Source organism: Streptomyces violens, assembly GCF_000717745.1.
In the GTDB taxonomy this organism is placed as follows: Bacteria; Actinomycetota; Actinomycetes; order Streptomycetales; family Streptomycetaceae; genus Streptomyces; species Streptomyces violens.
This window is the reverse complement of sequence record NZ_JOBH01000014.1, coordinates 223250-274531: the sequence shown is the minus strand read 5'-3', so window position 1 is coordinate 274531 and position 51282 is coordinate 223250. Positions and strand designations below refer to the sequence as shown.

The window sequence follows — 51282 nt, the reverse complement described above, 5'->3', positions numbered from 1 at the left end:
GGGGGGGGGAGGCCCCCCGGGGGGGGTAGTGGGGAAGCCCCCGGGGAGCAGTGGGCAAGTCCCCCCTCAGTCCTCCACCACCAACGCCGGCGTACTACGAGTAAGCACCTCGCCCCGGAAGAACGCCGGGCTCCGCCGCTGCATCACCAGCATGATGACCAGGCCGAGCAGGAGCAGGCCGACGCCGATGACGAAGACCGAGCCGATGCCGAAGACGGAACTGCCGGTGCCGTAGGCCGGGTCCCAGATGTCGATGAGGGTCTTCACGAAGACGCCGGTGAGCAGCAGGCCGCCGAGGAACGGGAAGATGCCCTTGAAGATCAGGTCTCGGGCGGAGTTGCGCAGGTCGGCGCGGAAGTACCAGGCGCAGGCGAAGGCCGTGATCGCGTAGTAGAAGCAGATCATGAGGCCGAGCGCGTAGATCGTGTCGACGAGGACGTTCTCGCTGAGGAAGGTCATCACGGCGTAGAAGACGCCGGTGGCGATGCCCGCCGCGATGGTGGCCCGGCCCGGGGACTGGAAGCGCGAGTGGATACGGGCGAAGGAGGCGGGCAGCGCCTCGTACGTGGACATCGCCAGGACCGTGCGGGCGACCGGGATGAACGTGGTCTGCAGCGAGGCGGCGGCCGAGGCGAGTACGGCGACGAAGAGCAGCACGCCGAGGGCGGAGCCCATGACCGGTCCGGCGAGGGCGGCGAAGACGTTGTCCGAGGTGTCGGGGTTGCCCAGGCCCAGGCCCTTGGTGCCGACGCCGGAGAACATCTGCGCGGCCACCGCAGTGGTCAGGTAGGAGCCGATGAGCACGACCATGGCCAGCATCGCGGCGCGGCCGGGGGTCTTCTCGCTGCCGGAGGTCTCCTCGTTCACGGTGAGGCAGGTGTCCCAGCCCCAGAACATGAAGATCGAGAGGGAGAGTCCGGCGGTGAAGGACGCGAAGGACTTCACCTCGAAGGGGTTCATCCAGGACCAGTGGAAGTCGATGGAGCCGGCGAAGTCACCGGTCCTGGCCTTCACGACCGCCATGGCGACGAAGACGACGAGCACGGCGAGCTGCAGGCCCACCAGTGCGTACTGCAGCCCCTTGGTGGTGGTCACGCCGCGGTAGCTGATCGCGGTGGCGATGGCGACGAAGGCCAGGCAGGTCAGGACGTGGACGGGTTTGTTGCCGTCCAGCGCCGCTATGGAGTCACTGCCGGTGAGCTGTCCGAGGAGGAGGTAGAAGAACGAGGTGGCGACGCCGGCGAGGTTCGAGAGCACGATGATCGTCGCGATCACCAGGCCCCAGCCGCACATCCAGCCGACGCGCGGCCCGAACGCCTTCACCGTCCAGGTGAAGGAGGTACCGCAGTCCGGCACGGCCTTGTTGAGCTCGCGGTACGCGAAGGCGACCAGCAGCATCGGCAGGAAGCCCGCGAGGAAGACGGCGGGCATCTGGAGGCCGACCTCACCCACGGTGGGGCCGAGGGTCGAGGTCAGACAGTAAACGGGCCCGACGGTGGACACACCGATGACGGCACTGCCGAGCAGGCCGACGGAGTTACCGCTGAGGCCCTTGCTTCGGGTGCCGTCCGCTGCGTCGCCATTGACGCTCGTCACCGTGTCTCCGGCCGGGGGCCGGGGGTCTACCTGAACCATGAACAGGACGTTAAGCCCTGCTGTATTCGTATCCGGATGATCGAACTCCGGGGGCTAAACCTTGCATGCGAAGGAGAATTGGCGAGTGCACCTATCAAACAACAGGCGTCACGCGCACATCACCACGCCACAGCAAGGTCCAATAGTTGAGATCCGGATTACGGGAACCGCAGCCGTGTCCGTTTTGGCGGGATTCAAAATTTTCCCTTGGGTGTCCGCTATCCGGACTCGGCGAGGCGTCGCAGGGCTCACCCCGGCCAGACGAGCGACTGGAGTTCGCTGTACGCGCGCAGGGCGTAGGAGCCGACGTCGCGGCCCACTCCGCTCTGCTTGAAGCCGCCGAAGGGGGCCTCCATGTTGCGGCCCACGGTGTTGATGCCGACGCCGCCCGCGCGCAGCCGGCCGGCGACCCGGAAGGCGCGGGCGACGTCGCCGGACCAGACGTAGTCGATCAGTCCGTACTCGCTGTCGTCGGCGAGCGCGATGCCTTCCTCCTCGTCGTCGAAGGGGAGGACGGAGACGACCGGGCCGAAGATCTCCTCGCGGACGACGCGCATGCCGGGGGTGCAGTCGGCGAAGAGGGTGGGGGCGACGTACCAGCCGCGGTCGGGCGCCGGCCGCTCGCCGCCCGTGACCAGCCGGGCGCCTTCCTTGCGGCCGAGCGCGACATACGCCTCGACGCGGTCGCGGTGTGCTGCCGAGATGACCGGCCCGACGACCGTGTCCCTCGCGCGCGGATCGCCGACCTTCAGGGCCCCGGCGTACCGCGCGAGCCCCTCGACCAGCCGCTCGTACACGCCCCGCTGGGCGAGCACCCGGGTGGGCGCGGTGCAGATCTGGCCGCTGTAGAAGGAGAAGGTGGTGCCGATGCCGGTGACGGCCGCCGCCAGGTCGGCGTCGTCGAAGACCAGCGCGGCGCCCTTGCCGCCCAGCTCCATCAGCTGGCGTTTCATGCCGCGGCCGCACGCCTCCGCGATGGCCCGGCCGACCGCCGTACTGCCGGTGAAGCTGACCATGTCGACATCCGGCGCCTCGACCGCCGCCTCGCCCACCTCGGGGCGCGAGCCGGTCACCACGTTCACCACGCCCGGCGGCGCCCCGGCCTCCGCCAGCGCCTCCGCCAGCCGGAAGACCGACAGCGGGTCCTGCGGCGCGGGCTTGACGACGACGGTATTGCCCATGGCGAGGGCGGGAGCGATCTTGCCCGCCGGGTTGCCCCAGGGGTTGTTGTAGGAGGTGATGCAGGTGACGACGCCGACCGGCCGACGGACGGCGAGCGCGCCGAGGACGCCCGCTCTGCCCATCGGACCGGCCTCGTTGATCTGCGGTGGCAGGGGCTCCTCGACCGGCTCCAGGGCGCCGCGTGCGTACCGGTCGAAGCGGGCGGCGCCCACCGCGACCTGCATGCCGCGTGCGGTGGTGGTGGTGGCGCCGGACTCGGCGCGGGCCAGTTCGGCGTACGGCCCGGCGCGGTCCCGGATGATCTCCGCGGTACGGGCCAGGATGCGGGCGCGCTCTTCGGGGGCGGTGCGCGACCAGCCGTCGACCGCCTCACGGGCCGCCGCGGCCGCCGCGTACACCTGTTCCCTGCTCGCCTCGGGAGCGAGCCCGACGACCTCCTCGGTGGCCGGGTCGATCACCTCGTAGTGGCCCAGCTCGGGGGCCACCCACCGGCCCCCGATGAACAGCCGTTCCCCGCGCGTCACCGGGTGCTCACCGTCTCCGTGTCCCGCCCGGAGCGCAGCACCGTGCCCGGTACGGCCCCGGTCAGCTCGTCGTCGCGCAGCGTCTGTACGCCGTTGACGCGCACGCTCACCACGCCCAGCGCCCGCGAGTCGAGGCGCGGGCTGTCACCGGGCAGGTCGTGGACGAGCGTGGCGGGCCCCGCGTCGATGCGTTCGGGGTCGAAGAGGACCAGGTCGGCGTGGTACCCCTCGGCGATCCGGCCGCGGTCGCGCAGCCCGAAGAGGCGCGCCGGGTCGTCGGTGAGCATCTTCACGGCCCGCTCCAGGCCGACGAGCCGGCGCCCGCGCAGGCAGTCGCCGAGGAAGCGGGTGGTGTACGGGGCGCCGCACATCCGGTCCAGGTGGGCGCCCGCGTCGGAGCCGCCGAGCAGGACGTCCTCGTGTTCCCAGGTCTCCCGGCGCAGCTCCCAGCTCGCGGGGTCGTTGTCGGTGGGCATGGGCCACAGGACGGTACGGAGGTCGTCGGCGGCGCAGATCTCGACGAGACAGGTGAAGGGGTCCTGGCCGCGTTCGGCGGCGATGTCGCGGACGACGCGGCCGGTGAGCCCTTCGTTGGCGGCCGAGTAGGTGTCGCCGATGACGTACCGGTCGAAGTGGGCCAGCCGCCGGAAGACGCCCGCTTCCTTGCTGTTCGCGCGGCGCAGCATCTCCTCGCGTACGGCCGGGTCGCGCAGTTTCGCGAGGCGTTCGGGCACGGGGAGGCCGAGGATGTCGCCCCAGCCGGGAATGAGGTTGAGGGCGCAGAAGGTGCCCAGGGACATGTTCATGGGGGTGAGGATCGGCATGGTGAGGGCGACGATCCGGCCGCCCTCCTTGCGCGCCCGTTCACTGGCGAGCAGCTGGCGCGGCACCCGTTCCGGTACGGCGGCGTCGATGGTGAGGACGTTCCAGTTCAGCGGCCGTCCGGCGGCCGCGGACATGGCCACGAACAGGTCGATCTCGGCGTCCGAGAACTGGTCGAGGCAGCCGGCGACGATGGCCTCCAGCTGGGTGCCTTCGTGGTCGGCGACCGCGCGGGAGAGGGCGAGGAGTTCGTCGGGACCGGCGTGCCGGGAGGCGACGGGCGCGCCGTCGCCGTCGGAGTGCGAGGAGGACTGGGTGGTGGACAGGCCCCAGGCGCCCGCGTCCATCGCCTCGTGGAAGAGGCGCAGCATCTCCTGGAGCTGCTCGGGGGTGGGCTGTCCGCCGATGGCGTCGGGGCCCATGACGTGGCGGCGCAGCGCGCAGTGGCCGACCATGAAGCCGGCGTTGACGGCGGTCCGTCCGTCGAGTGCGTCGAGGTACTCACCGAAGGTGTGCCAGTTCCAGGGCGCGCCCTCCTCCAGCGCGACCAGGGACATGCCCTCGACCTTGCTCATCATCCGCCGGGTGTAGTCGGCGTCCTCGGGGCGCCCGGGGTGCAGGGGTGCGAGGGTGAAGCCGCAGTTGCCGCCCACGACCGTCGTCACGCCGTGGTGCATGGACGGGGTGGCGTACGGGTCCCAGAAGAGCTGTGCGTCGTAGTGCGTGTGCGGGTCGATGAAACCGGGTGCGAGGACGAGTCCTTCGGCGTCCTCGCTCGTACGGGCCGGTTCGGCGACCGCGCCCGGCTCGGCGAGCACGGCGATGCGGCCGTCCCGGATGCCGACGTCCGCGGCGTACGAGGGCGCGCCCGTGCCGTCCACGACGGTCGCGCCCTTGATCAGGTGGTCGAGCATGGTGCCGGTACTCCTCTCGGACGAGGGATGGTCAGCCGGCCGCCCGGCGGAAGCGCGTGGTGCGGTGCACCGGGTCCGTGTCGATCTTCGGTATGACGTGCTCGCCGAGCAGCTTGATCGTGGTGAGGGTGTCCTCGCGGGAGATGCCGACGGGCAGGCCGAAGGAGAGCTGGTCGGCGCCGGCCTGCTCCCAGCGCTTGCACTGCCGCAGCACCTCGTCCGGGTCGCCGCAGATCATCAGTTCCTCGGCGATCAGCAGCTCGATGAGCTCCTCGGTGTACTCGGGGAGGAGCTCGGGCCACTCCGGTATGCCCTCGGGCCGCGGGAAGGTGTCGTGGTAGCGGAAGAGCAGCGACTGGAGGTAGTTGAGACCGCCGCCCACCGCGATCTCGACGGCCTTCTGGTGCGTCTCGGCGCAGATCGCCGTGGAGGTGACCATCACGTTGTCGTTGACGAACGCGCCGACCGGCTCGGCGTCCTTGATCGCCGACTTGTAGGACTCCAGGACCCACTCCATGTCGGAGACCTTCTGCACGCTGAAGCCGAGGACGCCGAGGCCCTTCTTGGCGGCCATGGCGTAGGAGGAGGGGGAGCCCGCGGCGTACCACATGGGCGGGTGGGCCTTCCCGTACGGCTTGGGCAGGACCTTGCGGGGCGGCAGCTCCCAGTGCTTGCCCTTGAAGCCCACGTACTCGTCCTGGAGCCACATCTTCGGGAACTCCGCGATGGTCTCTTCCCAGAGCTCCTTGGTGTGGTTCATGTCGGTGACGCCCGGCATGAAGCCCAGGATCTCGTGGCTGCCCGCACCGCGGCCGGAGCCGAACTCGAAGCGACCGTCGGAGAGATGGTCGAGCATGGCGACCTTCTCGGCGACCTTGACGGGGTGGTTGACCGGGGCGAGCGGGTTGAAGATGCCGGAGCCGAGGTGGATGCGGTCGGTGGCGTGCGCGAGGTAGCCGAGGAAGACGTCGTTGGCGGAGAGGTGGGAGTACTCCTCCAGGAAGTGGTGCTCGGAGGCCCAGGCGTACTTGAAGCCGGAGCGGTCCGCCTGGATGACGTACTCGGTCTCCTCCATCAGCGCCTTGTGCTCCGCCTCGGGGTCGGCCTTGGCGCGCGCCGCCGGGACGTATCCCTGTACAAAGAGCCCGAATTCCAAGGGGTCTGCCCTCCCTGAGTTTCTGACGCACGCCTCCTGACGCCCCGTCAGATTCGATGTCGACGACTGTTCCACCGGCGCCCGGCCCGGTCAATACCTGATGGCCCGTCAGACCATGGGTCAGAAGAGGCTCACGCCCGCCAGCCACCCACCGTCCACGACGAACGGCTGCCCGGTGATGTACGAGGAGTCTCCGCAGGACAGGAAAAGCGCCAGGGCCGCGACCTCCTCGGGCCGGCCGGCCCGCCCCATCGGTACGAGCTTCCGGTAGAGCTCGTCCACCGCCTGCTGGGACGCGACCGGGTCGGCGGCCGGGTCGAGCGCGGCCGGATTGGTCATCGGAGTGTCCACGGCGCCCGGGCACACCGCGTTCACCCGGATGTTGCGGGGCGCCAGCTCCAGCGCGGCCACCCGGGTCAGCCCCAGTACGGCGTGCTTGCTCGCGGCGTAGGCGCCGACGAGCGCCATGCCCGTGAGGCCGGTGTACGAGGCGGTGTTGACGATCGTGCCGCCGCCGGCCGCAGCGATCTCCGGCGCGACGGTACGGATGCCCAGGAAGCAGCCGACCTGGTTGACCTGGACGACCTGCTGGAACTCATCGAGCGGCGTCGCGACCAGCTCGTTGAAGCGGAGGATTCCGGCGTTGTTGACCAGCCCGTCGATCCCGCCGAAGGCGTCCTTGGCGGCGGCCACGGCGGCCGTCCAGTCGTCCTCACTGGCCACGTCCAGATGTACGTAGCGCGCGGCGTCCCCGCCCAGCTCCTTCGCCAGCGCCCGGCCCTGCTCGTCCAGTACGTCCGCGAGCACGACCCGGGCGCCCTCGGCCACGAACAGCCGCGCCTCCTGCTCGCCCTGTCCGCGTGCGGCGCCGGTGATCACGACGACCCGCCCGTCGAGCTTGCCCATGCCTGCACCCCTCGGTACGCCTCGGTCGGGTCAACTGCTGAGCAGCGGGGCCACGTCCGCCCCGAAGGCCGCCATCTGATCGGTCAGCTCGGCGCGGCTGCGGCTGCGGAAACGGAGCTGGAGCTGATGGACGCCGATGGCCGCGTACTCCCGCAGCGAGTCGGCGATACGTTCCGGCGGGCCGGTGAGCGTCCACTTGCCGGTGTCCCAGCCGGGCTCGCCCACGTACAGCGGCTCGGCGATCGCGCCGATGACCAGCGGCTCGCGCACGCCCGCCTTCTCGCGCAGCGCCCGCAGCCTGGCGATCTGCCCGGGCAGCCGGTCCCTGCGGTCGCCCTGCGGGAGCCAGCCGTCGCCCCGCTCGGCGGCCCGGCGCAGGGCGGCGGGCGAGGAGCCGCCGACCCAGATCGGCGGGCGGGGCGTCTGTACGGGCCGCGGGGCCTGGCCCAGCCCCTCGAAGGAGAACCGTTCCCCCGCGAACGCCGGGAACTCCTCGGGTCCGAGGGCCGTTTTCAGAGCGTCCACCGTCTCGTCCAGCACGGCCCCCCGCCGCTCGAAGTCCACCCCCAGCGCCTCGAACTCCTCCTGTACGTGCCCGGCGCCCACCCCGAGGATCAGCCGCCCCTCGGAGAGCCGGTCCAAGGTGGCGTACTGCTTCGCCGTGAGCAGCGGATGCCGCAGCCCGACCACGGCGACATGACTCAGCAGCCGTACGCGCTCGGTCACGGCCGCGAGGTGCGCGAGCGTGGCCACCGGGTCGTACCAGACCGTGCTCATCGCCCCGGCCAGCCGGCGCGGGATCGCCACATGCTCGCAGCAGGCCACATACGCGAAGCCGTGCCGATCGGCAGCCCTCGCGATCTCCACCAGGTCGCGCGGCCCGGCCCCCGCCTCCCAGGGCTCGGCATACAGCGTGCTCTGCGACTGAACGGGCAGCTGCATGCCGTACACAAGGCGGCCCGCCTCCGGCGCCCACACCATCAGGCGCCCGCCCCCGCCCACAGCCCCTCCGTCGTCAGCCCCAGCAGATCGATGGCGTTGCCGCGCACGATCCGCTCGATGACGTCCGGGGCCAGATGGCCCATCTGTGCCTCGCCGACCTCCTTGGACTTCGGCCAGGTGGAGTCGGAGTGCGGGTAGTCCGTCTCGTACAGGACGTTGCCCACCCCGATGGCGTCCAGATTCTGCAGGCCGAACGCGTCGTCGAAGAAGCAGCCGTATACGTGCTCGGCGAAGAGTTCGGAGGGCGGCCGGTGGACCTTGTCGGCGACGCCACCCCAGGCGCGGTTCTCCTCCCAGACCACGTCGGCGCGCTCCAGGATGTAGGGGATCCAGCCGATCTGGCCCTCCGCGTACATGATCCGCAGGTTCGGGAAGCGGTCGAACTTGCCGCTCATGAGCCAGTCGGTCATCGAGAAACAGCAGTTGGCGAAGGTGATCGTGGAGCCGACGGCGGGCGGCGCGTCCGCCGACGTGGACGGCATCCTCGAGGACGAGCCGATGTGCATGGCGATGACCGTGCCGGTCTCGTCGCAGGCCCGCAGGAAGGGGTCCCAGTAATCGGTGTGGATGCTGGGCAGGCCGAGGTGCGGCGGGATCTCGCTGAAGCAGACCGCGCGCACGCCACGGGCCGCGTTGCGCCGTACCTCCTCGGCCGCCAGCTCCGCGTCCCACAGGGGAATGAGGGTGAGCGGTATGAGCCGGCCGCGCGCCTCGGGGCCGCACCACTCCTCCACCATCCAGTCGTTGTACGCACGCACGCCCAGCAGCCCCAGCTCACGGTCCTTGGCCTCGGTGAACGTCTGGCCGCAGAAGCGGGGGAAGGTGGGGAAACAGAGGGCGGACTGCACGTGGTTGACGTCCATGTCCGCCAGCCGGTCGGGCACGCTGTACGAACCGGTGCGCATCTGTTCGTACGTGATCCCCTCCAGCCTGATCTCGTCCCGGGAGTAGCCGACCGCGGTGTCCAGCCGGGTCAGCGGGCGGTGCAGGTCCTCATAGATCCACCAGTCGACGAGCGGGCCGTCGTCGCCCGGCGCGCCCATCTTCGGGGCGAACTTCCCGCCCACGAAGGTCATCTCCTTCAGGGGCGCACGCACCACGCGCGGCCCGGTGTCGTGGTACTTGGCGGGCAGCCGGTCCCGCCAGACGTGCGGCGGCTCCACCGTGTGGTCGTCCACCGAGATGATCCTGGGAAAGGTCTCCGCCGCGTCCGGCGCCAGGGCCCCCGACGGCTGCGTGGTCTCCGTGTCCATCGCCATGTCCCCGACGGTAGCGCCTATCTGACGAACCGTCAGCTATCGCGTCGGCTGCTCTTCGACGGCACAGAAGCGGACGGCTTCCCTCCGAGGTCGCGGTAACGCCTGCCTGATCACAAGAGGAGGGATTGTGCACAGACCTGACCCCTACTGACGCAGGGGCCGCCGACAAGGCAGACTGGCCGATGCGAACGAGATGCACAGGCAGGGGGACACCATGGACGAGAGTCCGGGGCAGGGGCCGCGGCAGCTCCGCTTCACCGTGCTCGGTCCCGTACGGGCCTGGCGGGACGGCACCCCGCTCGCGGCCGGCACCCCGCAGCAGCGCGCCCTGCTCGCCGCCCTGCTGCTGCGCGGCGGCCGCACCGCCACCGCCGCCGAACTGGTCGACGCCATCTGGGGCGACGAGCCCCCGCACGCCGCGCTCGCAGCCCTGCGGACCTACGCCTCCCGGCTGCGCAAGGCGCTCGGCGACGAGGCGGACGCGCTGGTCAGCGAGTCCGGCGGCTACGCCCTGCGGTCCGGCCGGCCGGGCGCGCTCGACCTCGACCTGGACCGCGCCGAGGCCCTCGCGGCCGAGGCCGAGAAGGCCCGCGCGAGCGGCGACCGCTGCCGCGCCCGTGACCTGCTGGACTCCGCCCTCGTCCTGTGGAACGGCGAACCACTGGCGAACGTTCCCGGCCCGTACGCGGAGAACCAGCGCACCCGCCTGGAGGAATGGCGGCTGTCCCTCACCGAGGCCCGCCTCGACCTCGACCTGGACCTCGGCAATCACGCCGAGGCGGTCTCCGAACTGACCGCCCTCACGGCCGCCCACCCCTTGCGTGAACGGCTCCGCGAACTCCTCATGCTCGCGCTGTACCGCTCTGGACGGCAGGCCGAGGCGCTGGCCGTCTATGCCGATACCCGCCGTCTGCTCGACGCCGAGCTGGGCGTCGACCCCTGCGCCTCGCTCGCCGAACTGCACCAGCGCATCCTGCGCGCCGACGCCGGCCTGGAGGCGCCCAGCCCGCCGCCGGAGGAGGAGCACGCCGGCGCGGGCCCCGCCGTTCTGCGCCCCCAGCAGCTCCCGGCCACCGTCGCGGACTTCACCGGCCGCGCCGCGTTCGTCGCGGAGCTCGGCGCGCAGCTCGCGACGGCCGAGGGCAGCGTCATGGCGGTCTCCGCGCTCACCGGCATCGGCGGCGTCGGCAAGACCACGCTGGCCGTCCATGTGGCGCACGCGGCGCGCGAGCACTTCCCCGACGGCCAGCTCTACGTCGATCTGCAGGGCGCGGGCCACACCCCCGCTGAGCCAGAGGCCGTGCTCGGCGCGTTCCTCCGCGCGCTCGGCACACCGGACTCCTCCATCCCGGACGGCACGGCGGAGCGGGCCGCTCTGTACCGCTCCACGCTCGCCGGGCGGCGGGTGCTCGCGCTGCTGGACAACGCGCGGGACGCCGCCCAGGTACGGCCGCTGCTGCCCGGTACGGAGGGCTGCGCCGCGCTGATCACCAGCCGCGCCCGCATGATCGACCTGGCCGGTGCGCACCTCATCGACCTTGATGTGATGAGTCCCGAGGAAGCGCTGACGCTCTTCACGCGCATCGTCGGCGAGGAGCGGGTCGGTGCCGAGCGCAAGGCCGCGATGGACGTCGTCGGCGCCTGCGGCTTCCTGCCGCTGGCCATCCGTATCGCCGCGTCCCGCCTGGCCTCGCGCCGCACGTGGACCGTGTCCGTACTGGCCCGCAAGCTCGCCGACGAGCGTCGCAGGCTGGACGAGCTGCGCGCCGGCGACCTGGCCGTGAAGGCCACCTTCGAGCTGGGGTACGGGCAGCTGGAGCCGGCGCAGGCCCGCGCGTTCCGGCTGCTGGGGCTGGCCGACGGGCCCGACATCTCGCTCGCGGCGGCCGCCGCGCTGCTGGACATGGACGTCGACGCGGCCGAAGAGCTGATCGAGTCGCTGGTCGACGCCTCGCTCCTCGAATCGGCGGCTCCCGGCCGCTACCGCTTCCACGACCTGGTCCGGCTCTACGCGCGCGCCTGCGCCGAGCGCGACGAGCACCCGCCCTCGGAGCGCACCGCAGCCCTCTCCCGCCTGCTGGACTTCTACCTGGCCTCGGCGGCCCGGATGTACGCCCTGGAGCGCCCCGGCGACCGCCTCGTGGACCACATGGAGCACACCCGCTATCCGGGGCTGGCGTTCGAGGACCGCGCGGTGGCGCTCGAGTGGCTGTTCAGCGAGGCGGGCTGTCTGCTGGCCTGCGCCCAGCAGTCCACCGGCGCCGACACCGTGCGCCGCGCCGCCGACCTGCTTCTGCTCACCAAGGACCTGGCCGAGTCGGGCGCCGACGCGCGCCAGCACGACCAGGCCAACGTGACGCTGCTCGCCGCGGCCCGCGCCCTCGGCGACCAGCACGCCGAGGCCCGTATCCACACCTCTCTCGCCTACATCCGCACGCTGGCCGGGCGGCTGGACGACGCCGACGAGCACGCCAAGTCGGCGATGCTCCTCGGGCTCGCGACGAACGACCCGATCTCCTCGTCCTACGCGCCCAACGACCGCGGCATCATCGCGGGCGCCCAGGGGCGGCACGCGGACGCCGAGGCGTACCTCAGCCAGGCGCTGATCGCGTTCCGCGACGACCGCAACCAGCAGTCCGAGGCGAGCGCGCTGTGCAACCTCTCGCGGGTCCACCTGGACACCGGCCGGGTGGACAGCGCCATCGGGCTGGCCGAGGAAGGCGTCGCGATCTACCGCAGAATCGGCGCCACCCGGCGGCTGGCCAACGGGATGTACGCGCTGGCGCTCGCCTTCACCGCGGCCGGGCGCCTGGAGGACGCGGCGCAGCAGCTCAATGCCGCGCTCACCATCTTCCAGGACAGCCGGCAGCCGTTCTGGGAGGGCATGACGTACTTCCGGCTGGCCGAGGTCGACCTCGCGGGCCAGCGCCCGGCGCGCGCCGCCAACTACGCCGAGCAGGCGCTGACCGCGCTGCGCGGCGTCGGCGGTGAGCTCTGGCGCGCCAACGCGCTGACCACACTGGGGCGTGCGCTGAGCCAGGTCGGGCACACCGGGCGGGCCCGGGTGTGCTGGCAGGAGGCGTTGTCCAGTTACGAGCGTCTCGGAGCGGCGGAGAGCGCCCAGGTGCAGCAGCTCCTGACGCCGGCCGCGGTCGCCTGACCGGCGTCAACCGGGGGCGGCGAGGGGGCCGGCGAGGCCGTCCCCGGTAGCTCGACGGCTTCATCGCCGCAGGTCGGCGCGGTAATCGTCGCCGTTTATCGATCGTTCATCGCGGCACGCCACTCTTCTACGTACCGAACCGCCGCCTCGGGGGGCAAGCGGCTCGGTGACGCGGCCCCACCGTAATGGTGTTCGGCCCTGGTTCACCCGTCCGGCGACCCACGGGGGAGTCGCCGGGCGGTGGACCGCAAGCGCCCATACACAGGAGTTGATCACTGTGAACACCGAGAAGAAGGCTCCGCAGACCGACGACCAGGACATCATCAAGCCGCTCGACAGCCACCGGCCGATCATCGGTGACGAGCTCGTCACCATGGACAGCCACCGGCCGGTCATCGGCGACGAGGTCCTGGCCGCGCAGGAGGGCCAGCGTCCGGTTGCCGGCGACGGCACGATCGCACCGCAGGACAGCCACCGGCCGATCGCCGAGCCGAAGCTGGAGCACTGATCAGACGTACGGCCCGCTGAGCCACCATCCGGGGGATCGCAGGGGCCGGCTTCGACGGCACGGAGGGGATGCCGTCGAAGCCGGTCCCTGCGGCGTGTTCGGGCGGCGCCAGTAGGACGCCGAGACCTGACGGGCCGTCAGTTCCGGTGCTACAGTCGCGCCACATCCCGTTCCCGTCCCGCCCATTGCCGGGAGGCGCGCCGTGTATGAGTCCGGTCGGATACGTACGCTCTGGGAGCTGATGGAGTACCGGGCCGCCGCATCGGCGGACGCGGTCATGTTCTACGAGCCGGACGGGCGGACCGTCACCTTCGGGGAGGCGCGCGAGCGGGCGCTGCGCGCCGCGGCCGGCTTCCGGGAGCTGGGCATCGGTGCCGGGACACGGGTCGCGTGGCAGCTGCCGACCCGGGTCGGCACGGTGCTCGCCTCGCTCGCGCTGGCCCGGCTGGGCGCCGTGCAGATACCGATCGTCCATCTGCACCGGGAGCGCGAGGTCGGGTACGTACTCGCCGCTTCGGAGGCGGAGTTCGTACTGGTACCGGGGCTGTGGCGGGACATCGACTTCACGGCGATGGCCCGCAAGATGGCGCCGGACAGGACGCGGGTGGTCACCGTGGACGGCGGGGCGGGGCTTCCGGACGGCGACCCGGCCGCGCTACCGGATTTCACGCCGGGGCATGCGCGGGAGCGGGAGAGCGCGCACGAGCGGGCGCACACTTCGTGGATCTACTACACCTCCGGGACGACCGCCGCCCCGAAGGGCGTGCGGCACACGGACGCGTCGCTGATCGCGGGCGGCGTGGGCCTGGCGACCGCGCTGGAGATGTCGGCGGCGGACATCGGATCGATCGCCTTCCCGTACGCGCACATCGCCGGGCCCGACTACGTCATCGCGATGCTCGTGAGCGGCTTTCCCGCGGTGGTGCTGGAGACGTTCGCGCCGGGCGCGGCCGCGGACACGTACGCCCGGCTCGGCGTCACCATGGCGGGCGGCAGCACCGCCTTCTACCAGGCGTTTCTGGAGGAGTCGCGGCGCCGCCCACACGGCGGGAAGCTGATCCCCTCCCTGCGGCTGCTGTCCGGCGGGGGCGCGCCACTGCCGCCGGAGCTGTACTTCGAAGCGGGCCGCGAGCTGGAGTGCGCGGTGCTGCACGGGTACGGCATGACCGAGTGCCCGATGATCGCGATGGGCACCCCGTACGACACCGACGAGCAGCTCTCGCGGACGGTGGGGAGGCCGGTGGCCGGCGCCGAGGTACGGATCGCCGGGCCGGACGGGCGGGCGCTGCCGGCCGGGGAGCCGGGCGAGGTGACGCTCAAGGGGCCGATGGTCTGCCAGGGGTACACGGACCCGGCGCTGACGGCCGCCTCGTTCGACGCGGACGGCTGGTTCCACACCGGTGACCTGGGGTTTCTGCGTACGGACGGACATCTCGTCCTGACCGGGCGGCTGAAGGACATCATCATCCGCAAGGGCGAGAACATCTCGGCGCAGGAGGTCGAGGACCTGGTGCGGGGCCATCCGGCAGTGGCGGAGGCGGCGGTCATCGGGCTGCCGGACCGGGAGCGCGGGGAGCGGGTGTGCGCGGTGGTCACGCTCGCGGATCCTGGCGGACCTGCGCTCACTCTCCCGGAGTTGACGGGCCATCTGCGAAACGCCGGACTGATGGCGCAGAAGCTGCCGGAGCAGCTGGAGATCGCGGCCGAGCTGCCGCGCGGTGGACCGCTGGGCAAGGTACTGAAGGGCGCGCTGCGGGAGCGGTACGCGGACTGTGCGGGCGAACCGACGGTTGGATAGGCGTACTTGCCGGTGTGCTTCTGAACTGCTCGCTGTACTGGGGTAGTTCACAACTGGTGGAACACATTCCGGGTGTATCCGGCGTGACCGCGGGTAAAACGGAGTGATCTTGTCCACACGGAATCCCGCTTTCCTACTTAGCCGTGCAAAAGGTCACTTCGTGGGTAACATCGCGGCGGCGATCGCGTGTTCGTTCGATGTCGCCAAGCCATCCCCCACACGAGGACCTCGATGACTTCCATACCGGCGACACTGTTGTGGTGCCTGAGCGCGGGAACGGCCGCCGCGGTGGTGATGACCTTCCTCCTGGCCCGGGCCCGACAGGGAAGTCAGGCCCTGCGCCGGCGTCTGGACACCGCCGAGGCCCGCACCTCCGCCGCCGAGCGCGGCCACGCCGAACTCGCCGCCCAACTGCGCGCCACGGAGGACGAACTCCGCCACCTCGCCGAGGCCCGGCTGCCCGACCTCGCCACCTCGCTGGCCCACCCGCACGTCGCCGTCCGCGGGCTGCGCGACCCCCGCTTCACGGGTACCGACGTGGACCGTTCGCTGACCTCCGCGATGGACCAGCTCGCGCAGGCCGTCGCCAAGGAACGGACCCGGATCGACGAGGCGGCGCAGGCCACGATGCGCGGCGCCACGACCACCATCCAGGCGCTGCTGTACCGGCTGCAGACGCTGCTCCAGGAGATGCAGCACCGGTACGACGACCAGGCCGTCGCCCAGGACCTGCTGCAGGCCGACTTCCTCAACGAGCAGGCGCTGCGCCGGGTGCAGACCACCGGCGTGGTCTGCGGCGCCTGGCCGGGGCTGACCCGCGACGACTCGCACCTCGCCGATCTCGTCGTCGGCGCGATGTCGCGGCTGCGCGGGTACGAACGTATCCAGGTCAGCAATCTGCTGCGGGACCCGGTGGGCGTGGTCGCGCGCGCCGTCGAGCCGGTCGCGATCGCGCTGACCGAGCTGCTGGCCAACGCGCTGCACCACTCCCACCACGAACTGCCCGTCGCCGTCACGCTCCAGCAGGGCAATCGCGGCGCGTCCGTCATCGTCGACGACTACGGCATCGGCATGCACGCCGATGAAATCGCCTACGCCACGCGGCTGTTGAGCGGCGAGGAGCAGGTGCTGCTCACGGAGCTGGGCGACCCGCCGCGCTCCGGATTCGCGGCCGTCGGGCAGCTGGTGCGTCAGTACGGCTTCACGGTGCACGTCGAGTCCTCGCCGTACGGCGGCGTGCGGGCCGTCGTGTACATCCCGGGCGATCCGCTGCTGACGCTGCTGGACGAGACCGCGCAGCCGATGTCGGCGATGGCGCCGCTGCCGCCGCAGATGATGCACGCGCACTCGACGCCGCTGGGGGTACCGCAGGGCATGTCATCGGCCATGTCGCAGAGCACGTCGCAGGCCGCGCCGCTGCCGGAGCCGGTGGCGGGGGCTGGGGCTGGGGCGGAGCACGCGCCCGCTCGTACGCCCGAGCCCGAACCCGCGTACACGCGGGAGTCCGAAACGGCGTACGCGCCGGAGCCCGGGCCCGCACACGCGCCCGACTCCGCGCCCGACTCCGCCCCCGACGACGGTCTGCCGCGCCGCCGGCGGCGCCGGCCCGCCGTCGAGCCCGAGCGCCCCCTCCCCCGTACCGAACCCGTCGCCGAGCGCAGCCCGCAGGAGTCCGCCACCCGCTGGGCCGCCCTGCAGAGCGGCACCCTCTCCGGGCGGGCCGAAGCCGAGTACCGAATTCCGCGCCCCGAAGGGAACGACCAAGGATGAGCACCCCCGTCCGCCGCCGCGTCACACAGGACCAGTCCTGGGTGCTGGCACCGCTGCTGGAGCTGCCGCACGTCCTGCACGCGGCCGTCATCTCCGGCGACGGCTTCATCGAAGGCTCCTCCCCCGGCCTCGCCCGCGAGGCCGCCGAGGGCGTGGCCGCCATGATGTCGGCGCTGCAGGGCGCGGGCCGCGCCGTGACCGCCGCGTTCGCCGGCCAGGACGACGCCCGGCTGCGGCAGACCGTCGTGGAGTCGGCGGAGGGCTGGGTGATCGCCATCCCGGCCGGCGAGAACACCTGCCTCGCGGTCTTCGCCGGGCCCGAGGTCAACATGGGCGTGGTCTCCCACCAGATGCAGGTCCAGGTCGCCACGCTGGGCGCGAAGGCGATGGGCTCGCCGCCGCGGGACGCGGGTTCGCCCGCATGACGCCCCGCCAGAGCAACCGGCGTCTCGTACCGGCCTATCTGGCGACCGGCGGCCGCGCCCGCCCCAGCCGCAACACCCTGGACCGGCTCACCGTGCTGTACGGCGCGACCGTCACCGCGCCCCCCGGGCTGCGTCCCGAGGCGCTCCGCGTCCTCGCGCTGCTGCGGCCGGGCGCGCTGACCGTCGCCGAGACCGCGTCCCACCTGCGACTGCCGGTCAGCGTCGTGAAGGTACTGGTCGCCGACCTCGTCGACGCCGGGCACCTGCACGCCCGTTCCCCCATCCCCGAAGCCGAGCAGATCGACCGGCAGATTCTGGAGAGGGTCCTCGATGGACTCCGCACTCTCAAGTCCTAGCGCGGCGGGCGGCACGCACAGCGCCGCCGACGGCGCCGACGCCGGCGCCATGTACCTGTCCGGCACCGACCAGACCCTGGTGAAGCTGCTGGTCGCGGGGCCCTTCGGGGTCGGCAAGACCACGTTCATCCGGGCCCTGTCGGAGACCCCGCCGCTGCACACCGAAGAGGTGATGACGCAGACCGGCGCGTTCGTCGACAATCTCGCCGGGGTCCGCGAGAAGACCACGACCACCGTCGCCATCGACTTCGGGCGGATCACGCTCGCGGGCGACCTCGTGCTGTACCTCTTCGGCACGCCCGGCCAGAAGCGGTTCCGGCCGCTGTGGCAGGACATCGCGCGCGGCGCGGTCGGCGCTCTGGTACTGGCCGACACCCGCAGACTGGCTGACTCCTTCGAGGTCATGGACATCATCGAGGAGGCCGGGCTGCGTTACGCGGTGGCGGTCAACACCTTCCCCGACGCGCCCGACCACTCCGTCGAGACCCTGCGCGACCACCTCGATCTGCACGAGGACACCCCGCTGGTGCTGTGCGACGCCCGCGACCGCGACCAGTCGCTCGACGCGCTGATCGCCCTCGTCGGGCACGTCCTGGACCACACGCCCATGGAGAACCCGTGACCTCCCCCCACCCGCCCGGGGCCACGCCGCCCCCGGGCTGCCCCGCCCATGCCCGCCCGGCTGCCGAACCACACCGTCCGGCGTCCCCGCACGCCGCGCCCTACGCCCCGGCCCAGGACGCGGTGCGGCTGTACGGGCCCGACTTCGCGGCCGACCCGCACGGCTTCTACGCCGAGCTGCGGCGGCAGGGGCCGGTCGCGCAGGTCGAGATCGCGCCGGGCGTGCCCGCGATGCTGGTCACCGACTACCGCGCCGCGCTGGAGCTGCTGCACGACGACGCCACCTGGTCCAAGGACTCCCGTCCCTGGATGCCGACCGTGCCACAGGACTCGCCGGTCATGCCGATGCTCACCTGGCGGCCCAATGTGTTCTTCAGCGACGGCGAGGCGCACGACCGCTACCGCAAGGTGATCACCGACAGCTTCGCCCTGCTCGAACCGTACGAGCTGCGCGGATACGTGCAGGGCGCGGCCGACACGCTGATCAGCCGGTTCGGCGCCGAGGGCCGGGCCGACCTGATCACCCAGTACGCGCGCGTGCTGCCGCTGATGATCTTCAACCGGGTCTTCGGGCTCCCCGACTCCTACAGCGACCGGCTGATCTCCGCCCTCGCCGGGATGCTGGAGGGCCGCACCCCCGCGGAAGCGGCCAGGGCCAACGAGGACTACACGCGCTACATCATGGAGCTGGTCGCCGCCAAGAAGGAGCGCCGCGGCCCCGACCTCACCTCCTGGTTCATGGACCACCCCGCAGGGCTCACCGACGAGGAACTGATCCACCAGATCGTCCTCACCATGGGCGCCGGGCACGAGCCGACGACCAACCTCATCGGCAACGCGCTCGCCCGCATGCTCTCCGACAACCGTTACTACAGCACCCTGTCCGGCGGCGCGCTCACCGCGCGCGACGCCATCAACGACGTGCTGTGGAACGACCCGCCGCTCGGCAATTACTCGGCGCACTTCCCCCGCCGGGACGTCTTCTTCCACGGCACCTGGATCCGCGCCGGCCAGCTCACGATGGTCTCGTACGCCGCGGCCAACGCGCAGTTCGGCACCGTCCCGCTGGAGCAGCCCGGCGCGGGCGGCGGTGCGCACCTGTCCTGGGCCGCGGGGCCGCACGCCTGCCCCGTACGCAACACCGCGCTGCTCATCGCGACCACCGCCATCGAGCGGCTCACCGCCTGGCTCTCCGACATCGAACTCACCGTGCCCTTCGATGAGCTGGAGTGGCGGGTCGGCGCCTTCCACCGGGCGCTGGCCGCGCTGCCGGCCCGCTTCACCCCCCTCACCCCCGATCAGGCAGGAGCCACCCCATGGGACAGCAGCCCGTCGCCATCGACCCGGCCGGCACCGACCTCCCCGGCGAGGCCGCCCGCCTCCGCGCGATAGGCCCCGCCGCGCTCGTCGAACTGCCCGGCGGCATACGGGCCTGGTCGGTCGGCGGGCACGCCCTGCTCAAGCGGCTGCTGGCCGACGACCGGGTGAGCAAGGACCCGCGGCAGCACTGGCCCGCCTGGCGGAACGGCGAACACCACGACAGCTGGCTGCAGTCCTGGGTCGGCGTCACGAACATGTTCACCGCCTACGGTGCCGACCACCGCAGGCTGCGCAAGCTCGTGGCACCGGCGTTCACCGGGCGGCGCACCGAGGCGATGGCCCCGCGCGTCGAGCGGATCACCAAGGAGCTGCTGGCGGGCCTGGAGGCGGCGCCCGCCGGCGAGCCGGTCGATCTGATCTCTTCCTATGCGCACCCCCTTCCGATGCGGGTGATCTCCGAACTCTTCGGGGTGCCCGAGGAGTCCCGGGCGGAGGTGAAGGAGGTCATGGACGAAATCTTCGACACCTCGGCCACCCCCGAACAGGCCGCCGCCACCGCGCAGAAGGTCAGCACCGTCCTCGGCGCTCTCATCGCCCTCAAGCGCAAGGAGCCCGGCGACGACATGACCAGCGTGCTGGTCTCCACCCGGGACGACGACGGCTCCCGCCTGGAGGAGCGGGAACTGCTCGACACCCTCCTGCTGGTGATCGGCGCCGGTTACGAGACGACCGTCAACCTCATCGGCAACGCCGTCCACGCCCTGCTCACCCACCCCGAGCAGCGCGCCCTGCTGACCTCCGGGCAGGCCGGCTGGGACGACGTCATCGAGGAGACGCTGCGCTGGGCGCCCAGCATCGCCAACCTGCCGCTGCGGTACGCCGTCGAGGACATCCCGCTGGCGGACGGCACGGTCATCCGGCAGGGCGACCCGATCCTCGCCGCCTACGCCGCGGCCGGCCGGGACCCCGAGCGGCACGGGGCGGACGCCGACTCCTTCGAGCTGCGCCGCGCCGACCGGGAGCACCTCGCCTTCGGGCACGGGGTGCACTTCTGCCTGGGCGCGCCGCTGGCCCGCATGGAGGCCCGCACCGCACTGCCGGCGCTCTTCGACCGCTTCCCGGACCTCGAGCTGGCGGCGCCCACGTCCGAACTGCGGGCCACCGGCTCGTTCATCGGCAACGGGGTGCAGTCGCTCCCGGTCCTCCTCAACAAACGGTGACCGTCCGGAGCCTCTCCTTGAGGACCTTGCCGCTGGCATTCCTCGGCAGCTCGGGCAGGAACATCACCTCCCTCGGCACCTTGTAGTTGGCCATCTCCCGGCGCGACCAGACGAGCACTTCGTCCGCCGACACGGTCGCGCCGGGCCGCCGCACCACGTACGCCCGGCCGACCTCGCCCAGCCGGGCGTCCGGTATCCCGATCACGGCGGCGTCGGTGATGTCCGGGTGGCGCAGGAGCAGTTGCTCGATCTCGGCGGGGTAGGCGTTGAACCCGCCGACGATGAACATGTCCTTGATCCGGTCGGTGATCCGCAGGTTGCCCGCCTCGTCCAGCACTCCCACGTCCCCCGTGCACAGCCAGCCGTCCGGGGTGACGGCGCGGGCGGTGCCCTCCGGGTCCTCGAAGTAGCCCGTCATGACGTGGTAGCCGCGCACCCGTACCTCGCCGGGCGTGCCCGGGGGCGCCGCGCGGCCCTCGGCGTCGACCACCGCCACCTCCGTGCCCGGTATCGCCCGGCCCGACGTGCCGGCGATCACCTCGGGCGGGTCGCCGCGCCGGCACATCGTGACCACCCCCGAGCTCTCCGACAGGCCGTACGCGGTCAGTACGGTGTCGATCCCCAGCTCCCCGCGCAGCCGCTCGACCAGCTCCAGCGGCACCACCGCGGCGCCGGTCACGACCAGCCGCAGCGTCGAGAGGTCGTGCCGGGCGCGCGCGGGGTGGTCCAGCAGCTGCTGGTGCAGCGACGGCGGGCCCGGCAGCACGGTGATCCGCTCGGCGGCGATGTTGGCGAGCGCGGTGTCGGCGCTGAACACCGGCTGCGGGACCATCGTCGCGCCGCGCAGCAGACAGGCCAGCACGCCGGCCTTGTAGCCGAAGGTGTGGAAGAACGGGTTGACGATCAGATAGCGGTCCCCCTCGCGCAGCCCCGCCAGCTCGCTCCAGACGCCGTACGCGCGCAGCGTCTGGGCATGGGTGATCACAGCGCCCTTGGGCTGCCCCGTGGTGCCCGAGGTGAAGACGATGTCCGAGGGGGCATCGGGCGCCACGGCGTCCGCGCGCTCCCGTACGACCGCGGCCGGCACCCGGTCGCCCCCGGCCAGGAACCCCCGCCACGTGCGGAAACCGACGGGCGCATCGTCGGCCAGCACCACCGCGTCCCGCAGATCCGGCAGGCCCGGCAACGGGCCGCGACCCGTGCCTTCCGCCGTGGCCCGGCGCAGCGAGGCGACGTACGACGTGCCGAGGAAGGTGCCGGTGACGAAGAGCAGCCGGGCGCGGGTACGGCGCAGGACGTGGGCGGCCTCGGCACCCTTGAAACGGGTGTTGACCGGCACCAGGACCGCGCCCGCCGACACCGCGCCGAGCGCGGCGACGATCCAGTCCGCGGTGTTCGGCGCCCAGACCGCCACCCGGTCGCCGGGCGCGACGCCCGCGGCGATACAGGCCGCGGCCGCGCGCTCGACCCGCGCGCCGAGCTCTTCGTACGAGACACGGGCCCGCCCCTCGACCACCGCCTCCCGGCCTCCGTACCGAGCGGCCGCCGCCCGCACCAGCCGCGGGATGGTCCCGAACTCCAGGTCGGCCCGCACATCTTCCGCCCCGCTCGGCATCGCCCCTGCCTCTCTCCCCCGGCGCCGGGGCGGGCCGTACGGAGTGTCCGGGAGCCCGCCCGGGGACCGTGCGGCGCGTACCGGCCGGGAGAACCCTGTGCCAGTTAGCTGACTGGTCGTCAGATTAGCGGTAGCCTCCTCGGCTGTCAGTACGGACGACCGGCCGGACGACCGACCACGGAGGTGGCGATGGGGGCGACCCTCAAGGACGCTACGGCGATAGCCGGCATCGGACAGACACCCTTCGCCAAACGCCTTCCCGAATCCGAGAAGACGCTGGCCTGCCGCGCGATCACGGCCGCCCTGGCCGACGCCGGCATCGCCCCCTCGGAGGTCGACGCCTTCGCCTCCTACACCATGGAGGAGACCGACGAGGTCGAGGTCGCCAAGGCCATCGGCGCGGGCGATGTCACCTTCTTCTCCAAGGTCGGCTACGGCGGCGGCGGCTCCTGCGCCACCGTGGCGCACCTGGCCGCCGCCATCGCCACCGGCCAGGCCACCGTCGGCGTCGCCTGGCGCTCGCGCAAGCGCGGCTCCGGGCCCCGCCCCTGGAAGAACACTGCCGTTCAACTCCCCACCCCCGCTCAATGGACCCGCCCCTTCGGCCTGCTGCGCCCGGCCGACGAGATCGGGATGCTCGCCCGTCGCTACATGCATCAGTACGGAGCCACCCGCGACCACTTCTTCAACGTCGCGCTGGCCTGCCGTAACCGCGCCAACCAGAACCCCGCAGCCGTCATGTACGACCGTCCGCTGACCCGCGAGATGTACATGACCGCGCGCTGGATCAGCGAGCCGCTCTGCCTCTTCGACAACTGCCTGGAGACCGACGGCGCACTGGCCTGCGTCCTGGTCTCCGCCGAGCGCGCCCGCGGCTGCCGTCACGCCCCCGTCTACGTCCACGCCGCCGCCCAGGGCCTGCCCGCTCAGCACCACGGCATGGTCAACTACTGGAACGACGACCCGCTCACCGGCCCCGCCTGGACCGCCGCCCGACACCTGTGGAAGTCCGCCGACTTCGGCCCGCAGGACGTGGACGTCGCGCAGATCTACGACGCCTTCACCCCGCTCATACCGCTCTCCCTGGAGGGCTACGGCTTCTGCGGGCGGGGCGAGGGCGCGGCCTTCACCGAGAAGGGCGCCCTGGAGATCGGCGGCCGGCTCCCGCTGAACACCGGCGGCGGTGGCCTCTCCGAGGCGTACGTCCACGGTTTCAACCTGATCACCGAGGGCGTCAAGCAGCTGCGTGGCACCAGCACCGCGCAGGTGCCGGACGCCTCGACCTGCCTCGTCACCGCGGGCGAGGGCGTCCCGACTTCCGCGCTGTTGCTGAGGAGTTGACCGTCAGTGAAATTCATGAAACCGAGTGTGACAGCCGCCACTGACAACCGCACCGCGTCCGCCACGCCTGTGGACAACTCCCCGACGACCGCTGCGGAACCCGCCACCGCCGACGGCCGCTCCGACCCCGCCGACGGCTTCCTGCTCCCCGTCCCCGACGACGACGGCGCACCGTTCTGGGCGTACGCGGCAAGCGGCGAGCTCCGCGTCCAGGCCTGCGCCGACTGCGGCGAACTGCGCTTCCCGCCCCGCCCCTGCTGTCCGCACTGCCAGTCCTTCGCGAGCGAGTGGCGGCGGATGTCCGGCCGAGGACGGATCTGGTCGTACGTCCGGCCGCACCCGCCGCTGCTGCCCGCCTACGCCGCCCTCGCGCCGTACAACGCCATCATCGTCGAGCTGGCGGAAGCCCCGCGCATCCGGCTGGTCGGCAACCTCGTCAGCGCGCCGGACGCCGCGCTGAACTCCGTGCCACCGGAACGGCTCCGCATCGGCGCGGCGGTGAAGGTGACCTTCCACGAAATGGCGGACGGCGTGACCGTCCCCCGCTGGCTGCTGGAGCGCCCGTGACCGTACGCGTCGACACCCGGGCCGCCACGGGCGTCGCCGTGGTCACCCTCGACCGGCCCGACCGCCACAACGCCATCGACCTGGAGACCGCCGACGAACTGGCGGACGTCTGGCGCGCGTTCCGTTTCGACGGCGCCGTACGCGCCGCGGTCGTGACCGGGGCCGGCGGCCGGGCCTTCTGCACGGGCGTCGACCGCTCCGTGCGCGTACCGCAGCCCGCTTCCCCCTACTCCCTCGACGACCCGCTGCTCCGCATCGGCCCCAAGGCGGCCGACCTGTGGAAGCCGGTGATCGCCGCGGTCGACGGCATGGCCTGCGGCGGCGCGTTCTACCTGCTGGGCGAGTGCGAGTTCATCGTGGCCTCCGAGACCTCGACGTTCTTCGACCCGCACACGACGTACGGCATGGTCAGCGCGTACGAGTCGGTGCTCATGGCGCAGCGGATGCCGTACGGGGAGATCGCCCGGCTCGCCCTGATGGGCAGCGCCGAGCGGCTCGGGGCCCGGCGCGCGTACGAGGCGGGCCTGGTATCCGAGCTGACGCCGCCGGGCGAGGCGCTGCCCGCCGCCCTGCGCGCAGCAGAGACCGTCGCCGCCCAACCCACGGAGGCTGTACAGGGCACCGTACGGGCCCTGTGGGCGGCGAAGGAGGCGGCCCGCAGCCAGGCCCTGGCACACGCCCCGCAGCTCATCGCGCTGGGCAACCTGCCCCCGGAGCGGCAGGCGGAGCTCTTCGAGGAGCGACGGAAGGGCGGCGCCCCTCGGGTGCGGTGAGAGCCCGTCCGGGCTCCGGGCACGGCTCCGGACGGACCGGGCGCGTCAGCTGACGTCGTCGAGGAGGCAGTTGACGACCTTGTCGGCGCGGTCGGGATGCGCCATCGGGATCCGGACCTCCGGGTTGTCGGTGGTCCGGTCGGCGTCCATGTCGTCCTCGTACGGATTGACCTTCACCTTGGCGGTGTCCACCACGGTCGCGTCCGCGCCGAGGAATCGCACCGTGACGGTCACGTCGGTGTGCGGATCCCCGACGACGAGCCTGACCAGGGCATGTGGCCTGGCGTCGTCCGGGTTGGCGCACGCGATGATCCTGCCGCTCGGCGCCTGCGTCGCGGTGGGCTCCGGACTGCTGTGCGAGCCACCGCTTCCGGAGTAGTCGTCATCGTCGTAGTCGTCGTCATCGTCGTAGTGATTGCTGCTGCCGTGGTAGCCGCTGCTGCTGGAGTGGGTGCTGCAGCCGCCGCCGCTGTCACCCCCGTGGCTGCCGCGGCCGTGCGGCCGGAATCCGGTGAGCGAGAGCAGAACAACGGCCACGACGGCCGTGAGCCGCAGATGACGGCGTGCCATGAGATCCCCCGATTGTTTGACGAGCGCACGTCACGATACCGGGGCCGGATTGCCGTGGCGGCCCGCGGCGGCACGGCGTAGCGTCGGCTGTGGAGAGCATCAGGACGATGCGAAACGAGGCGACGCTTGTGGTGCGCAACGTACTCGGCTCCCTGATCGCCCTCGTCGGAGCGGCGGCCGCCGTATGGAGCCCCTTCCGTCCTTGGTACGACGGCCGTCATGGCGAGGACTTCCGTATCGCGGACCTCTTCAGCGGGATCACCGGCAGCGGCGCCGACGTCATGCGCTCACTTCTGCTGCCGATGCTGGTCGCGGCCGTGCTGACGCTGATCGGCGTGGTGCTGCGCTCCCGCCTGGTGGTCACGCTCGCGGGACTGGTCGTGCTCGGCTTCACCGTCCTGTGGATGGTCCGGCAGGGCCAGGCGGCCGGCAGCCTCACCGTAGGGAGCGGGGGCAGCGGCCTGGGCGTGGGAGTCGCGGTGGCGCTGGGCGGCGGCGTCCTGCTGTTGCTGGGCGCGCTGCTGATGAGCGGCCGCCGGGCCGTACGCGCCCGTCGGCGCCGCAGGGATCAGGAACTCGAGGAGGAGTACGCGCCCGCACCGTACGGAGGAGACCCCGACGACCGGTACGCGTACGAAGGCGGGCCCGGGGGCGCGCCGTACGCCTATGGGGGACAGCCGAATCAGCCCCCGTATGCGACGCGTCCGGACGGCCCTTACGGAACGCCGCCCGTCCAGTGGCCGGGCACCGTCGGGTCCTCGGCCGGCGATCCCGCACGAGAGCCGTGGCCTGCGACGACGCACGACGGCACCACCCCGCCGGCCGGTACACCGACGGTCGCGTCCCAGGAGCCGTATCAGGGGCCGTACCAGGACGAGAGCCCGTACCGGAGCGAGCCGCCGACCGAGGACGCGCACCCCTCCCCGGCCGACCGTACGCAGCCGCTGCCGCCCGTCCTCGGCGACCGGCAGCCCGGGCAGGAGCGCCCGCCCAAGGAGCGCCGGCCGGACTAGGAGCGCCGCGCCTGCCCCGTACCCTTCGCGGCGTCCAGCGCGTACACGCAGCGGTCCTTGCTGCAGGCGTAGACGACGCCCGCGGCGGCCACCGGGGTGCCGGTGATCTCGCCGCCGGTCGCCAGCTTCCAGCGCAGCTGGCCGCCCATCGCGTCCAGCGTGTACAGGCAGTGGTCGGCGGACCCGAAGTGCACCCGGCCGTCCGCGGCCACCGGGGCCCCGATGACCTCCCCGCCCGCCTGGAAGCGCCAGCGGGGCGTGCCCGTGACCGCGTCCAGCGTGTACAGGGCGTTGCCGCTGCCCAGGTGCACCGCGCCGTCGGCGACCAGTACCGGCTCGGTCGACTGGCGCGCCTCGGTGGCGATCCGCCAGCGGTCCCGGCCGTCGTTCGCGTCCAGCGCGTAGACCGTGCCGAGGTAGTCCGCGAGGTAGATGCCGCCGCCGGTGACGGCGGGCCCGGGGGCGTACGCGGGCGGCGCCAGGAAGACCGCCGGCGCCTCGAAGTGCCAGCGGACGTCGCCGCGGTTGCTGTCGATGGCCAGGACGCGCGTGCCGGCCACGACGTAGACGACGCCGTCCGGAGCGGTCAGCAGCCGCACGGGGACCCCGCCGCAGGACGCCGCGTCCCCGACGGGGTACGACCAGCGCTCGGCGCCCGTACGGGCCTCCAGCGCCTTCAGCCGGGCGTCGGCCCAGACGTACACCGTGCCCTCGTGCACGACGGGGCCGGACTCGGCGGTCTCGAAGTCGGTCTGCGCGCCGCCGATCTCCCACAGCAGCTCGCCGTTGGCCGCCTCCCACGCCTGCACGCCGCCGCCGCGGGTGCCGGTGACGACCGTGCCGCGGTCGACGCCCAGGCTGTAGACCCAGCCCTCGGTGTTCAGCCGCCACAGCTCGGAGCCGTCGGTGGCGTCCAGCGCGTACAGACTCGGGCCGTCCGAGGCGTGGATCCGGCCGTCCGAGACGGCCATCGCCCAGGCGACCTCGCGGGTCTTGAACTGGCGCCGCCCGCTGGCCACATCGAGCGCGTGCACCTCGAAGGACGTGACGTACAGCAGGTCACCGGAGACGACCGGGGTGCCCCACACATCGTTGGACATGCGGAAGCGCCAGGGGCGCCAGCGGCCGTGTCCGCCCTGCGCCGCGGGGTCACCCGGGCGGCCTGCGGCGGGCGCGCCGTGGGCGCCCTGCGGGCCGGGTGCGGGCTGCGGAGGCACCGCGGGCGGCGGGCCCGTGGGCCCCGGCGCCTGCACGCCGGCCGGCGGCCGTACCCAGTTCGTCGTCGGTGCGGGCTGCGCCTGCGGGGCGTGGCCCTCCGCCGGCCGGGGGCCGGGCCCTATCGGGGCCACGGAACCGCCGATCCGTACGGAGCCGTCCGGGCCCTCCACCTCCTGGGGCGGCGCGGGCGCGACCGGGCCGGTGGGCGCCGCCTGCGCGAGCGGTGCGCCGCCACGCGGGTCGCCGATCCGGCGTGCACCCGGACCGACCGCCGCGGAAGCGGCCCATCCGGGATCGCCGGTGGGCGCGGGCATCGGCGCGCTCTCCTGGCGCTGCGGCGCGGGCCGGGAGGCGGGCGGCGCCGGGGGCGGCGCGGACGGTACGGGCGGGGCGGCGGGCGGCCGCTCCGGCTGTGCGGAGTACCCGCCCCGGGCGGCGCGCCCCGAGGAGGCCGCGGCGCGCTGGGCGGGCTGCCGGGCGGCCGTCACCCGGCCGCCGCGCCGGCTCTCGATCAGGCCCACGGCGTTCCCCGGCAGCCAGGCCGAGGCCGTGCCGCTGTCGTCGGTACCGGAGCCGAAGAGGTGCGGCGCCAGCTGGGACTGCAGGTCGGCGGGGCTGGGGCGGTGCTCGGCCGCCATCTGCATCGTGGCCTCGATCAGCGGCCGCAGCTCGTCCGGCAGGCCCTCCAGGTCCGGGCCCTCGCGCAGCAGCATGAAGACCGTCTCGACCGGGTTGGCACCGTGGAAGGGGGCGTGCCCGGTGGCGGCGAAGACCAGGGTGGAGCCGAGCGAGAAGATGTCGCTGGCCCCCGTGACGCTGCGCGAGTCGCGTGCCTGCTCGGGCGACATGTACGCCGGCGTGCCGACGGCGACGTTCGTCATCGTCAAACGCGTGTTCGATACACCGCTGGCGATACCGAAGTCGATCACTCGTGGCCCGTCCTCGACGACCAGGACGTTCGACGGCTTCAGATCGCGGTGCACCAGGCCCGCGCCGTGGATGGACTGCAGGGCCTCGGCGACGCCGGCCGCCAGCCAGCGCACCGCCTGGGCCGGCAGCGGCCCGCACTCATTGACTATTTCTTCCAGGGAGGGAGCGGGGACGTACGCGGTCGCCAGCCACGGCACCGCCGCGCGCGGATCGGCGTCGACCACCGCCGCGGTGTAGAAGCCGCTGACCGCGCGGGCCGCCTCCACCTCGCGCGTGAAGCGGACCCGGAACAGCTGGTCCTCGGCGAGCTCGGTACGGACCGTCTTGATCGCCACCCGCCGGCCGGAGGCCGACCGCGCGAGATACACCAGCCCCATACCGCCGGCACCGAGACGGCCGAGCACCTCGAACGGGCCGATCCGCCGGGGATCGTGCTGCGTCAGCTGCTCCACCACTTGCCTGCCACCTCCCCGTGGGGCGTCAAAGAGACTCTCAAAAGCCAAGAGCCGCCGAGAGCCACTGCCCCGAGCAGCGTCTCACCGCCTGGCCGATTCGGCCGTACGCATGCTGATTCTTCCTGGCGAAGCCGACGGTTGCGAACCCGGGGGCTTCCCGTCGTGTCCCGTGTCCCGCCGCGCGGTACGCGCAGGGCTCGTTACCTGCCGTTACACCCCGCATACGGGAGTACGTCGGGTCCCGTTCATGCGCCGACCGCACATATGTCCGGTGACCACCGGGTGGCCGACGTCACGGCCCGGCGCACCGCCCGGCCCTTCTCGGGTGCCGGTCCCTGCCCCGGTGTGCGGTCCGTCGTCGCCATTCTCATCCCCGTACGTACTGTTCGGTCCCGCGTACTCACCGGCCTGCCGCCGAGTCCGCGGACCCGTTGCCGGGCCGCGCCGCCCGCGGCCCGGCAGCGGGAGCTGCCTCGTCCCAATTCTGCTGTGCCGAACGGCGTTCGGGGGCCATGACCACGAACTAATTGGCGGATCGGTACGCCTACTTCGCAAGAGGAGGGCCGTTTTGGGTCGAGGTGATGCCGTATGCACCACAACAGGCACGAGGATGCTTGAACACGTGGGAGAGGAGAGGCGCGAGGGGCGATGAGGCATCCCACCGGCCTACTTCGGCGCCATCAGCCCGAATGCTGCCCCTTGATTGTCAACAACGAGGGCAAGGGTGCCGCCGGGCGTCCCCTGGGGCTCGCTGAGGACCTTGCCGCCCTGCCGGACCGCCGTCCGCAGGGCCGCTTCCATCTCCTCGGCCAGGAAGAAGACGGTGAAGTGCGCCGGCAGCTCGGCCGGCGCCCGCGCGTCCAGCACGATCCGGCACCCGATCTCGCGCTCCTGCCCGGCGATCCGCCACGGCAGGAACGTGGGGCTCGTCATCGGCCCCTCGGCCACCCCTTCGAACCCGAAGACATCCCCGTAGAAGGCGTCCACCGCCTCCGGTTCGCGCGTACTGAGACCCATCCATACGTACGCGCCGGGCTCGGCCTGCACTTCGAAGCCCTGGTGCCGGCCGGCCTGCCAGGCGCCGAAGACCGCGCCGCCCGGGTCGACGCCCAGCATCATCGCGCCCAGGTCGCCGATCGGCGTGCCGCCCGAGATCACCTGGCCGCCCGCCTCCCGGACCTTGGCGACGGTCCCGTTGATGTCGGACGTCGCGAAGTAGACGCCCCAGACGGTGGGCATCCGGCCGTCCCTCTTGGGCAGCAGGCCGGCGGCCTTGCGCCCGTCGAGCAGGGCCGTCGTGTAGTCGCCGAACTCGGGAACGCTGTCCGAGAAGGTCCAGCCGAACAGCTCTCCATAGAAGCGCTTGCCCGCTTCGAGATCCGGCAGCATCGCGTCCACCCAGCAGGGGGCACCCTCCGCAAAAGCCGTCATACGGACAAAGTAACCGGGCTTGCCAGTACGCGCCCGGCGCATGCCCCCGCGCACACTTCCGTACATAACCCCGTACACACACCCTTGCGCATACCCCCGGGCGGTTGTCCACCGAAGTTGTCCACAGGCTGTTGATAAGACGATTCACTTGATCAGGCCAGTGCCACCGAGGCGACTCCGGGGCCCCGAAGCCGTGCGGCGAAAGCCGATTACCGGCCCGATTCGCCCCATCCCCATTTGCAGGCAGCCAAATCGCGCTCCGATCACCCCTCGGTAAGCTGACGGCATGACAGGACAAGTTCGAACCGTCGACGGCAGAGTCGCCGGCCGCCGCGGGCAGGCGACCCGGCAGAAGCTCCTCGACTGCCTCAGCGAGATGCTCAGTTCGTCCCCGTACCGGGACGTCAAGGTCATCGACGTCGCACGCAAGGCGGGCACTTCCCCCGCGACGTTCTACCAGTACTTCCCCGACGTCGAAGGCGCCGTCCTCGAGATCGCCGAGGAGATGGCCAAGGAGGGCGCGAGCCTGACCGAACTGGTCGCCGGGCGCTCCTGGGCCGGCAAGTCGGGCCGGCAGACGGCCGAGGAGCTGGTCGACGGCTTTCTCTCCTTCTGGCGGAAGCACGACGCGATCCTGCGCGTCGTCGACCTCGGCGCGGCGGAGGGCGACAAGCGGTTCTACAAGATCCGCATGAAGATCCTCAACGCCGTCACCAACTCCCTTACGGACTCCATCAAGGAGCTCCAGGCCAAGAACAAGGTGGACAAGGAGGTCAGCCCCGCAGCGATGGCCGGCTCACTGGTCGCCATGCTCGCCGCGGTCGCCGGCCACCAGAAGGGCTTCACCAGCTGGGGCGTCAAGCAGGCCGAGCTCAAGCCGAACCTCGCGCTGCTCGTCCATCTCGGCGTGACGGGCAAGAAGCCCGCCAAGTAGCCGGGGCGCGGCGAGCGACCGCCGCCCCCGGCACGACACGTCGCCAGGACCGCGCACGTCCTGCCGCGCACGCGTCCCCCGCCGGCCCGCCCTTCGTCCTGCCATATCTGCATACGCCTCGGGCACCGCCCGGCCTCCCACGAGAGCCGGACGGTGCCCGAGGCGTATCTGGTGGCGTGCCCGAGGCGCATCCGGGCGGCGCGCGGCCTACGTAGGGCGGCTCCGCACTACGGAGTACGGTCTGCCCGTACTCCGTTATCTGATGTACCGTCAGTTTCATGACTACCGGGACCGGTACGACTCCTCCGTCACGTACACGCAGGGTCGCCGTCGCCGGAGTGGCGCTGGCCGACTGCGGGCGCGTCGACGACGCCACCCCCTACGCCCTGCACGCCCAGGCCGCCCGCCGCGCGCTGGCCGACTCCGGGCTGGACCGCTCGGCGATCGACGGTTTCGCCTCCGCCGGGCTCGGCACGCTCGCCCCGATCGAGGTCGCGGAGTATCTGGGACTCCGCCCCAGGTGGGTGGACTCGACCTCCGTCGGCGGCTCGACCTGGGAAGTCATGGCCGCGCACGCCGCCGACGCGATCGCCGCCGGCCATGCCGACGCGGTGCTGCTGGTGTACGGCTCGACCGCGCGCGCCGACCTCAAGGCGCGGCGCCGCACCGCCGACCTCTCCTTCGGGGCCCGCGGCCCGCTGCAGTTCGAAGTGCCCTACGGCCACACCCTGATCGCCAAGTACGCGATGGCCGCGCGCCGCCACATGCACCAGTACGGGACGACGCTGGAACAGCTCGCCGAGGTCGCCGTCCAGGCGCGTGCCAACGCGGCGGCCAACCCGGACGCGATGTACCGGGAACCGATCACCACCGACGACGTGCTGGCCGGGCCGATGATCGCCGACCCGTTCACCAAGCTGCACTGCTGCGTCCGCTCCGACGGTGGCTGCGCGGTCCTGCTGGTCGCCGAGGACCGCGTACCGGACCTGGCCCGGCCGCCGGTCTGGGTGCTCGGCTCGGGCAGCGCCGTCTCGCACACCACCATGTCGGAGTGGGACGACTTCACCGTCTCGCCGGCCGCCGTCTCCGGGCGGCTGGCCTTTGAGCGGGCAGGCGTGCGCCCGGAGGAGATCGACCTCGCCCAGATCTACGACGCCTTCACGTACATGACGCTGGTGACGCTGGAGGACCTCGGTTTCTGCGCGAAGGGCGAGGGCGGCGCGTTCGTCGAGAAGGGACGGCTGCTCCGGGACGGCGCGCTGCCGACGAACACCGACGGCGGCGGCCTCGCCGCCTGCCACCCCGGGATGCGCGGACTGTTCCTGCTGGTCGAAGCGGTGCGGCAGCTTCGCGGCGAGGCCGGCGAGGGCCGCCAGGTACGGAAGGCGGACGGCCGCCTGCCGCGCCTCGCGGTCGCCTCGGGCACCGGCGGATGGTTCTGCTCGTCGGGAACGGTGGTGCTGGGGGCGGAGTGAGGGCGGGTGGAGTGAGGGCGCGGGCGCCGTACCGCACGGCGCGCGAAGGTTGCGTTGAAGCGCACGCCGGAGCGTGAACTACTGCCGCAGGCCCGCGTATTCGGCCTTGCCGTGCTCACGGTGGCCCGGCTGTCACTCCATGGCGTCGTCGAGCAGCGCCCGTAGGACGGGACCGGCGTGTGTCCACAGGAGCATGCCGCCCGCGTCCGGTACGAGGTGGCGACGCGCGGTGCGTATACGGGTGGCGAGCCGGGCGCCGTGGTCCGGCGAGTGCGTGGGGGCGGTGTCCAGCGCGCCGTACCAGAGGTCGACCGGCACCCGGATCACCCCGGGATCGAACGGCCAGTGGCTCATGGCCAGCAGCGTGTCGCGGGCATAGCCGGCCGGGCCCGGCGCGAAGCCCTCGGCCATCGCCTCCCGGAAGGCAGCGGCGAACGCGGGCTGTTCCAGAAGGGCGCGGTCGCGCGCGCCACTGCCCTCGGCGACCAGTTCGTACAACACCTCCGGGCTCCCGAACCCGGCGAACGAGCGCTCGGCTGCCTCGGGATCGGCCGCGGCCCGTTCGGTGAGGTACCGCACCTCGTCCGGCAGCAGCGCGTCGTACGCGGGCGCGGCGAGCTCGTCCGTACCGGAGACCACCGCGAGCCGGGTGAACAGCCTGGCGGCGGCGCAGGCCAGCGCGAACGGCGCGCCCTGGGAGAAGCCGACGCCGCGCAGCCCCGAGAGCCCGCGCAGCGCGGCGAACTCCCGTACGTCCTCGGCCCAGCCAGTGAGCGTACGGCCGGGCGACGGATCGGAGGCGCCCAGCCCGGGGCGGTCCACGGAGATCAGCCGTACGCCGAGCTCCTCGACCGTCTCCGCGCCGAACCCGAGCCGCCGGGACGTGGCCGCACCGGGGCAGAGCAGTACCGGCGTCCCGTCCTCCGGCCCCCACTCGCCCCAGGCCAGCCGTCGCCCGTCGGCCAGCCGGACGGCCCCTCGCCGGGCAGGCGCGGGCACGGCGACGGCCGTACCGGCCGAGATCGCAGACATGGCACCAGCGTCTGTCGTCGGCGCCGCCCACCGCAACCGAATTGCCGGCGGGGGCGCGAGGGACGCGGGCGGCCGGGCGGACGTACGCCGCCCAGCGGGGACGCAGGCAGTTCGGCGGACGTACGCTGCCCGGCATGACCACGACGGACGACTCCCCCGAAGCCCACGCCTTCCGTGACCTGCTGCGCACCCTGCGGGTCTGGACGGGCGAACTGCCCGCGTTCGATCCGTACGCCGTCCCCGAAGCGCCGCTGCCGCTGTTCCGGCAGTGGCTGGGCGAGGCGGCCGCCGCGGGCGTACCGGAGCCGCACACGATGGCGCTGGCGACCGCGGACGCGGCGGGCGCCCCGTCCGTACGCATCGTGATGCTGCACGACGCCGACGAGAACGGCTGGCACTTCGCCTCCCACCGCGGCAGCCGCAAAGGCCGCGAGCTGGACGCCAACCCGCGTGCGGCGCTGTGCTTCTACTGGCCGCTGATCGGGCGCCAGGTCCGGGTCTGCGGCCCGGTCACGGCGGGCACGCCCGAGGAGAGCTCGGCCGACCTGCACCGCCGTTCACCGGGCGCGCTGGCCGCCGCGCTCGTGGGGCACCAGAGCGAGGTACTGGACTCCTACGCGGAGCTGGAGCGGGCGGCGGACGCGTCCTGGGCGCGGGCGCAGCGCGAGCCGGAGGCGGAGGTGGAGAGCTGGACGGCGTACGTGCTGCGCGCCGAGGAGGTGGAGTTCTTCCAGGGCGACGCCCGCCGCCGGCACGTACGGCTGCGCTACCGGCGGTCGGGCGATCGGGCGGACGGGGGCTGGCAGCGGGAACTGCTGTGGCCATAGCCCGTGCGGTCGAAACCGGTGCTCAGAACCGCTGGTACATGATGTGCAGCCCGACATAGCCCTTCTCCGGGTGCAGGAACGCCTCCGGCAGGGTCGTCATGATCTCGAAGCCGAGTGACTGCCAGAGGGCGACGGCACCGGTGTTGGTCTCCACGACGGCGTTGAACTGCATCGCGCGGTAGCCCTCGGAGCGCGCCCAGCGCAGTGCGTACTCGCCCAGGGCGCGGCCGACGCCCTTGCCACCGTGCGCCGGGTCGACCATGAAGCTGGCCCCGGCGATGTGCGCGGCGCCGCCCATGTGGTTGGGGTTCATCTTGGCCGTACCCAGGACCGTGCCGTCCTCGTCGACCGCGACAACCGTGTGGCCCGGCGGGCTGAGCATCCACAGCGCACGGCCCCCCTCCTTGTCGAGGTCGCGCGGGTAGGTGTACGTCTCCCCGGCGGCGACGATCGCACGGAAGAACGGCCAGATGGCGTCCCAGTCCTCGGTGGTGGCTTCTCTGATCAGCACCCGCCCAGGGTGCCCCCTGGCACCGCGCGACGCCACCCGATATCGCTGCGCGGCGGGGCCCGGCGCGCCCGGTGGGTCAGGACGTACCGGCGGCGGGCCGGAAGACCGGGACCGCGGGGTCACCCTCGCCGACCGCGCGGAAGTGGACCAGCAGCTCCATGCCGATCCGCAGCTCCGCCTCCGGGCAGTCGACGACCTCGGTCATCATCCGCGGCCCCTCGGCGAGATCCACGACGGCCGCGGTGTACGGAACGCGGTCGCCGAACGGCGGCAGATCGTTCCGGTGCACCACGGACCAGGTGTACAGCGTGGCCCGGCCGCTCGCCGCCTCCCAGACCACGTCCTCGCTCCAGCAGCGCGGACAGAACTCCCGGGGATAGTGGTGCGCGGCCCCGCAGCCGGCGGCCCGGCAGCGCCGGATCAACAGCCGCCCCTCCGCCGCGGCATCCCAGTACGGACGGGTGAAGGCATCGGCCTCGGGCAGGTCGTACCGGGGCGCGGTCGAGCTGGTCATCGGAACAGTCCCATCGCGGCGTCGAGCGACCAGGTCTGCCAGCCCATCGCGCCCAGCGCGACGAGCGAGATCAGGGCCATCATCGCGTTCTGCCCCTGCTCGGCCCAGTCGTGGATCATCAGTACGAGGTAGAGCAGGTTGAGCACCAGGCCCGCGACCAGCGCGACCGGCGTGAGGAAGCCGAGCACGAGCCCGGCGCCGAGCGCGAGTTCCGCGTACACGACGACGTACGCCATCGTCTTAGGGCGCGGCCGTACGACCACGTCGAAGCCGCGGCGCACCACGGCCCAGCGGTGGTCGGCCGCCACGCCGGCGGCCGACGCGATCCCCGTGCCACGCTCGACCAGCCCTTCTTGCCCTTGTGCCGCCAGCTCTCCAGCCACCACAGCCCCAGGCCGATACGGAGTACAGCGAGCCATTCGGGCCCGCCGAGCCACATCGTCTGCATCGCACGCCTCCCGCTCGACCGTTTCTGACGGTACGTCAGTTACCGGGTCAGTTCAGCGGAGGGCGCGGCCCGCGCGCAAGGGGTGGGGCGGGAGTGGCGCCCCCGATGCGCACCCCGACGCGCCCCGACGCGCCCCGCAGCACCACCGCGACAGACGCCGAGGCGCCTCCGCACGCACCATTCCTGACTGGGCGTCAGTTCTGTAGCCTGACTACTCGTCAGGTACCTGCCTGCCAGGTACGCATCGGCGGTCAGACGGGAGCGGCGCAGCGATGCTGGGATCCACTCATGGCACCCTCACCACTCACTCGCGGCCCGCCCGGGTCGTGGCCTGCGGAGGGCCGACGCCGCAGGCCGTGCACGGAACGGCCGGCCCGGAGCACGGCAGCGGCGGCCCCGGCGCGGGCGGCGGCCGGGACGGCACCGGCGACCTGGACGTGAGCGGGCGACCGCTGTCCGCGCCCGTGCCGGACCTGGACCGCTTCTTCCGCCCCGAGTCCGTGGCCGTCATCGGCGCCTCGGACAGCGAGGGCCGGCCGCACACCGGCATCACCCGCCGGCTGATCGACTGGGCCGAGCGGGTCGGCGCCCGACTGCACCCGGTCAACCCGGGCCGCACCTCCGTCTTCGGGCTGGCCTGTCACACCTCCGTCTCCGACCTGCCGGAACAGGTCGATCTCGCCGTACTGCTGGTCGCCGATCCACTGCCGGTCATCGAGGAACTCGCCGACGCCAAGGTCAAGTTCGCGGTGGCCTTCGCCGCCGGCTTCGCGGAGACCGGCGCCGACGGCGCGGCCGCGCAGGAGCGGCTGGCCGCGGCCGTCGCCCGCTCCGGCATCCGGCTGCTCGGCCCGAACACCAACCTCAACGCCTTCGAAACGTTCCGCGAGGACCTGGACGGGCCGGCGATCGCGCTGATCACGCAGTCAGGCCACCAGGGCCGCCCCGTCTTCGCCCTCCAGGAGCTGGGCATCCGCCTCTCGCACTGGGCCCCCACCGGCAACGAGGCCGACCTGGAGACCGCGGACTTCCTCTCCTACTTCGCCTCCCGTCCCGAGGTCGGCGCCATCGCCGCGTATGTGGAAGGGCTCAAGGACGGCCGCAGCTTCCTGCTCGCCGCCGACCGCGCGGCCCGCAACAAGGTCCCGGTCGTCGCGGTCAAGGTCGGCCGCACCGAGACCGGCGCCCGCACCGCCGCCTCGCACACCGGCAAGCTCACCGGTGTCGACGAGGTGGTGGACGCGGCGATGCGGCAGTTCGGCGTGGTCCGCGTCGACGGCCTGGACGAGCTGCAGGACACCGCGGCACTGCTGGCCAGGGCCCGCCCGCCGGCTGCCGAGGGCGTCGCCGTCTATTCGATATCGGGCGGCACCGGCGCGCACTTCGCCGACCTGGCGACGGCGGCCGGCCTGCACCTGCCGACGCTCGGCGAGGAGCGGCAGCGGGAGCTGCACCAGTGGATACCGGACTACCTCAACGTCGCCAACCCGATCGACAACGGCGGGCACCCCGTGGGCGACTGGCGCGGCCGGAAGATCATCGACGCGATCCTCGCCGACCCGTCCATAGGCGTCCTGATCTGCCCGATCACCGGCCCCTTCCCGCCGATGAGCGACAAGCTCGCGCAGGACCTGGTGGACGCGGCGGAGCAGACGGACAAGCTGGTGTGCGTGGTGTGGGGCTCGCCGGTCGGCACCGAGGACGCCTACCGGCGGACCCTGCTCGGCTCCTCCCGGGTGGCCACCTTCCGTACGTTCGCCAACTGCATCAAGGCCGTCCGCGCCCATCTCGAACACCACCGCTTCACGGCTTCCTACCGCTCCCCCTTCGACGAGGCGCCGCGCACGCCCTCGCCGTCCGCGCGCAAGGCGCAGGCGCTGCTGCGCCCGGGCGAACAGCTCAGCGAGCACGCCGGGAAGCAACTGCTGCGCGCCTACGGCATCCGCGTGCCCCGCGAGCAGCTCGTGACCAGCGCGGCGGGGGCTGTCCGGGCGGCGGCGCAGGTCGGCTACCCCCTCGTCATGAAGGCGTCCGGGCCGCGGCTGGCCCACAAGAGCGAGCTGGGCCTGGTCAGGATCGGCCTGACCTCGGCCAGCCAGGTCCGGGACGCCTACCGCGAGCTGACGGACATCGCGCGCTACGAAGACGTCGCGCTGGACGGGGTGCTGGTGTGCCAACTGGTCGAGCCAGGGGTGGAGATGGTCGTCGGCGTCACGCCCGATCCGCTCTTCGGGCCGACCGTGACCGTGGGGCTGGGCGGCGTCTTCGTCGAAGTGCTGCGGGACACCGCGGTGGCCGTACCGCCCTTCGGCGAGGACCAGGCGCGCGCGGCGCTCGGCCGGCTGCGGGGCGGCGCGCTGTTGGAGGGCGTCAGGGGGGCGCCGCCGGCCGACACCGACGCGCTGGTCGAGGTCATGCTGCGGGTCCAGCGGATGGCGCTGGAGCTGGGCGATCAGCTGGCAGAGCTGGACATCAACCCGCTGGTCGTCCTCCCGAAGGGCCAGGGCGCCGTGGCCCTCGACGCGCTCGCCGTCTGCCATTGAACGCCGGCGTCCATACCCCGGCCGCGCCCGCAGCCGTGTCCATGCCGACGTCAGAAGCTGGAGCAGCTTGATCATGACGACCTCCCCCGTCGGTCCCGGCGGGACCTCCGAATCCTTGATACTCCACACCACTGACAATGGCGTGGCGTGGATCACTCTCAACCGCCCGCAGGCCATGCATGCCGTCACCCCCGACCAGCGCGAACGCATCATTTCGCGGCTTGCGGAAGTCTCCGCGGACCCGGCCGTACGCGCCGTGGTGATCACCGCGACCGGCCGCGCTTTCTGCGCGGGCGCGGACCTGCGACCCCGGCCCGACGTCACCGGCAGCGGCAGCGGCAGCGAGCGGATCGCCGGCGATGTCGCACGGATGATCCGGCAGGGCGCCCAGCGGCTGATCGCCGCGGTCATGGACTGCGAGAAGCCGGTGATCGCGGCGGTCAACGGCACCGCGGCGGGACTCGGGGCGCACCTCGCCCTCGCCTGCGACCTGGTCCTGGCGGCCGAATCGGCCACGTTCATCGAGGTGTTCGTGCGCCGCGGCCTGGTGCCCGACGGCGGCGGCGCGTATCTGCTGCCCCGGCTGACCGGCCCGCAGCGCGCGAAGGAGCTGATGTTCTTCGGTGACGCGCTTCCCGCCGCCGAGGCCGAGCGGCTCGGGCTGGTCAACAGGGTGGTACCGGACGGCGAACTGGCGAAGACCGCGGCCGCCTGGGCCGACCGGCTGGCGGCCGGACCGACGCGCGCGCTGGCCCTCACCAAGCAGTTGGTCAACTCTTCGCTGGATGCCGACCGCGGCGCGGCCTTCGCCGCCGAGGCCGCCGCTCAGGAGATGAACATGACGACGGCGGACGCGCAGGAGGGGGTGGCGGCCTTCGTGGCACGCCGTACACCGGAGTACCGCGGCCGCTGACCACGAGGGGCCGCGTTCCGCCGGAACTCGCCGCTGGGGCTGAGCGACTCGGCGGAGCGACTGACCCCTGAGGCAGACGTCTAGGACTCGCCGCTGGGGCAGAGCGGTACCTCGTGGACGTCGCGGGTGTGGACGCCCGGCAGCCAGCCCTCGGCGCCCTCCGCGGAGGTCACCCGGTACCAGCGGTGGGAGATCGCGCCCGTCTTGTCCCGCACGAGGCGCCCGTTGGTGACGACGCACTCCGTGGCCAGCCGGTCGCCGTTCCAGACGCGGCCCGCGGCGTTCCCCGGGGCGGCGTACGCCTGGTGCGGGTCCCGGGCCAGCCGCAGCGCGCACCGTACTGTGCGCGCCTTCTCGCACGCCGGTTCACTGTTGTACACCGTGACCTCCAGCCCCGTGCCGGGCCCGGGCGGCGCGGGGCGCTCGCTGCCCGTCCCCACGAGCCGCCACACGGCGAGGCCCAGGGCGAGCGCCGCCACGGCGAACAGCACCGTCATCAGCTGTGGCCGGCGGCGCAGGAACGACAGGGGGCTGCGGGGCGCGCCGGGCGCGGGCGCGGACTCGGCTATGCGGGTCCACAGCCCGGGCGGTGGCTGGATTTCCTCGTCGGCCGCCCGGAGGCGTTCCCGCAATATCGTTTCGGCAGCACGGCGCCCCAGGCCGTTCCGGTAACCGCTACGGGGGCTCCCGCGGCCATTGGAGAGACGCCCCTGCCCGCCTTCGGGGCGCCACTGCCCGCCCCCGGAGTCGTCTCCCCGGCCGCCCTCAGGGGCCACGTGCGTGTTCCCGAAGTCGTCCCGCTCCACGGTGTGCTCACCTCCCCGTGAGGTCGTACGGCGAAGCGGCGAGGTAGCCGCGCAGCCGGTCCAGGGCGCGCGCCCGGTGCCGGGCCGCCGTGCACCGCTGCACCTTCATGATCCTGGCGGCCTTGCCGATGGTGTATCCGTCCAGGTCGACGAGGATGACCAGGCCGGCCTGGCGGTGCGAGAGCCGGCTGAGCATCCGCACCGCTTCCAGCTCGGCCTGCCGGCGCTCCCGTGCGCCGTCCCAGCCGGCACCGGGCAGCTCCCGCATGAGCGCGCCGCTGCCCGGCCCGTCCTCCGGGCCGCCCTCGCCGATCAGCGCCTGCCGGCGCTCCCTGCGATGCGCCTCCCGGGCGACGCTCAGCAGGGCCGTGAAGGCGCGGGCGTACGGCTCCGGGTCTTCCAGGAAGCGGTACGGGCGCCCGGCGAGCTTCAAGTACGCCTCGTGCACGATGTCCTCCGCCGCCTGCCGGGACCCCGCGAGCAGCACCGCCCTGCGGTAGAGCCGCGGCAGCAGCCCGCAGAAGACGTCGTCGAAGGACGGCGACGGAAGGGACGACGACGCCATCGCATCGGCCATGCGGCGGAACTCTCCCGGAATCCGATACGGGTGCGGCCTTGAGGGAGATACCCGGCATGATCCGCCGCCAACCGACCGAATACCGACAATTATTCGATCCGCCGGTGATCCGCCACCGGGCGCCGCCCGCGCAGCCCGCCTGACCCCGCGCGCCCCGCACTTCCTATCTGACGGCCCATCAGATTCAATGAGGATGTGGAAGGGAGCGCAGCATGATGGGACATGCCGGCATGGCAGCCACAGCGGTGCGCTATCTGCGTGCGACCGGTACCGCGGCCTCGCCCCCGGCGGCGCCCACGGCCTCGGGAACGACCTCCAGGGCGCCCCTGCGGGCCGTACGCGAGGACGAGCGGGCCCCGGTCGACCGGGACGAATTCCGGCGCGTGCTGGGCCATTTCGCGAGCGGCGTCACGATCATCACGGCGCCGGGCGACGCGAAGGAGCCCGCGCCCGCCGGCTTCGCCTGCCAGTCGTTCGCCTCGCTCTCCCTGGACCCGCCGCTGGTGGCCTTCATGGTGGCGCGCACGTCCACGACCTGGCCGCGGATCGCCCGGGCCGGGGTGTTCTGCGTGAACATCCTGGGCGCGGGCCAGGGCGCGCTGTGCCGTGGCTTCGCGGTCAGCGGCGCCGACAAGTTCGCCGGGGTACGGCACGCGCCGGCGCCGGTGAGCGGCTCCCCGCGGCTGGCGGACGTGCCGGCCTGGATCGACTGCACCGTCCAGGCCGTCCACACGGGAGGCGACCACCTCGTCGTCGTGGGCCGGGTGGACGCGCTCGGCACGGACGAAGCGGCGGCGGCCGCGGGGCCGTTGCTGTTCCACCGGGGTACGTTCGGGGAGTTCCGGGAGATCAGGCGCTGACCGGTGCCTCCGTCCGGCGCCGGATCACCAGTGCCATCAGGACCGCCAGGGCACACAGGGCCCCGGAGGCGTACCAGACCGGGTCGTACGTGCCGAGCGCGTCCCGGGCGAGGCCCCCGATGAAGGCGATGAGGGCGGCACCCACTTGGTGGGAGGCCAGCACCCACCCGAAGACGATCGCGGCATCGTCCCCGTAGTGCTCGCGGCACAGCGCAATCGTGGGCGGCACGGTCGCGACCCAGTCCAGGCCGTAGAAGACGATGAAAAAAAGCATCGGCGGGTGGACGGTGTCCGAGAGCAGCATCGGCAGGAACATCAGGGATACGCCGCGCAGCCCGTAGTACGCGGCGAGCAGCCGGCGGCTGTCGAAGCGATCGGTGAACCAGCCGGAGGCGACCGTCCCGAGGATGTCGAAGATCCCGATGACCGCGAGCAGTGAGGCGGCGAGCGTCATCGGCATGCCGTGATCGTGGGCCGCGGGCACGAAGTGCGTCTTGACCAGGCCGTTCGTGGTCGCGCCGCAGATCGCGAAGGTGCCGGCGAGGAGCCAGAAGGGGCCGGTGCGCGCGGCGTTGGCGAGCGCACCGAGCGCGCGCCGGGCGGCGCCTCGTTGCGGAGCGGGGCGCGGTACGAACTCTGTCGCGCCGTACGGTGCCACGCCCACGTCCGCGGGGTGGTCGCGCAGCAGCAGCCACACCAGCGGTACGACGGCCACGGCGGTCAGCGCCACCGTGACGGCCGCGGGGCGCCAGCCGTGGCCCTCGATGATCCAGGAGAGCAGCGGGAGGAAGACCAGCTGCCCGGACGCGCCCGCGGCGGTGAGGATGCCGGTGACCAGGCCGCGCCGCTGGACGAACCAGCGCCCCGTGACGGTGGCGGCGAAGGCCAGCGCCATGGAGCCGCTGCCCAGGCCGACGAGGACGCCCCAGTAGAGGATCAGCTGCCAGGAGGCGGTCATCACCACGGTGAGCCCGGCGCCGGCGGCGATCACGGCGAGCGCCGCGGCGACGACCCGGCGGATGCCGAACCGGTCCATGAGCGCGGCGGCGAACGGGGCGGTGAGCCCGTACAGCGCGAGATTGACCGAGACCGCGAACCCGATGGTGCCGCGCGACCAGCGGAACTCCTCGTGCAGCGGCTCGATGAGCAGGCCCGGCAAGGAGGCGAAGCCGGCGGCGCCGATGAGGGTGAGGAAGGTGACCGCGGCGACGGACCACGCGCGGTGCGGGCGGCGGCGCGGGCCGCGGCGCCTCTTGGGCGGCGCCGCGGACAACACCGGAGTCGGCTCCGGTGGGGCGGAAGGCTGGGGTGTCTGGGTCACCCCCTCAGCCTCGGGCAGCGCTCCGCCGCCTTCGAGTGGCCGGATGGCCATGATTCCTCAGGATCGGGCCAAGCGTCCGAGCCCCCAAGTGCCGCGGGCGGCTCAGAAGGTGAGCACCCCGCGCGCCAGCCTCCCCTCCGCCGCGTCCGCCGCCGCCTTCGCGAAGTCCTCCACCGGGTACGTACGGGTGACCAGTTCGTCCAGGAGCAGCCGCCCCGTGCGGTACAGCTCCGCGTACAGCGCGATGTCCCGCTGCGGCCGGGACAAGCCGTACCGGCAGCCCAGGATCGCCTTGTCCAGGTACATCGACGACACCAGGAAGGACGCCTCCGTGTCGGCCGGCGGGACGCCGAGCAGGACCGCCTGGCCGCGCCGGTCCAGCAGGTCGACCGCCTGCCGGATCAGCCGGGCGCTGCCCACGCACTCGAAGGCGTGGTCGGCGCCCGTGGGCAGGATGTCGCGCACCGCCGCTACGGTGTCGGCCGCCGACGCGTCCACGAAGTGCGTCGCGCCGAACTGCCGTGCCACCGCCTTCTTCGCCGGGTTCGCGTCCACCGCGACGATCGTCGACGCACCCGCGATACGGGCCCCCTGCAGGACGTTCAGCCCGATGCCGCCGGTCCCGATCACCACCACCGACTCGCCGTGGCCGACCCGGGCGCGGTTGAGCACCGCCCCGATACCCGTCAGCACGCCGCACCCCAGGAGCGCGGCGGAGGCCATCGGGAGATCAGCAGGGATCTTCACCGCCTGGACGGCCTTGACGACCGTGCGCTCGGCGAACGCGGAGTTGGAGGCGAAGCTGTACAGCCGCGTATCGCCGCGCCGGAAGGGCCTGCCCGGCATGCCGATCGCCTTCCGGCACATCGTCGGCCGCCCCCGGTCGCACTCCGCGCACGCCCCGCAGTTGGCGAGCGTGGACAGCGCCACATGGTCCCCCGGCACCACATGCGAAACCCCTTCTCCCACGGCCTCGACGACCCCGGCGCCCTCGTGCCCCAGCACGACCGGCACCGGAAAGGGAATCGTCCCATCGACCACTGACACATCGCTGTGGCACAGCCCCGCCGCACGGATGCCGACCAGGACCTCGCCCGGCCCCGGGGAGCGAACCTCCAGGTCGGTCACGAACCGCGGCGCCTCACCATCGAAGATCACACCCCGCACGACGCCCACCTCTCCCCCGCCTGGCCCCTCGGGGAGCCGTTCCGGGCCGCCGTGGCCCGGCTAGGCATTGGGGCGCTCCTTGGCGGCCGCCGCTGCCGCCATCGCCTCCAGCCGGTCCAGCAGCGGCATGGGGTCGGTGCCGACCGTCCCCGGGAGGAAGTCGGCGATCCGTTCCGGCGTCCACGGGCCTTCGTTGTACGCGGCGCGCAGCTCCCGGGGCTGCGCCCAGACCGCGATCTTCGGGCCGGCGACCGTGTACACCTGGCCGGTGACGCCCTCCCCCTTGGCGCGCTCGCTCAGCAAGTAGACGACGAGCGCCGCGACGTCCTCGGGCTCGCCGATCTCCTTGAGCTCCATGGGGACGCCCGCGGACATACGGGTGCGCGCGACGGGTGCCACGGCGTTCGCGGTCACGCCGTACTTGTGCAGCCCCAGCGCGGCGCTGCGCACGAGGGAGATGATGCCGCCCTTGGCCGAGGCGTAGTTGGCCTGGGAGACGCTGCCCTGGTGGTTGCCGCTGGTGAAGCCGATGAGGGTGCCGGTCCGCTGCCTGCGCATCACCGCGGCGGCCGCCCGGAAGACCGTGAACGTGCCCTTGAGGTGGGTCGCGATCACCGGGTCCCACTCCGCCTCGGACATGTTGAACAGCATCCGTTCGCGCAGGATGCCCGCCACGCACACCACGCCGTCGATGCGCCCGTAGCGCGCGAGGGCCGTGTCCACGATGCGCTGCCCGCCGTCCATCGTGGCGACGTCGTCGGCGACCGCGACGGCCTCGCCGCCGGCCGCCTCGATCTCCTTCACCACCCCGGCGGCGACCTCGCTGCCGGGCTCGCTGCCGTCCACCGAGACGCCGTAGTCGTTGACGATCACCCTGGCGCCCTCGGCCGCGGCCGCCAGCGCCACGGCCCGCCCGATGCCGCGGCCCGCCCCCGTGACGGCGACCACCTTGCCGGTCAAGAAGTTCCCCATGCCGCGCCCCTTCCCGCAGTTTCTGACGGACCGTTAGATTTTTGGGCAGACGCGGTACGAAGACAAGCCCCACGACCGAATCCCCCGAGGAGGGCGCATGCCCCTGCCGCCGGAGTTCCACGAGATCGCCCGACGTGTGAACAACTGGGGGCGGTGGGGACCGGACGACGAGATCGGCACGCTGAACCTGATTACGGCGGACGTGGTGCGCGCCGCCGTGGCAACCGTGCGCAGCGGCCTGCGCATCCCGCTCGCGCTGCCGCTCCGGCAGGACGGCGTGCAGACCGGCGCCATACCGGGGCGGGTCAATCCACTGCACACGATGGTCGCGATCAACCACGAGATGTTCGGCCCCGACACGATCGCGACCAGCGACGACGTGGTGACCATGGGCCTGCAGGCGGCCACCCACTGGGACGGCCTCACGCACGTCTCGCACTCGGGGAAGCTCTACAACGGCCGCCCGGCCGCCGCCGTCACCGCGCACGCCGGAGCGACCGCGCTCGGCATCGAGAAGGCCCCTCCGGTCCTGTCACGCGGCGTACTGCTGGACGTGGCGCGCGTGCGGGACGGCGGCGGCGACCGGCCGCTGGACGGCGCGCACGCGGTCACCCCCGAGGACCTGGAGGCCGCGGAGGAGCTGGCCGGCACGGCCGTACGCGCCGGTGACGTCGTCCTCGTACGCACCGGGCAGCTGCGGCGCTATCTGGCGGGCGACAAGCAGGGATACGCGTTCCCCTCGCCAGGGCTGTCGGTCCGCACTCCGGAGTGGTTCCACGCCCGCGACGTCGCCGCGGTCGCCAATGACACCCTCACCTTCGAGATCTTCCCGCCGGAGATCACGGACCTGTGGATGCCCGTGCATGCGCTGCACCTCGTGGAGATGGGGCTGCTGCAGGGTCAGAACTGGAACCTGGAGGAGCTGTCGGCGGCCTGCGCCGCAGAGGGGCGCTACGCCTTCCTGCTCTCGGCGGTGGCGGAGCCGTTCGTCGGCGGCTCCGGGGCGCCGGTCGCCCCCGTAGCGGTGCTCTAGGAGCCGACCACAGCGGCTCTCCACGGGGAGCCGTCCACAGCGGCCCCACAGAAGGGCCGCCCGGCCAAGGTGGCGGTGCGCTCATGCGCACCCCGAGCGCGGCACCGCGGACCGCCACCCGGCTCCGGGCGCGACCCGCACTCGCCAAGGGGGCGTCTCCCCCGTACCCTCGGCGTCCCCTCGCGGCGAATCGCTGCCCCAAGCGTGATCAAGGTGCCACGTCACGTCAACACCTGGTCTGGACTATTTCCGTTACATCCTGTTTGTGACGGCACACGGCTGCTCGTACGCCCCCAGTGCGCCCGGCTCGGCCCCGGTGGCCATCAGCAGCGACCGGCCACGGTCCACCTCGCACCAGATGCGCTTGCCCGGCCCTTCGGGCTGCCAGCCCCAGCGGTCGGCCAGCCCGTCGACCAGCTCCAGGCCACGGCCGTTCGTGTCGTCACCCTCCGCACGGCGCGGCCGCGGCGGGCGGGCGCTGCCGTCCACGACCTCCAGGCGCACCGTCCCGACCACGGGCCCCGCACCGGAGAAGCGCAGCCGCAGCTCGGCGTGCGAGCCGGCGTGCACCACGGCGTTGGTGACGAGCTCGGAGACCAGCAGGATCAGCGTCTCCGCCAGCGGCTCATCGGCCCCTATGCCGGACCCGGCCAGCCGCGACCGGGCCCACCTGCGGGCCCGCCCCACCTCAGCGGGGTCGGGCCGCACCTCCAACTGCACCTGAAGCACCTGCACCGCTCACACCATCCGAACCGGCGGAAACATCGCCTCGCGCCTCCACGGGATCACGGTGCGTGATCCCGACGAAGCACAGCATGGTTGACGTTCAGTCACCCCAACAAGCGCTTCAGGCATATTCCAGCGGAAGGGAGTATGCGTGCTGCATACTGTGCGACGCGCAATGCGGGGAGTCGAACGCAGGGGATTCGCGGGCCCCTGCCCGGTGCGAGCGGTACGCATCCCGTACCCCGGAGGTGCCTCGCAGGCAACGCCGGGCCGATTGCGCCTCAGAACCACTCGCACCCGAGCGAGCGTACCCGAGCGCCGCACCGACTCCCCCGCGTAACGAGTCACGCGAAGGACACAACCCGATATCGACGCAGCGTGACCGCTCATCCGTGCGGAGTCCGACATTCCGCTCAACAGCCGTCACACAGCGATATGACCGTCGGCCAACGCCGCCGCCAGCGCCTCCTCGCCCGCGGCCGCCGACTGCCAGCTCTCCGCGCGCAGCCAGGCCCGCTTCAGGAGGAGGTGCACGTCCGCCTCCCAGGTGAATCCCATGCCGCCGTGCACCTGAAGGCAGTCGCGGGCGTTGCGTACGGCGGCCTCGTCGGCGAGCAGCTTCGCACCGGACACCTCGGCGGGATCTTCGGTGACAGAGGCCGCATAAACGGCACTTCGGGCGAGCTCCACCCGTACCAGCATCTGCGCACACAGGTGCTTGACGGCCTGGAAGGAGCCGATCGGGGCCCCGAACTGCTCCCGCTGCCCCGCGTACGCCACTGCCGCCTCCAGGGCCTTTACGGCGCCGCCCAGCTGCTGCGCGGCTGTCAGCAGTACGGCCTCGCGGCGGAGCCGGGGCACGTCCGCCGCGTACGGCGCACCGGACGGGCCGTCGAGGAGCCGGGCGAGCGGGGTCAGCGGGTCCACCGAGCGCACCGGGGCCGTCCGCAGGCCGTCGGGCGCACACCGGTACGCAGCGTGCTCCGCCACCACGATGACCTCGTCACAGTCGGACGGGTGCTCCCACAGGGCCGGGGCCGACGCCGCGTCGCACAGCCCGGCGACCCGCTCGCCGGCCGCCACCCCGTCCACCGCGCCCGCCAGCAGCACCCCGGCCACCAGGGGCCCCGGCAGCAGCGCCCGCCCGGCCTCCTCCAGCACCAGGACCGCTTCGGGCAGCCCGAGCCCCGCGCCGCCCTCCGCCTCGGGCAGCAGCAGCGAGAAGAAGCCCGCGTCCGCCAGTTCGCGCCACAGGGCACGGTCCAGTACAGGTCCGCCGTCCGCCGCCTCGTAGGCGTCCACCGCCGCGCGCAGCCGCTCCCTGGGGAAGCGCCCGGCCAGCAGTTCGTGCACGCCCGCGCGCAGCGCCCGTTGGTCGTCGGTGAGGTGGAAGTCCACGGTCAGCGTCCCTTCGGGAGGCCGAGGAGCCGCTCGGCCACGATGTTCTGCTGGATCTGGGAGGTGCCGGCCGCGATCGTGTACGAGAGGGCCGAGAGCCGGTCGGCGAACCACTCGTGGTCCGCGTCGAGCGACCCGGCGCCCAGCACCTCGGCGGCCGCGTCGTACAGCTCCTGCCGGGCGTGCGAGTACCGCAGCTTGAAGACCGAGCCGCCGGCGCCGGGCACGCCGCCTCTGTGCTGCGCCTCGCTGACGTTCCACTGCGTGAGGCGCCAGAGCGCGGCGAACTCCGCGGCCAGGTGCCCGAGCCTGCGCCGCAGTACCGGGTCGTCCCAGCGGCCGTTGTCGCGCGCCTTACGGGCCAGCGCGACGAGCACCCGATGGCACGCCACGACCTCGCCCACGAAGGCGGTGCCGCGCTCGAAGGAGAGCGTCACCATCGTCACCCGCCAGCCGTCGTGCTCGGCCCCGATGCGGTTCGCCACCGGCACCCGCACCTCGTCGAGGAAGACCTCCGCGAACTCGGCGGTCCCCGTGAGCGTGCGCAGCGGCCGTACGGTGATGCCGGGCGCGTCCATGGGCATCGCGAGCCAGCTGATACCTCTGCGCCGCGGCGCCTCGGGGTCGGTACGCACCAGCAGCTCGCACCAGTCGGCGACCTCGGCGTGCGAGGTCCATGTCTTGCTGCCGCTGACCACGTAGGCGTCGCCGTCCCGCACCGCCTTCGTACGCAGCGCCGCCAGATCCGAACCGGCGTCCGGCTCGCTGAAGCCCTGACACCAGATCTCCTCGCCACGCAGGATCGGCGGCAGCCAGCGGGCGCGCTGCCCGGCTGTGCCCTCGGCGGCGATGGTGGGCCCGGCGTGCAGCAGCCCGACGAAGTTCGCGCCCACGTACGGTGCGCCGGCCCGCTCCGTCTCCTCCAGGAAGATCAGGTGCTGGGTGGGCGTCGCGCCCCGTCCGCCGGCGTCGGCGGGCCAGTGCAGCCCCGCGTACCCGGCGTCGTACAGCAGCCGCTGCCAGGCCGTGTCGTAGGCCCTGCGGCCGGGCCAGTCGGTGGCGGCGGGGCGGTCGGGGAGCTTCGGCAGCACCTCGCGCAGCCACGCGCGCAGCCGGGCCCGGAAGTCCTCCTCCTCGTCCGTGTACGTGAGGTCCACCGGGGCCTCACGAGTCCAGGGCGAGGCCGAGCATCCGTATCGCGTTGCCCCGCATCAGCTTGTACACGGTCTCCTCGTCCAGTCCCTTCACGTGGTCGAGCGCGACCTCCTTGGTGTGCGGGAAGGTCGAGTCCACGTGCGGGTAGTCCGTCTCGAAGGTGGCGTTGTCCCGACCGACCGCGTCCAAGGAGGCGACGCCGTGCTTGTCCCGGAAGAAGCAGCAGAAGATCTGCCGGTAGTAGTACGTCGAGGGCGGCTCGGGGATCAGGTCGCGCACCCCGCCCCAGGCCCGGTGCTCCTCCCACACGTCGTCGGCCCGTTCGAGCGCGTACGGGATCCAACCCATCTGTCCCTCGCTGTACGCGAGTTTGAGCTGCGGGAATTTCACCAGGACGCCGCTGAACAAGAAGTCCATCATCGAGGCCATCGCATTGTTGAACGAGAGGGCGGCCTGCACGGCGGGCGGCGCATCGGGGGACGCGGCCGGCATCTGGGAGCTGGACCCGATGTGCATGTTGACGACCGTGCCGGTCTCCTCGCAGACCGCGAAGAAGGGATCCCAGTAGCCGCTGTGGATGGAGGGCAGTCCGAGGTACGTGGGGATCTCGCTGAACGTCACGGCCCGCACTCCACGAGCGGCGTTGCGCCGCACCTCTTGGACGGCGAGGTCGATGTCCCAGAGGGGCACGATGCACAACGGGATCAGCCGGCCGCCGCTGTCGCCGCACCACTCCTCGACCATCCAGTCGTTGTACGCCCGCACGCACGCCAGCGCGACCTCCTTGTCGTGCGCCTCCGCAAAGGTCTGGCCGCAGAAACGGGGGAAGGTCGGGAAGCAGAGGGACGCCTCGACGTGGTTGAGGTCCATGTCCTTCAGGCGCTCGGCCGGGTCCCAGCAGCCGGGGCGCATCTGCGCGCGGGTGATGCCCTCCAGCGTCATCTCGTCACGGTCGAAGCCGACGGCGGCGATGTTGCGCTTGTACGGGAACTTCAGGTCCTCGTAGATCCACCAGTCGGTGGGCGGGCCGTCCGGGTCCATGGTGATGACGTACTTGCCGCCCACGTACGCCAGCTCGCCGATGCCGGCGGTCAGCGGCCTGGGCCCGCGGTCCCGGTACTTCGCCGGCAGCCAGGTCTCGAAGAGGTGCGCGGGCTCGATCACGTGGTCGTCGACGCTGATGATGCGCGGTAGCTCCATGGGAGTCCCCTGTCCCCTCATCACCTGACGGGTAGTCAGTTCCTGGACGCAGGCTAGCCCCCGCCCCCTGGACCGACAAGGCACACACCTCTACGCTCCGGTGGTTACCTGATGGCCCGTCAGTTCTGTGGACCACGGAGGACGTATGGCGAGCGAGACCCTGTGGGGACTGGTCGCGGACCGTGCCGACCGCACTCCGGATGCCACCGCGCTCATACAGGCGGGGGACACACCGGAAGACGAGGTACGCATCGGCTTCGGCGCGCTGCGCGCCCGCGCGGAACGGGTCGCGGCCGGACTGCACGCGCGGGGCGTGCGCGCCGGCACCCGGGTCGTCTGGCAGCTGCCGACCCGGATCGAAACGGTTCTGCTCACCCTC

General features: G+C 72.5%; 44 protein-coding genes and 1 pseudogene (1 of these 45 running past the window's edge). 21 read left to right on the top strand and 24 right to left on the bottom strand.

Annotation, left to right across the window (positions count from 1 at the left end):
* Positions 1-66 precede the first annotated feature (66 nt).
* The 7 genes from IF04_RS0126680 to IF04_RS0126650 all read right to left on the bottom strand — a co-directional run bounded on the left by IF04_RS0126680 (position 67) and on the right by IF04_RS0126650 (position 9394).
* Positions 67-1635, bottom strand: a complete 1569-nt coding sequence (locus tag IF04_RS0126680) for an APC family permease (RefSeq protein WP_030263101.1) — start codon at positions 1633-1635, stop codon at positions 67-69.
* 248 nt (positions 1636-1883) lie between these two features.
* Positions 1884-3341: an aldehyde dehydrogenase family protein gene (locus tag IF04_RS0126675; protein WP_030263097.1), complete on the bottom strand. Its 1458-nt coding sequence runs from the start codon at positions 3339-3341 to the stop codon at positions 1884-1886.
* The gene (locus tag IF04_RS0126670; RefSeq protein ID WP_030263093.1) at positions 3338-5077 is read right to left on the bottom strand and encodes an N-acyl-D-amino-acid deacylase family protein; all 1740 of its coding nucleotides are present in this window, start codon (positions 5075-5077) and stop codon (positions 3338-3340) included. Before IF04_RS0126670 ends, IF04_RS0126675 begins: the two co-directional genes overlap by 4 nt.
* 31 nt (positions 5078-5108) lie before the next feature.
* Positions 5109-6233, bottom strand: a complete 1125-nt coding sequence (locus IF04_RS0126665) for an LLM class flavin-dependent oxidoreductase (protein WP_030263091.1) — start codon at positions 6231-6233, stop codon at positions 5109-5111.
* Between the two features lie 120 nt (positions 6234-6353).
* The gene (locus IF04_RS0126660) at positions 6354-7139 is read right to left on the bottom strand and encodes an SDR family NAD(P)-dependent oxidoreductase (protein WP_030263089.1); all 786 of its coding nucleotides are present in this window, start codon (positions 7137-7139) and stop codon (positions 6354-6356) included.
* Positions 7140-7169: 30 nt separating this feature from the next.
* Positions 7170-8120: an LLM class F420-dependent oxidoreductase gene (locus IF04_RS0126655; RefSeq protein ID WP_030263087.1), complete on the bottom strand. Its 951-nt coding sequence runs from the start codon at positions 8118-8120 to the stop codon at positions 7170-7172.
* A complete protein-coding gene (locus IF04_RS0126650; protein WP_051831582.1) occupies positions 8120-9394 on the bottom strand; it encodes an amidohydrolase family protein in 1275 nt (424 codons plus the stop codon). Before IF04_RS0126650 ends, IF04_RS0126655 begins: the two co-directional genes overlap by 1 nt.
* A gap of 199 nt (positions 9395-9593) precedes the next feature.
* Between IF04_RS0126650 and afsR the strand changes: the two genes are divergently transcribed.
* The 9 genes from afsR (at position 9594) to IF04_RS0126605 (ending at position 20578) form a co-directional block, all read left to right on the top strand.
* A complete protein-coding gene (gene afsR / locus IF04_RS0126645; protein ID WP_483855322.1) occupies positions 9594-12560 on the top strand; it encodes an SARP-family global regulator AfsR in 2967 nt (988 codons plus the stop codon).
* Positions 12561-12837: 277 nt separating this feature from the next.
* Positions 12838-13068, top strand: a complete 231-nt coding sequence (locus IF04_RS0126640; protein ID WP_030263080.1) for a hypothetical protein — start codon at positions 12838-12840, stop codon at positions 13066-13068.
* Between the two features lie 202 nt (positions 13069-13270).
* Positions 13271-14866, top strand: coding sequence for a class I adenylate-forming enzyme family protein (locus IF04_RS0126635; protein ID WP_030263076.1), 1596 nt, complete (start codon positions 13271-13273; stop codon positions 14864-14866).
* Between the two features lie 231 nt (positions 14867-15097).
* Positions 15098-16636 (top strand): ATP-binding protein, encoded by a 1539-nt coding sequence (locus IF04_RS0126630; RefSeq protein WP_030263073.1) that lies wholly within the window; start codon positions 15098-15100, stop codon positions 16634-16636.
* Entirely contained in the window at positions 16633-17061 is a 429-nt protein-coding gene (locus IF04_RS0126625) for a roadblock/LC7 domain-containing protein (RefSeq protein WP_030263071.1), read from the top strand. Before IF04_RS0126630 ends, IF04_RS0126625 begins: the two co-directional genes overlap by 4 nt.
* Positions 17058-17417 (top strand): DUF742 domain-containing protein, encoded by a 360-nt coding sequence (locus tag IF04_RS0126620; RefSeq protein WP_030263066.1) that lies wholly within the window; start codon positions 17058-17060, stop codon positions 17415-17417. The genes IF04_RS0126625 and IF04_RS0126620 overlap by 4 nt, the downstream gene beginning before the upstream one ends.
* Positions 17418-17466: 49 nt before the next feature.
* The gene (locus tag IF04_RS0126615) at positions 17467-18039 is read left to right on the top strand and encodes a GTP-binding protein (protein ID WP_030263062.1); all 573 of its coding nucleotides are present in this window, start codon (positions 17467-17469) and stop codon (positions 18037-18039) included.
* A complete protein-coding gene (locus tag IF04_RS0126610; RefSeq protein ID WP_030263060.1) occupies positions 18036-19430 on the top strand; it encodes a cytochrome P450 in 1395 nt (464 codons plus the stop codon). Before IF04_RS0126615 ends, IF04_RS0126610 begins: the two co-directional genes overlap by 4 nt.
* Entirely contained in the window at positions 19355-20578 is a 1224-nt protein-coding gene (locus tag IF04_RS0126605; protein WP_030263059.1) for a cytochrome P450 family protein, read from the top strand. The genes IF04_RS0126610 and IF04_RS0126605 overlap by 76 nt, the downstream gene beginning before the upstream one ends.
* Here the strand turns inward: IF04_RS0126605 and IF04_RS0126600 are convergent.
* Positions 20565-22193 carry a FadD3 family acyl-CoA ligase gene (locus IF04_RS0126600; protein ID WP_030263057.1) on the bottom strand — a complete coding sequence of 543 codons (1629 nt, stop codon included), beginning with the start codon at positions 22191-22193 and terminating at the stop codon, positions 20565-20567. The genes IF04_RS0126605 and IF04_RS0126600 overlap by 14 nt on opposite strands.
* Positions 22194-22382: 189 nt before the next feature.
* Here IF04_RS0126600 and IF04_RS0126595 point away from each other — a divergent pair, with 189 nt between their 5' ends.
* From IF04_RS0126595 to IF04_RS0126585, 3 genes are all read left to right on the top strand, one after another.
* Positions 22383-23534 carry a lipid-transfer protein gene (locus IF04_RS0126595; RefSeq protein ID WP_030263054.1) on the top strand — a complete coding sequence of 384 codons (1152 nt, stop codon included), beginning with the start codon at positions 22383-22385 and terminating at the stop codon, positions 23532-23534.
* A gap of 141 nt (positions 23535-23675) precedes the next feature.
* On the top strand, positions 23676-24101 hold the full coding sequence (locus IF04_RS0126590) for a Zn-ribbon domain-containing OB-fold protein (RefSeq protein ID WP_030263051.1): 426 nt from the start codon (positions 23676-23678) through the stop codon (positions 24099-24101).
* Entirely contained in the window at positions 24098-24874 is a 777-nt protein-coding gene (locus tag IF04_RS0126585) for an enoyl-CoA hydratase/isomerase family protein (RefSeq protein WP_030263048.1), read from the top strand. The genes IF04_RS0126590 and IF04_RS0126585 overlap by 4 nt, the downstream gene beginning before the upstream one ends.
* Before the next feature lie 45 nt (positions 24875-24919).
* Here the strand turns inward: IF04_RS0126585 and IF04_RS0126580 are convergent, their stop codons facing one another.
* Positions 24920-25444 carry a hypothetical protein gene (locus tag IF04_RS0126580; protein WP_051831581.1) on the bottom strand — a complete coding sequence of 175 codons (525 nt, stop codon included), beginning with the start codon at positions 25442-25444 and terminating at the stop codon, positions 24920-24922.
* Positions 25445-25551: 107 nt separating this feature from the next.
* Here IF04_RS0126580 and IF04_RS40425 point away from each other — a divergent pair, with 107 nt between their 5' ends.
* On the top strand, positions 25552-26457 hold the full coding sequence (locus IF04_RS40425; protein WP_425428453.1) for an ABC transporter permease family protein: 906 nt from the start codon (positions 25552-25554) through the stop codon (positions 26455-26457).
* On the opposite strand, the gene afsK is transcribed toward IF04_RS40425, so the two are convergent.
* Positions 26454-29060, bottom strand: coding sequence for a protein serine/threonine kinase AfsK (afsK, locus tag IF04_RS0126570; protein ID WP_030263041.1), 2607 nt, complete (start codon positions 29058-29060; stop codon positions 26454-26456). The genes IF04_RS40425 and afsK overlap by 4 nt on opposite strands.
* Before the next feature lie 666 nt (positions 29061-29726).
* Positions 29727-30491: a VOC family protein gene (locus IF04_RS0126565; protein WP_030263039.1), complete on the bottom strand. Its 765-nt coding sequence runs from the start codon at positions 30489-30491 to the stop codon at positions 29727-29729.
* A gap of 286 nt (positions 30492-30777) precedes the next feature.
* On the opposite strand from IF04_RS0126565, the gene IF04_RS0126560 reads away from it, so the two are divergent.
* Together IF04_RS0126560 and IF04_RS0126555 are read left to right on the top strand one after the other, a co-directional pair.
* Entirely contained in the window at positions 30778-31425 is a 648-nt protein-coding gene (locus IF04_RS0126560; protein ID WP_030263037.1) for a TetR family transcriptional regulator, read from the top strand.
* A gap of 278 nt (positions 31426-31703) precedes the next feature.
* Positions 31704-32900 carry a thiolase C-terminal domain-containing protein gene (locus IF04_RS0126555; RefSeq protein WP_030263035.1) on the top strand — a complete coding sequence of 399 codons (1197 nt, stop codon included), beginning with the start codon at positions 31704-31706 and terminating at the stop codon, positions 32898-32900.
* A gap of 132 nt (positions 32901-33032) precedes the next feature.
* On the opposite strand, the gene IF04_RS0126550 is transcribed toward IF04_RS0126555, so the two are convergent.
* Positions 33033-33932 (bottom strand): alpha/beta fold hydrolase, encoded by a 900-nt coding sequence (locus tag IF04_RS0126550; protein ID WP_030263032.1) that lies wholly within the window; start codon positions 33930-33932, stop codon positions 33033-33035.
* Positions 33933-34066: 134 nt separating this feature from the next.
* Between IF04_RS0126550 and IF04_RS0126545 the strand changes: the two genes are divergently transcribed.
* The gene (locus IF04_RS0126545) at positions 34067-34759 is read left to right on the top strand and encodes a pyridoxine/pyridoxamine 5'-phosphate oxidase (RefSeq protein WP_030263030.1); all 693 of its coding nucleotides are present in this window, start codon (positions 34067-34069) and stop codon (positions 34757-34759) included.
* Positions 34760-34781: 22 nt separating this feature from the next.
* Here IF04_RS0126545 and IF04_RS0126540 read toward each other — a convergent pair whose 3' ends face one another.
* The 3 genes and pseudogenes from IF04_RS0126540 to IF04_RS36060 form a co-directional block, all read right to left on the bottom strand.
* Complete coding sequence (locus IF04_RS0126540; RefSeq protein WP_030263029.1) at positions 34782-35270, bottom strand: GNAT family N-acetyltransferase; 489 nt, start codon at positions 35268-35270, stop codon at positions 34782-34784.
* Positions 35271-35346: 76 nt separating this feature from the next.
* Positions 35347-35784 (bottom strand): Zn-ribbon domain-containing OB-fold protein, encoded by a 438-nt coding sequence (locus IF04_RS0126535; protein ID WP_030263027.1) that lies wholly within the window; start codon positions 35782-35784, stop codon positions 35347-35349.
* Positions 35781-36232, bottom strand: a pseudogene (locus IF04_RS36060) (DoxX family protein). Before IF04_RS36060 ends, IF04_RS0126535 begins: the two are co-directional and overlap by 4 nt.
* 272 nt (positions 36233-36504) lie before the next feature.
* Here IF04_RS36060 and IF04_RS0126525 point away from each other — a divergent pair.
* Together IF04_RS0126525 and IF04_RS0126520 are read left to right on the top strand one after the other, a co-directional pair.
* On the top strand, positions 36505-38775 hold the full coding sequence (locus IF04_RS0126525) for an acetate--CoA ligase family protein (RefSeq protein WP_030263026.1): 2271 nt from the start codon (positions 36505-36507) through the stop codon (positions 38773-38775).
* 73 nt (positions 38776-38848) lie between these two features.
* Positions 38849-39688, top strand: coding sequence for an enoyl-CoA hydratase/isomerase family protein (locus tag IF04_RS0126520; RefSeq protein ID WP_051831580.1), 840 nt, complete (start codon positions 38849-38851; stop codon positions 39686-39688).
* Positions 39689-39768: 80 nt separating this feature from the next.
* On the opposite strand, the gene IF04_RS0126515 is transcribed toward IF04_RS0126520, so the two are convergent.
* Together IF04_RS0126515 and IF04_RS0126510 are read right to left on the bottom strand one after the other, a co-directional pair.
* Positions 39769-40320 (bottom strand): hypothetical protein, encoded by a 552-nt coding sequence (locus IF04_RS0126515; RefSeq protein WP_245654515.1) that lies wholly within the window; start codon positions 40318-40320, stop codon positions 39769-39771.
* A 181-nt stretch (positions 40321-40501) separates the two neighbouring features.
* A complete protein-coding gene (locus IF04_RS0126510; RefSeq protein WP_245654514.1) occupies positions 40502-41071 on the bottom strand; it encodes an RNA polymerase sigma factor in 570 nt (189 codons plus the stop codon).
* A 230-nt stretch (positions 41072-41301) separates the two neighbouring features.
* Between IF04_RS0126510 and IF04_RS0126505 the strand changes: the two genes are divergently transcribed.
* A complete protein-coding gene (locus IF04_RS0126505) occupies positions 41302-41931 on the top strand; it encodes a flavin reductase family protein (protein WP_030263019.1) in 630 nt (209 codons plus the stop codon).
* On the opposite strand, the gene IF04_RS0126500 is transcribed toward IF04_RS0126505, so the two are convergent.
* Genes IF04_RS0126500 through IF04_RS0126490 form a run of 3 tightly spaced genes read right to left on the bottom strand, consistent with a single transcriptional unit; the run spans position 41921 to position 45391 of the window.
* Positions 41921-43303 (bottom strand): MFS transporter, encoded by a 1383-nt coding sequence (locus tag IF04_RS0126500; RefSeq protein WP_078600809.1) that lies wholly within the window; start codon positions 43301-43303, stop codon positions 41921-41923. The genes IF04_RS0126505 and IF04_RS0126500 overlap by 11 nt on opposite strands.
* Before the next feature lie 51 nt (positions 43304-43354).
* Positions 43355-44419 (bottom strand): Zn-dependent alcohol dehydrogenase, encoded by a 1065-nt coding sequence (locus IF04_RS0126495; protein WP_030263013.1) that lies wholly within the window; start codon positions 44417-44419, stop codon positions 43355-43357.
* A 60-nt stretch (positions 44420-44479) separates the two neighbouring features.
* On the bottom strand, positions 44480-45391 hold the full coding sequence (locus IF04_RS0126490) for an SDR family oxidoreductase (protein WP_030263010.1): 912 nt from the start codon (positions 45389-45391) through the stop codon (positions 44480-44482).
* Between the two features lie 97 nt (positions 45392-45488).
* On the opposite strand from IF04_RS0126490, the gene IF04_RS0126485 reads away from it, so the two are divergent.
* Positions 45489-46424, top strand: a complete 936-nt coding sequence (locus IF04_RS0126485; protein ID WP_030263007.1) for a cyclase family protein — start codon at positions 45489-45491, stop codon at positions 46422-46424.
* A 252-nt stretch (positions 46425-46676) separates the two neighbouring features.
* Here the strand turns inward: IF04_RS0126485 and IF04_RS0126480 are convergent, their stop codons facing one another.
* From IF04_RS0126480 to IF04_RS0126465, 4 genes are all read right to left on the bottom strand, one after another.
* Entirely contained in the window at positions 46677-47159 is a 483-nt protein-coding gene (locus IF04_RS0126480; protein WP_030263004.1) for an ATP-binding protein, read from the bottom strand.
* A 414-nt stretch (positions 47160-47573) separates the two neighbouring features.
* Positions 47574-48548: an acyl-CoA dehydrogenase family protein gene (locus tag IF04_RS0126475; protein ID WP_030262998.1), complete on the bottom strand. Its 975-nt coding sequence runs from the start codon at positions 48546-48548 to the stop codon at positions 47574-47576.
* 2 nt (positions 48549-48550) lie between these two features.
* Complete coding sequence (locus tag IF04_RS0126470) at positions 48551-49705, bottom strand: acyl-CoA dehydrogenase family protein (protein WP_030262995.1); 1155 nt, start codon at positions 49703-49705, stop codon at positions 48551-48553.
* Positions 49706-49712: 7 nt separating this feature from the next.
* Positions 49713-50903, bottom strand: a complete 1191-nt coding sequence (locus IF04_RS0126465) for an amidohydrolase family protein (RefSeq protein ID WP_030262991.1) — start codon at positions 50901-50903, stop codon at positions 49713-49715.
* 145 nt (positions 50904-51048) lie between these two features.
* Between IF04_RS0126465 and IF04_RS0126460 the strand changes: the two genes are divergently transcribed.
* Positions 51049-51282, top strand: partial view of a class I adenylate-forming enzyme family protein gene (locus IF04_RS0126460; RefSeq protein WP_051831579.1) — the 5' end (the start) only. 1338 nt of this gene lie beyond the right edge of the window; the window shows 234 of its 1572 coding nt (coding positions 1-234); the start codon lies at positions 51049-51051; its stop codon lies beyond the right edge, outside the window.

What these genes read in the sequence shown, in the direction of transcription:
- IF04_RS0126680 (WP_030263101.1), bottom strand. Translation starts at nt 1,635, where the DNA reads ATGGTTCAGGTAGACCCCCGGCCCCCGGCCGGAGACACGGTGACGAGC.
- IF04_RS0126670 (WP_030263093.1), bottom strand. Translation starts at nt 5,077, where the DNA reads ATGCTCGACCACCTGATCAAGGGCGCGACCGTCGTGGACGGCACGGGC.
- IF04_RS0126660 (WP_030263089.1), bottom strand. Translation starts at nt 7,139, where the DNA reads ATGGGCAAGCTCGACGGGCGGGTCGTCGTGATCACCGGCGCCGCACGC.
- IF04_RS0126655 (WP_030263087.1), bottom strand. Translation starts at nt 8,120, where the DNA reads ATGGTGTGGGCGCCGGAGGCGGGCCGCCTTGTGTACGGCATGCAGCTG.
- IF04_RS0126650 (WP_051831582.1), bottom strand. Translation starts at nt 9,394, where the DNA reads ATGGACACGGAGACCACGCAGCCGTCGGGGGCCCTGGCGCCGGACGCG.
- afsR (WP_483855322.1), top strand. Translation starts at nt 9,594, where the DNA reads ATGCACAGGCAGGGGGACACCATGGACGAGAGTCCGGGGCAGGGGCCG.
- IF04_RS0126630 (WP_030263073.1), top strand. Translation starts at nt 15,098, where the DNA reads ATGACTTCCATACCGGCGACACTGTTGTGGTGCCTGAGCGCGGGAACG.
- IF04_RS0126625 (WP_030263071.1), top strand. Translation starts at nt 16,633, where the DNA reads ATGAGCACCCCCGTCCGCCGCCGCGTCACACAGGACCAGTCCTGGGTG.
- IF04_RS0126620 (WP_030263066.1), top strand. Translation starts at nt 17,058, where the DNA reads ATGACGCCCCGCCAGAGCAACCGGCGTCTCGTACCGGCCTATCTGGCG.
- IF04_RS0126615 (WP_030263062.1), top strand. Translation starts at nt 17,467, where the DNA reads ATGTACCTGTCCGGCACCGACCAGACCCTGGTGAAGCTGCTGGTCGCG.
- IF04_RS0126605 (WP_030263059.1), top strand. Translation starts at nt 19,355, where the DNA reads ATGGGACAGCAGCCCGTCGCCATCGACCCGGCCGGCACCGACCTCCCC.
- IF04_RS0126600 (WP_030263057.1), bottom strand. Translation starts at nt 22,193, where the DNA reads ATGCCGAGCGGGGCGGAAGATGTGCGGGCCGACCTGGAGTTCGGGACC.
- IF04_RS0126595 (WP_030263054.1), top strand. Translation starts at nt 22,383, where the DNA reads ATGGGGGCGACCCTCAAGGACGCTACGGCGATAGCCGGCATCGGACAG.
- IF04_RS0126580 (WP_051831581.1), bottom strand. Translation starts at nt 25,444, where the DNA reads ATGGCACGCCGTCATCTGCGGCTCACGGCCGTCGTGGCCGTTGTTCTG.
- IF04_RS40425 (WP_425428453.1), top strand. Translation starts at nt 25,552, where the DNA reads ATGCGAAACGAGGCGACGCTTGTGGTGCGCAACGTACTCGGCTCCCTG.
- IF04_RS0126565 (WP_030263039.1), bottom strand. Translation starts at nt 30,491, where the DNA reads ATGACGGCTTTTGCGGAGGGTGCCCCCTGCTGGGTGGACGCGATGCTG.
- IF04_RS0126560 (WP_030263037.1), top strand. Translation starts at nt 30,778, where the DNA reads ATGACAGGACAAGTTCGAACCGTCGACGGCAGAGTCGCCGGCCGCCGC.
- IF04_RS0126555 (WP_030263035.1), top strand. Translation starts at nt 31,704, where the DNA reads ATGACTACCGGGACCGGTACGACTCCTCCGTCACGTACACGCAGGGTC.
- IF04_RS0126550 (WP_030263032.1), bottom strand. Translation starts at nt 33,932, where the DNA reads ATGTCTGCGATCTCGGCCGGTACGGCCGTCGCCGTGCCCGCGCCTGCC.
- IF04_RS0126545 (WP_030263030.1), top strand. Translation starts at nt 34,067, where the DNA reads ATGACCACGACGGACGACTCCCCCGAAGCCCACGCCTTCCGTGACCTG.
- IF04_RS0126535 (WP_030263027.1), bottom strand. Translation starts at nt 35,784, where the DNA reads ATGACCAGCTCGACCGCGCCCCGGTACGACCTGCCCGAGGCCGATGCC.
- IF04_RS0126525 (WP_030263026.1), top strand. Translation starts at nt 36,505, where the DNA reads ATGCTGGGATCCACTCATGGCACCCTCACCACTCACTCGCGGCCCGCC.
- IF04_RS0126520 (WP_051831580.1), top strand. Translation starts at nt 38,849, where the DNA reads ATGACGACCTCCCCCGTCGGTCCCGGCGGGACCTCCGAATCCTTGATA.
- IF04_RS0126510 (WP_245654514.1), bottom strand. Translation starts at nt 41,071, where the DNA reads ATGGCCGATGCGATGGCGTCGTCGTCCCTTCCGTCGCCGTCCTTCGAC.
- IF04_RS0126505 (WP_030263019.1), top strand. Translation starts at nt 41,302, where the DNA reads ATGGCAGCCACAGCGGTGCGCTATCTGCGTGCGACCGGTACCGCGGCC.
- IF04_RS0126500 (WP_078600809.1), bottom strand. Translation starts at nt 43,303, where the DNA reads ATGGCCATCCGGCCACTCGAAGGCGGCGGAGCGCTGCCCGAGGCTGAG.
- IF04_RS0126490 (WP_030263010.1), bottom strand. Translation starts at nt 45,391, where the DNA reads ATGGGGAACTTCTTGACCGGCAAGGTGGTCGCCGTCACGGGGGCGGGC.
- IF04_RS0126485 (WP_030263007.1), top strand. Translation starts at nt 45,489, where the DNA reads ATGCCCCTGCCGCCGGAGTTCCACGAGATCGCCCGACGTGTGAACAAC.
- IF04_RS0126465 (WP_030262991.1), bottom strand. Translation starts at nt 50,903, where the DNA reads ATGGAGCTACCGCGCATCATCAGCGTCGACGACCACGTGATCGAGCCC.